General features: G+C 69.9%; 47 protein-coding genes (2 of these 47 running past the window's edge). 31 read left to right on the plus strand and 16 right to left on the minus strand.

What is annotated here, in order from left to right; genetic code table 11:
• Positions 1-678 carry the 3' portion of a CPBP family intramembrane glutamic endopeptidase gene (locus ABRP24_RS06640; protein WP_349847148.1) on the plus strand. Its footprint begins 213 nt before the window's first position, so the window shows 678 of its 891 coding nt (coding positions 214-891); its start codon lies off the left edge, out of view; the stop codon is at positions 676-678.
• 224 nt (positions 679-902) lie between these two features.
• Here ABRP24_RS06640 and ABRP24_RS06645 read toward each other — a convergent pair whose 3' ends face one another.
• The 4 genes from ABRP24_RS06645 to ABRP24_RS06660 form a co-directional block, all read right to left on the minus strand.
• On the minus strand, positions 903-2,822 hold the full coding sequence (locus ABRP24_RS06645; RefSeq protein ID WP_349847790.1) for an alkaline phosphatase family protein: 1,920 nt from the start codon (positions 2,820-2,822) through the stop codon (positions 903-905).
• Between the two features lie 109 nt (positions 2,823-2,931).
• Positions 2,932-4,260 carry an iron uptake transporter deferrochelatase/peroxidase subunit gene (efeB, locus tag ABRP24_RS06650; RefSeq protein ID WP_349847146.1) on the minus strand — a complete coding sequence of 443 codons (1,329 nt, stop codon included), beginning with the start codon at positions 4,258-4,260 and terminating at the stop codon, positions 2,932-2,934.
• Positions 4,257-5,450, minus strand: coding sequence for an EfeM/EfeO family lipoprotein (locus tag ABRP24_RS06655; RefSeq protein WP_349847144.1), 1,194 nt, complete (start codon positions 5,448-5,450; stop codon positions 4,257-4,259). Before ABRP24_RS06655 ends, efeB begins: the two co-directional genes overlap by 4 nt.
• Before the next feature lie 186 nt (positions 5,451-5,636).
• A complete protein-coding gene (locus ABRP24_RS06660; protein WP_017886329.1) occupies positions 5,637-6,434 on the minus strand; it encodes an HAD-IIA family hydrolase in 798 nt (265 codons plus the stop codon).
• 180 nt (positions 6,435-6,614) lie between these two features.
• On the opposite strand from ABRP24_RS06660, the gene ABRP24_RS06665 reads away from it, so the two are divergent.
• The 3 genes from ABRP24_RS06665 to ABRP24_RS06675 all read left to right on the plus strand — a co-directional run bounded on the left by ABRP24_RS06665 (position 6,615) and on the right by ABRP24_RS06675 (position 11,625).
• Positions 6,615-10,076, plus strand: coding sequence for an SdrD B-like domain-containing protein (locus ABRP24_RS06665; protein WP_349847142.1), 3,462 nt, complete (start codon positions 6,615-6,617; stop codon positions 10,074-10,076).
• Between the two features lie 181 nt (positions 10,077-10,257).
• Positions 10,258-10,956, plus strand: a complete 699-nt coding sequence (locus ABRP24_RS06670) for a TetR/AcrR family transcriptional regulator C-terminal domain-containing protein (protein ID WP_214527494.1) — start codon at positions 10,258-10,260, stop codon at positions 10,954-10,956.
• A 21-nt stretch (positions 10,957-10,977) separates the two neighbouring features.
• Complete coding sequence (locus tag ABRP24_RS06675) at positions 10,978-11,625, plus strand: TrmH family RNA methyltransferase (RefSeq protein WP_349847139.1); 648 nt, start codon at positions 10,978-10,980, stop codon at positions 11,623-11,625.
• A 94-nt stretch (positions 11,626-11,719) separates the two neighbouring features.
• Here ABRP24_RS06675 and ABRP24_RS06680 read toward each other — a convergent pair whose 3' ends face one another.
• Positions 11,720-12,709: a LacI family DNA-binding transcriptional regulator gene (locus ABRP24_RS06680; RefSeq protein WP_027464994.1), complete on the minus strand. Its 990-nt coding sequence runs from the start codon at positions 12,707-12,709 to the stop codon at positions 11,720-11,722.
• A 250-nt stretch (positions 12,710-12,959) separates the two neighbouring features.
• On the opposite strand from ABRP24_RS06680, the gene ABRP24_RS06685 reads away from it, so the two are divergent.
• Together ABRP24_RS06685 and ABRP24_RS06690 are read left to right on the plus strand one after the other, a co-directional pair.
• A complete protein-coding gene (locus ABRP24_RS06685; protein WP_301602765.1) occupies positions 12,960-13,856 on the plus strand; it encodes an endonuclease domain-containing protein in 897 nt (298 codons plus the stop codon).
• Positions 13,857-13,866: 10 nt separating this feature from the next.
• Complete coding sequence (locus tag ABRP24_RS06690) at positions 13,867-14,670, plus strand: NAD(P)-dependent oxidoreductase (protein WP_349847136.1); 804 nt, start codon at positions 13,867-13,869, stop codon at positions 14,668-14,670.
• Between the two features lie 94 nt (positions 14,671-14,764).
• On the opposite strand, the gene ABRP24_RS06695 is transcribed toward ABRP24_RS06690, so the two are convergent.
• From ABRP24_RS06695 to ABRP24_RS06705, 3 genes are read right to left on the minus strand one after another with little or no spacing between them, the layout of a single operon-like run.
• Positions 14,765-16,846: a YhgE/Pip domain-containing protein gene (locus ABRP24_RS06695; RefSeq protein ID WP_349847134.1), complete on the minus strand. Its 2,082-nt coding sequence runs from the start codon at positions 16,844-16,846 to the stop codon at positions 14,765-14,767.
• Positions 16,843-17,613, minus strand: coding sequence for a hypothetical protein (locus ABRP24_RS06700; protein WP_349847132.1), 771 nt, complete (start codon positions 17,611-17,613; stop codon positions 16,843-16,845). The genes ABRP24_RS06695 and ABRP24_RS06700 overlap by 4 nt, the downstream gene beginning before the upstream one ends.
• Entirely contained in the window at positions 17,610-18,260 is a 651-nt protein-coding gene (locus ABRP24_RS06705) for a TetR/AcrR family transcriptional regulator (protein ID WP_232750375.1), read from the minus strand. The genes ABRP24_RS06700 and ABRP24_RS06705 overlap by 4 nt, the downstream gene beginning before the upstream one ends.
• Before the next feature lie 307 nt (positions 18,261-18,567).
• On the opposite strand from ABRP24_RS06705, the gene ABRP24_RS06710 reads away from it, so the two are divergent.
• On the plus strand, positions 18,568-22,062 hold the full coding sequence (locus tag ABRP24_RS06710) for a S8 family serine peptidase (protein WP_146247887.1): 3,495 nt from the start codon (positions 18,568-18,570) through the stop codon (positions 22,060-22,062).
• A 143-nt stretch (positions 22,063-22,205) separates the two neighbouring features.
• Entirely contained in the window at positions 22,206-22,370 is a 165-nt protein-coding gene (locus tag ABRP24_RS06715; RefSeq protein WP_155896763.1) for a hypothetical protein, read from the plus strand.
• Positions 22,371-22,474: 104 nt separating this feature from the next.
• Here ABRP24_RS06715 and ABRP24_RS06720 read toward each other — a convergent pair whose 3' ends face one another.
• Complete coding sequence (locus tag ABRP24_RS06720; RefSeq protein ID WP_071248465.1) at positions 22,475-22,648, minus strand: antitoxin; 174 nt, start codon at positions 22,646-22,648, stop codon at positions 22,475-22,477.
• A 208-nt stretch (positions 22,649-22,856) separates the two neighbouring features.
• Here ABRP24_RS06720 and ABRP24_RS06725 point away from each other — a divergent pair, with 208 nt between their 5' ends.
• The 6 genes from ABRP24_RS06725 (at position 22,857) to ABRP24_RS06750 (ending at position 28,723) form a co-directional block, all read left to right on the plus strand.
• Positions 22,857-24,191 carry an adenylosuccinate synthase gene (locus ABRP24_RS06725; RefSeq protein WP_017886319.1) on the plus strand — a complete coding sequence of 445 codons (1,335 nt, stop codon included), beginning with the start codon at positions 22,857-22,859 and terminating at the stop codon, positions 24,189-24,191.
• 2 nt (positions 24,192-24,193) lie between these two features.
• Positions 24,194-24,751 (plus strand): low molecular weight phosphatase family protein, encoded by a 558-nt coding sequence (locus ABRP24_RS06730; protein WP_349847789.1) that lies wholly within the window; start codon positions 24,194-24,196, stop codon positions 24,749-24,751.
• A 291-nt stretch (positions 24,752-25,042) separates the two neighbouring features.
• Positions 25,043-26,017: a CPBP family intramembrane glutamic endopeptidase gene (locus tag ABRP24_RS06735; RefSeq protein WP_176708161.1), complete on the plus strand. Its 975-nt coding sequence runs from the start codon at positions 25,043-25,045 to the stop codon at positions 26,015-26,017.
• Entirely contained in the window at positions 26,004-27,344 is a 1,341-nt protein-coding gene (locus tag ABRP24_RS06740; protein ID WP_349847126.1) for a histidine kinase, read from the plus strand. Before ABRP24_RS06735 ends, ABRP24_RS06740 begins: the two co-directional genes overlap by 14 nt.
• On the plus strand, positions 27,341-28,012 hold the full coding sequence (locus ABRP24_RS06745) for a response regulator transcription factor (RefSeq protein ID WP_176708163.1): 672 nt from the start codon (positions 27,341-27,343) through the stop codon (positions 28,010-28,012). The genes ABRP24_RS06740 and ABRP24_RS06745 overlap by 4 nt, the downstream gene beginning before the upstream one ends.
• A gap of 72 nt (positions 28,013-28,084) precedes the next feature.
• Positions 28,085-28,723, plus strand: coding sequence for a hypothetical protein (locus tag ABRP24_RS06750; RefSeq protein WP_349847123.1), 639 nt, complete (start codon positions 28,085-28,087; stop codon positions 28,721-28,723).
• A gap of 207 nt (positions 28,724-28,930) precedes the next feature.
• Here the strand turns inward: ABRP24_RS06750 and ABRP24_RS06755 are convergent, their stop codons facing one another.
• Positions 28,931-30,214: a PP2C family protein-serine/threonine phosphatase gene (locus tag ABRP24_RS06755; RefSeq protein WP_214559981.1), complete on the minus strand. Its 1,284-nt coding sequence runs from the start codon at positions 30,212-30,214 to the stop codon at positions 28,931-28,933.
• A 74-nt stretch (positions 30,215-30,288) separates the two neighbouring features.
• Positions 30,289-31,011, minus strand: coding sequence for a type II CAAX prenyl endopeptidase Rce1 family protein (locus ABRP24_RS06760; RefSeq protein WP_173032179.1), 723 nt, complete (start codon positions 31,009-31,011; stop codon positions 30,289-30,291).
• 152 nt (positions 31,012-31,163) lie between these two features.
• Here ABRP24_RS06760 and ABRP24_RS06765 point away from each other — a divergent pair, with 152 nt between their 5' ends.
• From ABRP24_RS06765 to ABRP24_RS06800, 8 genes are all read left to right on the plus strand, one after another.
• The gene (locus tag ABRP24_RS06765; protein ID WP_111056798.1) at positions 31,164-32,615 is read left to right on the plus strand and encodes a polysaccharide biosynthesis tyrosine autokinase; all 1,452 of its coding nucleotides are present in this window, start codon (positions 31,164-31,166) and stop codon (positions 32,613-32,615) included.
• A gap of 14 nt (positions 32,616-32,629) precedes the next feature.
• Positions 32,630-33,577 (plus strand): hypothetical protein, encoded by a 948-nt coding sequence (locus tag ABRP24_RS06770; protein WP_214521483.1) that lies wholly within the window; start codon positions 32,630-32,632, stop codon positions 33,575-33,577.
• A complete protein-coding gene (locus tag ABRP24_RS06775; protein WP_301566373.1) occupies positions 33,561-35,057 on the plus strand; it encodes a sugar transferase in 1,497 nt (498 codons plus the stop codon). Before ABRP24_RS06770 ends, ABRP24_RS06775 begins: the two co-directional genes overlap by 17 nt.
• A 106-nt stretch (positions 35,058-35,163) precedes the next feature.
• Positions 35,164-36,348, plus strand: coding sequence for a glycosyltransferase (locus ABRP24_RS06780; RefSeq protein WP_301566374.1), 1,185 nt, complete (start codon positions 35,164-35,166; stop codon positions 36,346-36,348).
• Positions 36,345-37,655, plus strand: coding sequence for a putative colanic acid polymerase WcaD (locus ABRP24_RS06785; protein WP_349847120.1), 1,311 nt, complete (start codon positions 36,345-36,347; stop codon positions 37,653-37,655). Before ABRP24_RS06780 ends, ABRP24_RS06785 begins: the two co-directional genes overlap by 4 nt.
• Entirely contained in the window at positions 37,573-38,283 is a 711-nt protein-coding gene (locus tag ABRP24_RS06790) for a glycosyltransferase (RefSeq protein ID WP_301566376.1), read from the plus strand. The genes ABRP24_RS06785 and ABRP24_RS06790 overlap by 83 nt, the downstream gene beginning before the upstream one ends.
• Positions 38,284-38,474: 191 nt before the next feature.
• Positions 38,475-38,804, plus strand: coding sequence for a serine O-acetyltransferase (locus tag ABRP24_RS06795; protein ID WP_371836731.1), 330 nt, complete (start codon positions 38,475-38,477; stop codon positions 38,802-38,804).
• A 13-nt stretch (positions 38,805-38,817) separates the two neighbouring features.
• The gene (locus ABRP24_RS06800; protein WP_371836732.1) at positions 38,818-39,648 is read left to right on the plus strand and encodes a glycosyltransferase family 2 protein; all 831 of its coding nucleotides are present in this window, start codon (positions 38,818-38,820) and stop codon (positions 39,646-39,648) included.
• Here ABRP24_RS06800 and ABRP24_RS06805 read toward each other — a convergent pair whose 3' ends face one another.
• From ABRP24_RS06805 to ABRP24_RS06815, 3 genes are all read right to left on the minus strand, one after another.
• Positions 39,649-40,971, minus strand: a complete 1,323-nt coding sequence (locus ABRP24_RS06805) for an oligosaccharide flippase family protein (protein WP_349847115.1) — start codon at positions 40,969-40,971, stop codon at positions 39,649-39,651. It abuts the gene before it with no gap.
• Positions 40,968-41,804 carry an alpha-1,2-fucosyltransferase gene (locus ABRP24_RS06810; RefSeq protein ID WP_301566380.1) on the minus strand — a complete coding sequence of 279 codons (837 nt, stop codon included), beginning with the start codon at positions 41,802-41,804 and terminating at the stop codon, positions 40,968-40,970. Before ABRP24_RS06810 ends, ABRP24_RS06805 begins: the two co-directional genes overlap by 4 nt.
• Before the next feature lie 67 nt (positions 41,805-41,871).
• Complete coding sequence (locus ABRP24_RS06815) at positions 41,872-42,423, minus strand: acetyltransferase (RefSeq protein ID WP_349847112.1); 552 nt, start codon at positions 42,421-42,423, stop codon at positions 41,872-41,874.
• 163 nt (positions 42,424-42,586) lie between these two features.
• Here ABRP24_RS06815 and ABRP24_RS06820 point away from each other — a divergent pair, with 163 nt between their 5' ends.
• The 5 genes from ABRP24_RS06820 (at position 42,587) to ABRP24_RS06840 (ending at position 48,646) form a co-directional block, all read left to right on the plus strand.
• Positions 42,587-43,858 carry a glycosyltransferase family 4 protein gene (locus tag ABRP24_RS06820; RefSeq protein WP_371836733.1) on the plus strand — a complete coding sequence of 424 codons (1,272 nt, stop codon included), beginning with the start codon at positions 42,587-42,589 and terminating at the stop codon, positions 43,856-43,858.
• Positions 43,855-44,883: a GDP-mannose 4,6-dehydratase gene (gmd, locus tag ABRP24_RS06825; RefSeq protein WP_111123705.1), complete on the plus strand. Its 1,029-nt coding sequence runs from the start codon at positions 43,855-43,857 to the stop codon at positions 44,881-44,883. The genes ABRP24_RS06820 and gmd overlap by 4 nt, the downstream gene beginning before the upstream one ends.
• Positions 44,883-45,854, plus strand: coding sequence for a GDP-L-fucose synthase (locus ABRP24_RS06830; protein ID WP_349847107.1), 972 nt, complete (start codon positions 44,883-44,885; stop codon positions 45,852-45,854). Before gmd ends, ABRP24_RS06830 begins: the two co-directional genes overlap by 1 nt.
• Positions 45,855-45,889: 35 nt before the next feature.
• Complete coding sequence (locus tag ABRP24_RS06835; protein ID WP_349847105.1) at positions 45,890-47,710, plus strand: DUF4012 domain-containing protein; 1,821 nt, start codon at positions 45,890-45,892, stop codon at positions 47,708-47,710.
• A gap of 378 nt (positions 47,711-48,088) precedes the next feature.
• Positions 48,089-48,646 (plus strand): hypothetical protein, encoded by a 558-nt coding sequence (locus tag ABRP24_RS06840; protein ID WP_111056811.1) that lies wholly within the window; start codon positions 48,089-48,091, stop codon positions 48,644-48,646.
• Between the two features lie 69 nt (positions 48,647-48,715).
• Here the strand turns inward: ABRP24_RS06840 and ABRP24_RS06845 are convergent, their stop codons facing one another.
• On the minus strand, positions 48,716-49,180 hold the full coding sequence (locus ABRP24_RS06845; RefSeq protein WP_349847102.1) for a VanZ family protein: 465 nt from the start codon (positions 49,178-49,180) through the stop codon (positions 48,716-48,718).
• Positions 49,181-49,386: 206 nt separating this feature from the next.
• Between ABRP24_RS06845 and ABRP24_RS06850 the strand changes: the two genes are divergently transcribed.
• The 4 genes from ABRP24_RS06850 (at position 49,387) to ABRP24_RS06865 (ending at position 56,995) form a co-directional block, all read left to right on the plus strand.
• Complete coding sequence (locus ABRP24_RS06850) at positions 49,387-49,935, plus strand: DapH/DapD/GlmU-related protein (protein WP_301629378.1); 549 nt, start codon at positions 49,387-49,389, stop codon at positions 49,933-49,935.
• 423 nt (positions 49,936-50,358) lie between these two features.
• Positions 50,359-50,688 (plus strand): hypothetical protein, encoded by a 330-nt coding sequence (locus ABRP24_RS06855; protein WP_027465011.1) that lies wholly within the window; start codon positions 50,359-50,361, stop codon positions 50,686-50,688.
• A 92-nt stretch (positions 50,689-50,780) separates the two neighbouring features.
• Entirely contained in the window at positions 50,781-51,110 is a 330-nt protein-coding gene (locus ABRP24_RS06860; RefSeq protein WP_027465012.1) for a hypothetical protein, read from the plus strand.
• Positions 51,111-51,382: 272 nt separating this feature from the next.
• Positions 51,383-56,995 (plus strand): Ig-like domain-containing protein, encoded by a 5,613-nt coding sequence (locus tag ABRP24_RS06865; RefSeq protein ID WP_349847098.1) that lies wholly within the window; start codon positions 51,383-51,385, stop codon positions 56,993-56,995.
• Positions 56,996-57,081: 86 nt separating this feature from the next.
• On the opposite strand, the gene ABRP24_RS06870 is transcribed toward ABRP24_RS06865, so the two are convergent.
• Positions 57,082-57,671: the 3' portion of an SOS response-associated peptidase gene (locus ABRP24_RS06870; RefSeq protein WP_349847095.1), read on the minus strand. 142 nt of this gene lie beyond the right edge of the window; only the last 590 of its 732 coding nucleotides appear in the window; the start codon falls outside the window, past its right edge — the gene reads right to left on this strand; it ends in the stop codon at positions 57,082-57,084.

Below are 57,671 nucleotides of genomic sequence, written 5' to 3' on the forward strand. Positions count from 1 at the left end.
TTCGTCACGGCGCTCGGCTGGTGGCGGATCGCCACGGTCGACCCGCTCCGGACGCGACTGCGGTGGACGATGGTGGCGCCGATCCTCGTGCTCGTGGTGTGCGTCGTCCGGCTGCCCCTGATCGACTGGACCGCGCTGCCCGCGCACTACTTCCTGCTGCTCGCCGTCGGGGTGCTGTTCGTCGGGGTCTTCGAGGAGCTGATGGCCCGCGGCACCCTGCTCGTGGGGCTGCGGCGGCGCCTGCCGGAGACGGGGGTGTGGGCCCTGTCGTGCGCGCTGTTCGGGCTGCTGCACCTGCTCAACGCGCTCGCCGGTGCCGGCATCGGGCCGACGCTGGTCCAGGTCGTGTTCGCGGCGTCGTTCGGGTCGACGCTGTACGTCGCGCGTCGGCTGACCGGGTCGCTGCTCGCCCCGGTGCTGCTGCACGCCTTCTGGGACTTCGGGTCGATCGGGTTCACGGCGACCACGGACCCGGGCGACTTCGGGAAGCTGACCCTGCTCGGCCTGATCGGGCTGTTCTCGTTCGGGGTGCTCGCGTTCGGCATCGTGGCCGGCGGGATCATCGCCTGGTACGACGACCGGCCCCGTCGGCTCGCGAAGCGGTGGCGGACGGTGCCGCCGATGGCGGCGGTCGTGGTGCCGGGAGGCGAGCCGCGCCTCCAGGTCGACGTGGTCTGAGGGAACGGATCCGACGCGCGGCGCGACGACGGACGCGGCGACGACGGACGCGGCACCGACGGGCGCTGGGCGACCGCGCGTGGACGCGACGGTGCCCCGGAGCGCAGGACGCTCCGGGGCACCGTTCGGTTCCGTGTCGGTCGGCCCGACGCTCCGTGTCGGTCGGTCCGACGCTCTGTGTTGGTGGGTCCGACGCTGCGTGTCGGTCGGTCCGACGCTCCGTGTCAGTCGGCCCGACGGCGGAGCTGTCGACGACGGATGACGACCAGTGCGACGCCGGCCATCAGGAACACGATCGCGGCGATCGTGACCCCGGTGAGCTGCACGCCGGTGAAGGCCAGACGCTTCGCGGACGGATCGGTCGCGGACGGGTCGGCGGCAACGGTCTGCCCCGCGCCCGCGGCTCCGGCCGAGGCGCTCGAGGCCGGCGCCACCCCGCCACCCGTGCCGCTGCCGGTACCCGCACCCGAACCCGTACCGGCCCCGCGCCCGGATCCCGCGCTCGAGCCCGTCCCGCCGCCGGTCCCCGCGTGCGGCTTCGCCGTGGGCTTCGGGGTCGGCTTCGGGGTGACGGCCGTCGACACGATCCGCGAGACCGCACCCGTCGTCGTGTTCAGCAGCACCTCGCGGTGCTGCGGGTGCGTGAAGTCGAACATGCCGCGGAGGGACCCCGCCCGAGCGTCGAACGACTGGTCACCGATCCGGCCCGTCGACCAGTTGTCCTCGATGAACTTCGTGGTCGAGGTCTGCTCGATGGCGGTGTGGTCGACGTGGTTCTGCTTGGCGAACGGCGAGATGACCAGGTACGGCAGCCGCTGCGAGGGGCCGCACCGGTCGAGGTACCCGCCGGCGACACCCACCTTGGTCGCAGCCGAGGTGCAGACCGTGGTGTCGTTCGAGGAGTCCGTCGAGCCGTTCAGGATGGTGGGCGCGACGTGGTCGTACCAGCCGTCCGAGTCGTCGTAGTTGATGATGATGGCCGTGCTCGACCACTCCGGCGACCGCTCGATCTCGTTGATCTTCGACGTCAGGAACTTCTGCTCGTCGAGCGGGTCGGAGTAGGCGGCGTGCCCGTCCTGGGCTTCGGGGGCCTTGAGGAACGACACGGCGGGCATCCGGTGCTCGGCGAGGGCCGTGTCGAACGAGGACAGGTCGTACTGGTGGTTCGCCCGGTCGGTGGAGCCGATCATGCGGTCGCTCGTCGGCGCGAGGTGGTGCGGGTTCGACGTCGACGCGTAGTACGCGAACGGGTTGTGGTGCGGCGAGTAGTCGTTGCTGACCGACCCGCCCACGTTCGTCGTGGTGGCGTCGCACTTGGCGAGGGTGCCGGTGCCCGCGTACGCCGTCGTCGGGGTGAAGCCACCCTGGAACCAGCCCCAGGTGACGGCCTTCGCGTTGAGCAGGTCGCCGATGTTCTTGCCCGACATCTTCACCAGGTTCGACGTCGACGTGCGGTCCTTGTCGGAGCAGTCGTCGTAGGCGGGGTCCGGGTCGGCCGTGACGGTGCCCTGGCCCGCGGCGTCCTTCGCGACGACGGAGGTCGAGGTCGGCACCGTGGCGCCGGTGACCGAGTCCACGCCCGTGCCGCCGTGGGTGTTGCCGCTGATCAGGTTGAGCGCTCCGGGGGTGGAGGGGCCGAAGCCGGTGTCCCAGGCGTTGTCGCTCATCGCGTAGTTCTGGGCGTAGTTCCACAGCCCGGTGGTCGTGTTGCCGTCGTAGTAGTCCATCGTCAGGCCCGGCGATCCGTACAGGCCCGTGCAGGTGTCCACCGAGGTGCTCTCGACGAACTTGTCCATGGCGCCACCGGCGACGGCCTTCTGCTCGGGAAGGTAGTTGTGGTTCTGGTCACAGGTGAGCGCCTGAGCGGGCGTCAACCGTGACGGTGCGTAGGCGTTCGGGTTCTTCGTGAGGGTGCCGGAGGACGCGAGCGTGTTCACCGTCGGCGTGCCACGCACCGCGGTGAAACGGGTGCCGTCGGTGTTCGCGGCCTTCGGGTAGGTGCCGAAGTAGTGGTCGAACGACACGTTCTCGTCGTACATCACGACGACGTGCTTGACGGGGGTGGTGGTCCGCAGGGAGTTGTCCGCGGCTGACGCCGACTGCGGGATGGCGATGGCCGTCCCTGCGACGGCCGCCAGGGCCATGATGGCGAGCGCGCCCTGTTGGATGCGTCGTTCGGAAGGTCGGAACACGAGGAACCTCTCACTGGTCGGGACGGCGGGGATGGGGAAGCAGTGGGGCCGGCGGGCCCGGTCAGGTGCGTGCGAACAGTCGACGGCCCAGCCAGTCGTCCGCGTGGCGGACCCCGGGCAGGGCGAAGAAGTAGCCGCCACCGACCGGCGACACGTAGTCGACGAGGGGCTCGTCGACCAGGCGCTTCTGCACGGCGACGAACTGCCGTTCCAGGTCGGCCTGGAAACAGGCGAACAACAGGCCCATGTCGAGGTCGCCGTTCGTGTCGGTGCCGTTGTCGTAGTTGTACGGGCGTCGGAGCATCTGCTGCGCACGGGCTTCGGCCGTGCGCGGGTTCGCCAACCGGATGTGCGCGTCCATCTGGATCACGTCACCGGTCGGGTCGTCCTGGTACCGCGGGTCGTCGAACTCGCCGCTGCGGGTGAGCGGGGCGCCGGAGTCGCGATGGCGGCCGATCATGTTCTCCTGCTCGTGCAGCGAGACGCGGTCCCAGAACTCGACGAACATCCGGATGGTCCGCACGACGTGGTAGCTGCCCCCGGTGACCCAGTCGGGTTCGCCGTCCTGTCCGCCGCGGGTCCAGACCAGGTCGTCCATCACGCTTCGGTCGGCGGTGGAGGGGTTGCCCGTGCCGTCCTTGAACCCGAGCAGGTTGCGCGGGGTGCCGGAGGGGCGCGGCGGCGAGGCGAAACCGTCCTGCCGCCAGCGCACCTGCATGCCGCCGCGGGTGGCCCGGGCGATGTCGCGGACGGCGTGCAGGACGGTGTCGGTGTTGTGCGCGCACACCTGGAGCAGCAGGTCGCCGTCCGAGACCGACCGGTCGAGGTCGTCGTTCGGGAAGTCCTCCATCGTCCGCAACCGCGCCGGGCGCTGCCCCGCCAGACCGTACCGGTGGTCGAACAGCGAGGCACCCACGCTCGCCGTCACGGTGAGCCCGTCGGCCGCGACCTCCGGTCCGAGCACACCGGAGTCGGCCGGCGGCGCGGTGATCCCGACGTCGGCGGGCGTGCCGCCGCGGGTGAGGAAACGGGCCCGCTCGGTGATCGTCCGGAGCAGGCCGGCCAGGTCCCCGCGGCTGGCCGCGGTCACGTCGAACGCCAGGAACGCCGACTGTCGCTGCGCCGGTGTGGTGATCCCGGCCTGGTGGGCGCCGTGGAACGCGTACGAGGCCGCGTTGGCACCGCCGGTGGTCGCGGCTGCTGCCTGGAGGCCCGCCCCGTTCCCGGCGGTCAGGCTCGCTGCCGCCGCAGCGGCTCCGGCACCGGCCCCGACCGCGCTGGTCAGGAACGCGCGACGGCCGACCCCGCGGGCTCCCGTGGTCGACGGGTCCCGGTCGTCCTGCTGGACCCCGGGGTCCCGCGGGCCCTGGCGCTGCCGTCGTTCGGTCACGAGGTCCTCCTCGGGTCGCAGATGGCGGCGACGGGGGCGAGCCGCTCGAGTGCGGCGTCGAGGTCGGCGTCGAGGTGCTCGCGGTCGGTCCGGCCGAGGCCGTCGAGGGTGTCCCAGCTGCCGTCGGTCCGTCGGTGCGATGCGACGTCGGCGCGGAGGGTCGCCAGCGCACGATCGGTGGCCGGCAACCCCGGGTAGCGGGTCCGCAGGATCGGCCGGAGCGGCTCGAGCGCGTGTTCCGTCCCGCTGAGGTTCGCGTCGATCGTGGCCAGAGCCGTGTGGCTGCCGGCGTCGGTGGCCCCGGTCGCCTCGAAGCGCAGCGCGTTCTCGAGGATCTCGTGCGCGCGCAGGCCGACGTCGAGCGGGTCGACCCGCTGGGTGGGGAACGTCCGGCGCAGCTGCGCGACCGCGGCGACCAGGGCGTCGGCCGGCGCGACGGCACGGCTGCTGGGGCCGCCCGACCACAGCAGCGCCTCGACACGGTGGAACCCGGCCAGGTGCGGGTCGTCGAGCGCGGTCCGTCCGGCTGCGGGGACGCCGTCGATCGTGGTGTCGGCGTCGCCGAACGCCCCGTAGGCGGCTCCGAGCTGCTCGTACTCGCGGTGACCGACCAGCCAGTCCCGCTGCGCCGTCCGGACGTCGCCCGCACGGACGTCGGCGTCGAGCGCACGCACGTCGTCGAGCAGTGCCGGCAGTCGGCTCTCGATCCAGGTGCCGTAGGACTTCGCGGCGGGGATCAGGTCGTCGCGCGTGACCGGGACGATCCCCGGGGTTTCGTCGCTGACGCGGGCGGCACCGCGCAGGTGGACGACCGGTCCGGTGCTCGGGTTCGCGTCGGCGGGCAGGCAGCGGAACCGGTACTGGCCGCGCGGGAGTCGGACGCCGTAGTCGTGGGTCGCGCCCGCGCCCAGCCCCTCCGCGTCGAGGTAGACCGCACTGCTCGTGGGGTCGACCAGTTGCACCTCGATCCCGGCGACGGACGTGTTGTGGATCCGGAACGTCTGCGGGCCGGCGAGGGCGCGGTCCGGACTCGCCGGCCACCCCGAACCGCAGGCGTCGGTGCCGGCCTGCACCGAGACCGCCGACGTCTGCGGCGCCGACGAGGGGACCAGGTGCGGCGCGACGATCGCGGTCCCCACGAGCGCTCCGAGCGCGCCGACGACCACTGCCGTCGTGGCACGAACCGACATCGGCACCGATGACCCCATCCTGTAGCGATTCACAGAAAACCCTGATCAGACCCGCTTTGGGCTCCAATCAGGGCAACCTTAGGATCGCTCCCGGGGTAGTTTTCCCGTCGTTCACCGGGGAACGGTTCTGTTCACCCGATCGTCATCAGGGCGGTCGGCAGCAACCGACCCGCCGTCGGGCTCGCGCTAGAGCTCGACCTCGAAGGGCTCGGTGCGCACGAGCTCGTGCACGCCGGAGATGACCTCGCTCGGGCGGAACGGGTACCGGTCGATCTCCGCCTGGTCGCTGATGCCTGTCATCACGAGCACGGTGTGCAGCCCTGCCTCGATGCCGGCCTGCACGTCGGTGTCCATGCGGTCGCCGATCATGCCGGTGTTCTCGGAGTGCGCCCCGATCCGGTTCATCGCGGAGCGGAACATCATCGGGTTCGGCTTGCCCACCACGTAGGGCTGCTTGCCAGTGGCCTTCTCGATCATCGCCGCGATCGCGCCGGTCGCCGGCAGGACCCCCTCGGCGCTCGGGCCGGTGGCGTCGGGGTTCGTCACGATGAACCTGGCGCCGTCGCGGATGAGCCGGACGGCCTTGGTGATCGCCTCGAACGAGTAGTTGCGGGTCTCGCCGACGACGACGTAGTCGGGAGCGGTCTCGGTCATGATGAACCCGGCCTCGTGCAGGGCGGTCGTCATGCCGGCCTCGCCGATGACGAACGCCGAGCCGCCGGGCATCTGCGACTTGCAGAAGTCGGCGGTCGCGAGCGCACTCGTCCAGATCCGCTCCTCGGGCACGTGCAGCCCCGAGCCCCGGAGCCGGGCGCTGAGGTCCCGCGGCGTGAAGATCGAGTTGTTCGTCAGCACGAGGAACTCGGTGCCGTCGTCGAGCCACTGCTGGATGAGTTCCGGGGCGCCGGGGAGCGCCTGGTTCTCGTGGACGAGCACGCCGTCCATGTCGGTCAGCCAGCACTCGACGTCGTCTCGGGTCGCCATGGGCCTCACCTTACTGCGCGGATCATCGCGCCCATCGTCCTGATGCTCGGCAATCACCATCCGCGATATGCGGAACATGAATAAGTGTTGTGACATCCAATGTATGACTACGCTGCCGGTCGGGGCGGTCCTCGTCCCCACGATCTGCGGGACATCACTCTCGCGAGAACAAGGAGACCCATGCGATCTCGAAGTAGAGCGCGCATCGCCGTGTCGTCGCTGGCCACCGCTGGCGTCGTCCTCGGTCTTGCCCTGCCGACCGCCCCGGCGGTGGCGAACGAGCCGGAGGCACCTGGCGCCACCGCATCCGCCGCGACGCAGAGCACGGTCGCCGTCGCGATCGACGTCACGGAGGACGGCAACGGCCCCTTCACCCCGACGGACGGCGCTGGTGGCGACGCGAGCGAGAAGAACGGCATCGTCCGCACGATGGACGCGGTCACGTACCGCGTCTCCCTCAACTCGAACGACGGCACCAGCACGAACGAACGCTTCAGCGTGACCGCTCCCGCCGGCACGTCGTGGGCGGGGGTCCCGACCATCTGTGACGGTCCGGGTTCGACGATCTCGGGGGGCGTGCTGACCTGCAACATCGGCACGCTCGGAGAGGGCAGGGCGGTCTTCGTGCCGATCGTCCTCGACGTCTCGGGTGACCTGCAGAACGGCGACACGATCGCCGTCCAGGTGACCGCGACGGCGGACGAGGCCGAGAACGGCCCCGTCGAGGCCACCGCCGAACCCATCACCGTCTCCGCGGCCGCCCGCTACAACCTCAGCAAGAACGTCCACGGCTCGCTGCTCCGAACCGGGGTCACCGGCCCTGACGGACGGACCGAGGGGCTGCAGTTGATCTACCCGATCGCCGTGGACTGGCAGCCGCTCGTGCCCGGACAGGGGCTCCTCGGGTTCGAGAAGAGCGTCGGCCCGATGACGTTCACGGACGACCTCTCCGAGATCCTCGGCGACGTGCCCTCCGATGCCGTGCTGTGGAACGGCGGCAACCCGGTCTGCGGCCCGAACGCCAGCAACGACTGGCGCATGAGCGGCCTCCCCGGAGGCAAGGGCGGCGGGGACGCAGCCGTCACCGACTCCGGAACGTTCAGCTGCACCCAGACCGCTCCAGGGCAGGACGTCGATGTCGCGATCACCGACACGGTCACCGACCCGACGCGTATCCCCTCGAAGAACCTCTCCGGCGGCCCGATCACGGGTGGCGTCAAGTCGTACTTCGTCAGCGGGTACATCAGCCTGTGGATGCCCAACCCCCCGGTCGCCACTTCGGTCGAGTCGATCAACACGTTCACCCCGCTCCAGACCACCTCGGTCAGCGGTGCGTCGAACTTCCCCGGCGGCAGCGAGCCCACCGGAGACAACTCCGCGAAGCGCAACGTCATCGAGTACGCACCCGGCGGAACGCAGAAGCAGTTCCACCGGGTCATCGACAACGGCAGGGTCGTCGAAGACGGATCCGCGAAGCAAGGCGACCCGTGGGCCACGCCCGGAACGCTGCTCCGAAGCGACGTCGGCGCCTGGAACGACGGCCTCTCCCCGTACGAGAACGTGATCCTCTGCGACACGTTCGACCGCGACACCCAGCGTGTCACCCGCGTCGGAGGCAGCAAGACCGCGGCATGGACCAGCGGGATCACCGACGCGAACGTGCAGTACGCCGCGTACGACATGACGTCTCCGGCAGCCGGCCAGAAGGCAACGTGCGACGACGGTGACGGCCCCTGGTACGACGAGCCGGAAGACGTCCCCGGCGGCCTCGACGCCGTCGGCGCGGTCCGCGCGACCGGCGACATCCGTGGCGGCGACACCGGCACGCTGTACAGCTACGTCACCACCGAGGACGCCGCCGACGGCACGCGGGTCTACGACTTCGGTCACACGTGGTTCGGTGACCGCTCAGAGCGCTGGGTGCACGACGTCTGGTCCGACGCGGACCTCGGTGCCGGTCCCCTGTCCGACAGTGTCATCCTCACCGAGAACCTCGCCCGGATCCAGAAGAAGGTCGTCGACCCCGGCCACGACGCGGCCGACACCCCCGACGAGACCACCTTCACCGTTGCCGGCGACACCGTCGACTACGCCCTGTACCCGTCGCTCACGAACGGCAACACCACGGGGAAGGAGACCTCCGTGACGGTTCGGGACGTGCTGCCGAACCACGTGACGTACGTCGCCGGCAGCGCCTCCGAGGTGCCGGAGATCGACACCACGAAGGACGACGACGGCAACGACGTCCAGCGTCTCACCTGGACGGCAGCGGTCCGGCCGAACCAGGCGATCGACCCGATCACGTACACCGCCGCGGTCTCGAAGCTCGCGCCGGCGGGGGCGATCACCAACACGACGGACATCGCGTCGCCGACGGACAAGTCGCCGCAGGCCTTCCGCAACGCCGAGCGCGCCGTCCAGGTCGTCGCAGCCGGCGGGGTCGGCGTCGAGAAGACCGCCGTCGAACCGGTCGTCGTCTCGGGGGACCACCTGGAGTGGGACCTCGGGTACACGAACCTCGACGCCACCCCGATCGACGGCCTGGACGTCATCGACGTCCTTCCGTACCGGGGGGACACCCGCAACTCCACCTTCCACGGCACGGTCGGACTCGCCGAGCCCATCGCGGTCGCCGAGGCAGCCGGTGAGCGCGTCCGCTACACGAGCCGCGACCCGCGCGACGTCGTGCTCGACGCCGCTGACCCGTCGAACCAGGGCGGTGGCGCCACCACCTGGTGCTCGGCGTCGGCGTTCGGCACCGGGGGGTGCCCGGCCGGGCTCGCGGACGTCACGGCGGCGCGCATCCTGCGGACGGCCCCCGTGGGCGTGGGTGAGACCGTGACGCACCGGGTCGTGGTCGCGACGGTTGGCCAGCGCGACGGTGACGCGTACACGAACCGGTTCGGCCTCCGCGCCTCGAACCTCGCGCTGCCGGTCCAGTCCAACCCGGCGACGGTCACGGTCGTCGCCGGTTCGATCGGCGACTTCGTGTGGTCCGACGAGAACGGCGACGGTCTGCAGGACGACGACGAAGCCGGCGTCGCGGACGTCTCGGTCCGCCTCACCGGCTCGGACGACCGCGGCGAAGCCGTGCGCCGGACCACCACCACGAACGGTGACGGCGAGTACACCTTCGACGACCTGCGCCCCGGCTCGTACAGCGTGCACTGGACGGCACCGGACGGTCGGGAGTTCACGAAGGAGCTCGTCGGCGACGACCGCGCGATCGACTCCGACGCCGACGCCTCCGGCGTGACCGCCCCCGTCGAACTCGCCGCGACCCGTTCCGACGAGGGCCAGCTCGAGCACATCGAACAGGACCGCACCGTCGACGCGGGGCTCCTGCCCGCAACGGAGACACCGACCGGACCGCCGGTGACGCCAGGTGGCCCGGGAGTGCCCGGCACGCCCGGACATCCCGGGAACGCCGGGAGCGCCGGGTCTTCGGGAACACCCGGCACCCGTGACGACGCGGAGGCGGCGGGAACCGGCGACGGATCCCGCGGCCCGGCACGCGGCGGACTGGCGTTCACCGGAGCCGATGGACTCGGACTGGCGGCGGTGACAGCGGTGCTGCTCCTGGCCCTGGGTGGCCTCCTCGCGGCGCGCAGACGTCGCACCCGCGGATCGAGCCAGCGCTGAGCAGTGGGGCCGCGGCGAGGCAGTCGCCGCGGCCCCACTGACGGTCCGCTCAGAAAGGGCCGGGAGGCCCGGAGCGGCTCTTGCGCGCTGCTGCCAGACCCGAGATGGTCGAGACACCGAACCGCGGTCGGCTTTTGCCCTACGCTTTTCGGGACACGTACCGAATCAAGGAGGCCCCCTCGTGCTCGTCGAACCCGGAACCCCGTCCACCGCGCCCCGACCCACCCCGGTGTCGGAGACGGAGCTCGAGGTGACGCCGCGACGACGCCGGGGCCGCCCCAACGTGCTGTCCCGCGAGCAGGTGATCGACGCCGCCACGACCATCGCGAACGAGGACGGCCTCGACCGCCTGTCCTTCCGGGCACTGGGCGTGCGGCTCGGCGTCGCCCCGATGACCGTGCACCGGACCATCGGCGGCCTCGACGACCTGCACGCCGAACTCGTCCGCCGCACCGTCGACGAGTTCACCGCGACCTTCGTCTGGCCGGACGAGTGGCACGCCGTCGTCCGCACCTTCGCCACGACGTTCCGCGACCTGATGCGCACCCACCCGCTCGTGCTGGAGTCGCACAGCCAGCGCGCCCCGCTCGCCTCGACCGAGTCCGACGCCGTCGTGGCGAAGGTCGTCGGTGCCCTGCAGGACGCCGGACTGCCGCCGGCCGAGGCGATGTACGCCTTCTTCGTCGTCTACGACTTCGTGGTCGGGCACGCCGGGGTGCAGGTCGGGCGCGGGGACTCCGAGGCCGGACGCCCCGAGCGGCACCGGCTGGTGGGCGAGATCCTCGGCGAGCACTCCTACGACGACCGGTTCGCGCTCGGCCTCGACATCCTGATCGCCGGCATCGAGTCGCGCATCGACCACCCGGACCACACCGCCTGACCTCGGCCGTACGCTGGTCGGGTGACCACAGCGCCCGAACCGTCGCACGAGCTGACGACCAACGGGGTGGGGCCGCACCCGGAACCCTGGCCCGACGACCCGCGGCTCGACCCCGAGCTGCTGGCCGCGGGGGACTCCCGGAACGTGCTCGACCGCTACCGGTACTGGTCGATGGACGCGATCGTCGCCGAGCTCGACACCCGCCGGCACGCGTTCGACGTGGCGATCGAGAACTGGCAGCACGACCTGAACATCGGGTCGATCGTGCGGAGCGCCAACGCCTTCCTGGCCGGCACCGTGCACATCATCGGACGACGCCGGTGGAACAAGCGCGGGGCGATGGTCACCGACCGGTACCAGCACGTCCGGTACCACCCCGACGTCGAGGCGTTCCTCGCCGCGATGGCCGAGGAACAGCGTCCCGTCGTCGCCATCGACAACACCCCCGGTGCCGGGCGCATCGAGACCGCGACGATCCCGGAGCGCTGCGTGTTCCTGTTCGGGCAGGAGGGCCCCGGGCTCACCGAGCACGCGGTCGCCGGTGCCGACGCACACCTGGAGATCACGCAGTTCGGGTCGACGCGGAGCATCAACGCGTCGGCCGCCGCGGCGATCGTCATGCACAGCTGGGTCGTCCAGCACGCGGAGTTGCCCGGCGCGACTTCGTGAGCAGAAAAGGTCGGGCACGGGCCCTGAACCCGACCATTTCTGCTCACGAAGCGGGCGGGGCGGAGGCAGGACGGGCCTCCCGGCCGGGGTGCCGTCAGCGCGCGGCGGTGGTGCGGCGCGCGACCAGACGGGGTTCGACGAGGAGTTCCGTGGCGGCGATCCGTGGATCGGCGATCCGGGCCAGCAGCCGCTCGCCGGCGCCGCGGCCGATCTCGACGCTGCGGTCGTCGATGCTCGTCAGGCCGACGTAGCGCATCGCGGCCACCGGGGTGTCGTCGTACCCGATGACGGAGACGTCCTCGGGGACGCGCAACCCGCGTTCGGCGAGTTCGGACAGGGCGCCGAGGGCCATCACGTCGTTCGCGGCGAAGACCGCGGTGACGTCCGGGTGCTCGTCGAGGAGCATGCCGAGGGCGCGGGAACCGGCCTCTTCGGTGGGTTCTCCCGGCAGCACCGTCGTGACGACGGACGCGCGTGCCGCCGCGGCCTGCGCGAACCCGGCCTGGCGTTCGGCCGAGGCCGCCGAGCTCGCACCGACGAACCCGAGGCGGGTGTGGCCGAGGTCGAGCAGGTGCTGCGCCGCGATGCCGCCACCGGCGTGGTCGTCGTTCGCCACGGTGTCGGCACGGGGGATCGCGACCCGGCCGCCGGCGATCACGAGCGGCATCGAGGCCGGGATCGCGAGGTCCGTGGTGGGCTCGCCAGCGATCACGATGCCCTCGACGCGCATCGAGAGGAAACCCTCCACCGGAGAGGCATCGAGCCCCGTGTTGAGGAACCGGTCGGCGACCACGAGCCGGTGTCCCTGGTCCTGCAGGCTCTCGCGCAGGCCGGTGAGCAGGTCCACGAACCACTGGTTGCGGAAGTCGTCGAGGACCACGCCGATCGTGCGGCTGCGCGTGCCGGCGAGGGAGACGGCCGCGGTGGACGGGCGGTAGTCGAGTTCCTGGATGGCCTTGAGCACGGCGGCCCGGCGCTGGTCGCTGACCCGGGGGGAGCGCTGCAGCACGAGGGAGACGAGGGACTTCGAGACCCCGGCGCGTGCGGCGACGTCGTAGATGGTCGCGGGCTTGCCGTCTCCCATGATGCGGTTCGACCTCCGTTGGCTCGTGCGTCGATCGTAGCGGTTGACGTGACATGGGCCGGGCGGGGTCGTGGTGGGGTCGCGGTTTCGCTTCGTGAGCAGAAATGGTCGGGTGCGGGGCGGCGACCCGACCATTTCTGCTCACGATCTGCGCGTGGCTGGTCCTCCACACGGGAGGCCCGGGGTGCGTTGTGCACAGAAGTCGCGTTCGGCGCGCGGGCGGTGGGCGCGGGGCGCGAACGTGGTGGTCATGCGAGCACGACCACTTCCGACACCGCTGCGCGGGCGCACGTTCGACGTCGGTGCCGCCGACCGCGCGGGCGTCTCCCGACAACGACTCCGACGGCGTGACCTGATCCGGCCGACCCGGTCGATCCGATGGGCACGTGACCGTCCACCCGACCCGGTCCACCGGATCCGGGCGTTCCGGCCGGTCCTGGTTCCCGGGCAGTTCATCAGTCACGTCTCGGCGGCGGTCCTCTGGCAGCTGCCGGTCCCGTTCGCCGACGACGGACCGGTGCACGTCACGAGTCCCGTGCCGATCGCACAACCGCGCCGCCGCGGGGTCGTCGGGCACCGCATCACACCGGACCGTGCCCGGGTGACGGAGCGGTGGGGGATGCCGACGAGCACGCCCGCGGCGCTGTGGGTGGACTGCGGTGCCGTGCTCTCGGTCGACCAGCTCGTCGTACTCGGGGACGCCATCGTCACGGAACGACGGTGCGGGACGACGATCGACGACCTCGCTGCCGCCGTCGCCCTGGCGGGCGCGCGATCGGGTGTCCGACGACTGCGCGTGGCGCTCGGGCTCGTGCGGGTGGGTGCCGGGTCGCCGCAGGAGACCAGAGCACGGCTGGCGATCGTCCGCGCGGGGCTGCCCGAGCCCGACCTGCAGGTCGACGTGCTCGACGAAGACGGTCGGTTCGTCGGCCGTGTCGACCTGGCCTACCCGGAGCAGCGCATCGTCATCGAGTACGAGGGTGACCACCACCGGACCGATGCCGAGCAGTGGGGCCGTGACCTCCGCCGCTACCGCGAGATGGAACGAGTCGGCTGGGCGGTCGTCCGCTGGACGAAGTCCGACCTCGACACCCCGGCGTTCGGCGCGGTCGCACACCTGAGGTCGCTGCTCGCGCGCCGGGGGTAGCGTCCGCGGCATGGCGACGCTGCTCATCACCGGAGCCGCGGGTCGGATCGGGAGCGCCCTGCGTCCTCGACTGCGGTCCGCGGGACACGACCTCGTGCTGCTCGACGAACAGCGGCCCCACGATCCGATCGTCGCCGGGGAACGGTTCATGCCCGGTTCGGTGAACGACCCGGCGGCGCTGGACGATGCGCTCGCCGGGGTCGACACCGTGGTGCACCTGGCGGGCATCCCGACCGAGGCTGCCTGGGACGACCTGATCGCGGCGAACCTGACCGGCACGAAGAACGTGCTCGAACGGGCGGCCGCCGCCGGGGTGCTCCGGGTGGTGCAGGCCAGCTCGATCCACGCGGTGGGGCTGGTGCCCGAACCCCTCGACCAGCCGGGGAGCGTGCCCGGCGACCGGCTGCCCCGTCCGGACACGTACTACGGCGTGACGAAGGCGGCGATGGAACTGCTCGGCAGCCTGTTCGCCGATCGGTACGAGATGTCGATCGTGTCCGCGCGGATCGGTGCGTTCGGGGCGCTGCCGCCGACGACCCGGGGGCTGCTCATGTGGACTTCGCCCGACGACCTGACGCGACTGGTGCTCGCGACCGTGGCGCTCCGCGATCCCGGGCACCACGTGGTCTGGGCCCTGTCGCGGAACACCGGGTCGCCGGCCGACCTGTCCGCCGGGGAGCGCATCGGGTTCCACCCCCTCGACGACGCCTCCGCTGTCCTCGACGCGGACGCCCGTGCTGCCCTGCCGACCGACGACCTGCGCACCCTCGGCGGTGGGATGGTGCACCAGCCGCTCGGCGAACGCACTTCGTGAGCAGAAGAGGTCGGGTGACCTGATGTCACCCGACCTCTTCTGCTCACGAAGCGTGCCGCGCCTGCGCCCGCGCCCGCCCCGCCCGTGCCCGGCGCTACCCGATCAGGCTCGGGCGCAGGTCGCGCAGCGTGCGGGAACGGGTCTGCCGCGCCGTGACCACGAAGGACACCAGGAGCGCCCCGAGCAGCCAGCAGAGCAGCACGCCCGCGTCGGACCACGCGGCGCCGAGGTTCCCGCCGTACATCGTCTGCCGGATCGCGTCGACCGAGTACGTCATCGGCAACGCGAAGTGCAGCGCCGCCAACGGCCCCGGCAGCGTCTGCCACGGGAACGTCCCGCCGGCGGTGACGAGCTGCACGAGCATGAGCACCAGGCCGAGGAACTGCCCGACCGATCCGAGCAGCACGTTGAGCGCCATGATGATCGCCGCGAAGGTCGCCGAGGCCAGCACCATGATGCCGATCGTGCCGCCGACGTGCACCACGTTCAGGTCGAGGGCGAAGCGCACGATGAAGAACAGCGCCACCATCTGCACCAGGCCGAGGAGCGCCGGGGTCAGCCAGCCGCCGAACACCACCGCGAGGGGCTTCCGCACCGCCGTGATCGCACGCTTGGAGATCGGCTTGAGGATGAGGAACAGCGCGTACATGCCGATCCAGGCGGCGAGCGAGATGAAGAACGGCGCGAGACCGGCACCGTAGTTCGACGCGGCGGCGACGTTGTCGTCCCCGACCTTGACCGGGTCGGAGATGACCGAGGCCTGCGACTCACGCTCCGAGGCGTTCGACGCCGGGATCTTCGTGCGGCCCTCGTCGAGCGACGACGCGAGCTTCGACGACCCGGTCGTGAGCTTGTCGAGCCCTGACGCGAGTGATGACGCGCCCTGGTCGGCGGTCTTCGCACCGGTCGCGAGCTGCGACGCACCGGATGACAGCGTTGGAGCGGCCGAGGCCAGCTTCGACGTGCCGTCCGCCACCTGGGCTGCCCCCGATGCGAGCGTGGATGCCCCGTTCGCCGCCGAGGAGATGCCGGACGCGAGCGTCGGCGCCGCGGAGGCGAGCGACGACGTGCCGGCCGCGACCTGTGCGGAGCCGTCACGGAGCTTGTCCACCGAGGACTTCGTTGTTTCGTAGGTGCTCTTCGCGGAGGCACCGGCGGTGTTGACCCGGGTGACGGCGTCGGTGACGGTCGACCGCAGGGCAGCCTGCTGTTCCTCGGTGAGCTCGACACCCTCGGGCAGGTTGTCGGTGATGCCCGAGATCACGGTCTCTGCGTCGAGGGGTCGGAGCGAATCGACGTCGGCGCTGTACGAGTCGACCGTGTCGGCGAGCTGCTTGTTGCCGGCCGCGACCTGCTGCGCCCCGCTGTTCAACTGCTGCGTCTGCGACGGCAGCGCAGCCGTCTGCTGCTGCGCGCTGGCCAGCCCGGACGCCAGGGTCGACGCCCCCGACGCCACCTGCTGCGCCCCGCTGTTCAGCTGCTGGGTCTGCGACGGCAGGTCGGCCGTGCCGGACGCGAGCTCCGCCGCACCGGACGACAGCTTGCCGGTGCCGTCGGCGAGCTGGTGCGCGCCCGAGTCCGCCTTGGCGGTTCCGGACGCGAGTTCATCGGCCCCGTCGACGGCGTCGCCGAGGCTGTCCCGCACGTCGGCGAGCCCGACGAGCAGGGTCTTCGCCGCCTGCTTGCCGACGCGCTCGGCGACGGCGGTGCGCATGGTCTTGCCCGCCTGCTCGGCGATGGTCGAGGCCAGGTACGAGTTCGTGTCGGCCGTCGTCATGACGAGCTTCGCCTGCGTCGGGTCGTCGGACTGCGCGGACACCAGGTGCTCGGAGAAGTCGTGCGGGATGGTGACGACGAAGTCGTAGGTGCCGTTCCGGACGCCGGAGCGGGCATCGGCGGCGCTCGTCTTCTCCCACTTGAAGTCGGCGCCGTCGATGGCCTCCTTCGTGACGTCCTTGCCGTAGTCGACGTGCTCGCCGTCCAGCGTGGCGCCGGCGTCGAGGTTCACGATCGCGGCGGGGATCTGGTCGAGCTTCGCGTAGGGGTCGCGGTTCGCCCACAGGTAGGCGCCGCCGTACAGCAGCGGCACGATCATCAGCGCGATGAACGCCAGGCGTGCGAGCGGGGTCGCGGTGAGCCGCGCGAGTTCTGCGCGGACGAGCGAGGTGGTGGTCACTTCTGTGCCTCCGTCGGGACGGTTGCGGATGCTTCGGTGACGGAAGGAGCGGCCGGGAGGCCCGGCTCGGTTCCGTCGGTTCGGGCCACGTCCTCGGGGTCCTCGGTCTGGGGCGTCACGTGCGTCGCGACGTCGTCTTGCGTCGCGACGTCGTCGTGCGTGTCGATCGTGTCGAGCAGGTGCTCGACGGTCGTGGCGGCGGCCTTCGAGGTCACGAGGACCACGGTCACGCCCCGTCGTGCGACGTCGCGGACCACCTGGAACCAGTCCTCGACGGCGCCGCCGTGCCGCTCGGGCGAGGTGATCACGATGCCGGTCACACCGTCGCGGAGCAGGGCGAGTTCGACGAGCAGTCGGATGCGCACGGCGGTCGGCACCCGCTGCACGGCGGTGTCGACGTAGTCCCGCAGTCCGAGCTCGTCGAGCACGGTGTCGACGTGCTCGCGGTTCGGGCGCTGCCCGGCGAACGCGAGCTCCTCGCGCACGATCTGCTTGAGGGTCATGACGGGGAAGGGCTCGGCGACCCCGGGGGTGTCGACCAGGGCGAACGCGCGCCGGACGGCTGCCGGGTCCTCGTGGCCGTCGAGCAGCAGGCGGCCGGTGTCGGGCTGCATGCGGCCACCGGCGACGAGTGACGCGAGCACGGGTGCCTGCTCGGTCTCGACGGCGAGGACCCCCGGGCGTCCGGGGGCGGCGACGGCGGAGACGACGGGCAGGGGCGCGCCGGGCTCCTCGCCGATGCTGACGTGGTCGAGTTCGAGCGTCATGCGTGGTCCTTCGGGGCGGGAGCGGGAGCAGCGGGTTCGGAGAGCAGCGCGGTGCGCCAGTCGATGCCGGCCATGCCCAGCGCCGACACCACCACCATGCGCCGTCCGTCCTCGTCGCTCGTGCCGGAACGGGTTGCCTCGTCGAGGACGGCGATGCACGCGCCCTCGACCAGACGGCCGAGGGTCTCGGGGTCGACGTCGTCCCGCATGGCGCCGTCGGCGATCCCGAGCGCGCACGCCTGGCGCACCTGCGAGCGCAACGGGGCGAACACCTCGGCGACGGGTTCGGCGAAGGGGCTGCGCACGGCGACCCGGGCCATCGAGCGGACGTGCGACACCTCGCTCCAGAGCGTCACGGCGATGGCGGCGAGGCGTGCGGCCGGCGGGAGCTCCTGCAGGTCCGAGGTGGTGGGCATGGCGGCGGCGATCCGGGCGGCGCCGGCGGTCACGACCTCGCGCACCAGGTCGTCGCGCGAGGGGAAGTGTCCGTACACCGCACGACGCGAGAGGCCGGCGGAGGCGGCGATCGTCTCGATCGAGGCATCCGGGTCCTGCTGCAGGCAGGTCTTCGCCGCGTCGAGGAGGGCTGCCCGGTTCTCCGTGGCGTCGCGGCGGGGCGCGCGGGAGGGCTGCTCGGTGGTGGTCACGCACCCCATCGTAATAACGTGCACACAGGTGTGCAACTTAACAGGTTCCGTCCCCCGGACGAGGGAAGTCCCCCAAAGAGCGGACTGTCCAGCCTGAGAACAAACGCATAGCTTCACAGGAATCTCATGCGAACCACGGACTGAGCCTGGAGTGCCCTCTTTGAACCGTGCAACACCGATTCCCGACCCGAACCCAACACCCCATCGCTTCACCCGCGTCCTGACCGCCGGCATCGCCGTCGCGGCCCTCGCGTGTGGCGGTCTCGCAGTCGGGGGCGCGGCCTCCGCAGCTCCGGCCGGGATCTCGGTGGCCGACCTCAAGCTCTCCGCCCCGCTCCGTGACGCCAAGCCGACGAAGACCGTCGCCGCGTTCGTGCGCACGACCGGCCAGGGGGCCCTCGAAGTGGACGCCAAGGCGAAGGGCGGGGACCTGACGAAGTCGCGGACCCAGTCCTCCGCAGCCAAGAACCGCGTCGAGGCGATCCAGTCGACCGTCGCCGCGGTGCGGTCGGCCGTCAAGCGCGCCGACGCCCAGGCGGCCGAGCTCTACTCGACCGAGTACACCGTCCCGGGAGTCGCGGTCGTCGCCGACGTCGACGCGTTCCGGCAGATCGCGGAGCGCTCCGACGTCGAGAGCATCATCCCGCTCACGCCGAAGAAGATCGTCGAGCCGACGGTCAACGAGAACGCCGACGCCGCTCCCTCGGGCGTCGACCCGAGCCTGGTGCGCCCCGGTGCCGACGGCGTCACGCCGAAGAACGCCGCGAGCGACGTCTACACGCGCTCGCTCGACGCCTGGCAGCAGACCGGCCACACCGGCAAGGACGTCAACGTCGCCGTCCTCGACACCGGTCTCGACTACACGCAGGCCGACTTCGGCGGCCCCGGCACCACCGAGGCGTACCAGCAGGCCCTGGCCAACGCGAGCGGCGGCGCCCCGGACCCCAGCCTGTACGACGCGTCGAAGTTCCTCGGCGGGTACGACTTCGCCGGTGCGACCTACAACGCCGACCCGACGGACCCGAACACCTACGACCCGGTGCCGGCTCCCGACGACAACCCGATCGACGGCAAGGGCGGCGACCACGGCACGCACGTGTCCGGCTCGATCGCCGGCTACGGCCTGACCGCCGACAAGCAGCGGTTCGACGGCGACTACACCAAGCTCACGACGCAGCAGGTGCAGGACATGTGGATCGGCCCGGGCACCGCGCCCGAGGCCGGCCTGTACGCCCTGAAGGTCTTCGGCGACAACGGCGGCTCGACCGACGTCACCGGTGCCGCGCTCGACTGGGTGGGCCAGGCGCTCACCCAGGGCAAGGACATCAACGTCCTGAACCTGTCGCTCGGCTCCGACTACGGCGCACCGGACGACCCCGACAACGCCAAGATCGACGCACTGACCGCTCGCGGCGTGCTCCCCGTGATCGCCTCGGGCAACGCCGACGACTTCACCGACATCGGTGGTTCGCCGGGCAACGCCGAGGGTGCGCTCACCGTCGCCGCGAGCGCCACCGGCCAGTCGCTCTACGACGGCGTCCAGGTCACCGCGCCGGCCGACGTCGCGAAGACCTACCGCTCGCAGTACTCGTCCAACTTCAAGGGCACCCTGCCCGTCGAGGGCGACGTCGTCGTCCCGACCACGAACATCGACGGCTGCGCAGCGTTCAGCCCCGCTGACGCCGCGGAGATCGCGGGCAAGGTCGTCTGGCTGAAGTGGACGGATGCCGCCCTCGAGTGCGGTTCCGCCGTGCGCTTCAACAACGTCGAGGCTGCCGGTGGCGTCGGTGTCCTGCTGGCGGGCACGCTCGACACGTTCGAATCCGGCATCGGTGGCAACGCGACCATCCCGGGTGCCGAGCTGACCGCGAAGAGCGTGGCGAGCCTCCAGGCCACCGCGAAGGCGGGGACCCTGCACGTGCGCTTCGCGGACGAGCTCAAGGGCTTCGAGGTCGCCATCGAGGCGGACGCCGTGAACACGCTCGCGTCGTTCACCAGCCGTGGCGTGCACGGGTCGTTCGCCGACATCGTCAAGCCGGACATCGCCGGCCCCGGGGTCAACGTGATCTCGGCGGCCAACGGCACCGGTGACGGCCGCATGTCGATGAGCGGCACCTCGATGGCCACGCCGGACGTCGCGGGCATCGCGGCGCTGACGTTCCAGTCGCACCCGACCTGGTCCGCCCCGCAGGTGAAGGCGGCGCTGATGAACACGGCGACGCACGACGTCAAGGACGGCGACGGCACTGCGACCCTGCTCCGCCAGGGCACCGGCCGCGTCGACGCGCTGCAGGCAGTCACGGCGGACACCACGGTCCGCAGCGTCGAGAACGGCCAGCTCGTCACCGCCTCGTTCGGTGTCGTCGAGGTCGCCGAGAAGACCACCGAGACCCGGTCCCTGCTCGTCGAGAACACCAGCTCGACCGCGCACACCTACGACGTGGCCTACCAGCCGCGGGTGTCCCAGCCGGGTGTGGCGTTCTCGCTCAGCACCAAGCGCGTCACGGTCCAGCCGGGCCGGGGTGCCGTCGTGGACCTGACGTTCACGATCGCCGACCCGACGGCCCTCCGCCGGGTCATCGACCCCACCCAGGAGTCGGTCCAGAAGGGGTACCAGCGCGAGTTCGTCGCGGCGGCCACCGGGCTCGTCACCTTCACCCCGACCGACACCACGACCGATCCGCTGCGGGTCGGCACGTACGTCGCGCCGAAGCCCGTGAGCGCCGTCCGCGGCGCGGGCATCACGTACACCGGCTCCCAGAAGACCGCCGACCTGCCGCTTCGCGGCCGGGTGGTCGACCAGGGGACGGCGACGACGGGGTACCACGCGGCGGTCGCGCCGTTCGTGCTCGGCGGGACGGACCCCCAGGAGACGTTCGCGGAGGGGTCGGCGTCGCAGTCGCTCCGGGCAGCGGACGTCCGGGCCTACGGGGCGAGCTTCGACAAGGCCTCCGGCACGCTGGCGTTCGGCATCCAGACCGCGGGACCCGACGCCAACCCCGGCGCCGTGACCAACGTCGAGGTGCTGATCGACACGGACCGCGACGGTGAGCCGGACTACCTGGTCTACGACGCGAAGTCGGCGACCATCGACGCCACCCTCGCCACGACGGTGGACCTCGCGACCGGCAAGACCGTCGACGCGCAGCCCCTCAACGGCGGTGCGCCCGGGCAGGACGTGAACACCTTCGACAGCACGGTGAAGGTGCTGACGGTGGATGCCGCGCTGATCGGTGCGACTTCGACGTTCACGTACTCGGTCCTGACCGAGTCGGCCTACGCTCCGGCCGCGGCCACGAGCGGTTCGTCGATCGTGGACGAGACCACCGCGGTGGCCTTCAACCCGGCGAAGCCGCCCCTGGCCTTCGCACAGGGCTCGTCGACGGGTGTCGTCTTCGCCGACCGGGGCTCGCTCCAGGTCACCCGGTCGCCCGGTGTCGCGAGTGCCCGGGTCCTGCTGCTCCACCTCGGCAACGCGGTCGGCAGCCAGGCACAGAGTGTCGCCGCGACCTGGGTGGCTCCGACCCTGCAGCTCCAGAAGGGCAGCGGGGTGTCGATCGCCGGCACGCCGAAGGTCGGGTCGAAGCTCAAGGCGGGCCACGGCAAGTGGGACGGCACGGGCGTCACCTACTCGTACCGGTGGCTGCGCGACGGCAAGGCCGTGACGAACGCCACGGGTTCGTCGTACACGCTCGGCTCCGCGGACGCGGGGCACCGGATCTCGGTGACGGTCGTCGCGAAGGCGACGGGCTACCAGGACGGCACGGCGACGTCGACGCCGACCGCGAAGGTGGCGCGCTGATCCGCCGTTCGACACGGTGACCAGGAGGTGCCGGGCCCGGATCGGGCTCGGCACCTCTTGTTCGTGCAGGAGTCACGTCTCGCCGGTGCGTGTACAGGACAGGTAGTTAGACAAACTAGTTACGTGGTGCCAGTGTTGCTCCCATGCAGAACACGCTGAACCAGCTTCGGTCCAACCCGGTCGAGTGGCGCCGTCGTGGACTCACTCCGCCGGACGTGATCCAGGCCATGATCGAGCAGCGCCTGGCCGAGCCCGGGCACTCCCAGCCCGTCGGTGACCCGTCGTACCAGGACTTCTTCCGGAGCTGATCCGGGGTCGGCCGGGTGATCCGGGACGCACCGACCGACAGACGGGAGGCGCGGTGCCAGCTGGCACCGCGCCTCCCGTCTGTCCGCCGGTGGCGTCTCGGACGTCACTTGCCGATCTTGCCGTCGGCCGCGTCCTCGGCCTTGCCGATCTGGTCGCCGTGCCCGCCGCCGGTCGCCTTGTCGGCCGCGTCACCCGCCTTGTCGAGGCCGGCGTCCGTGGCCTTCTCGCCCTTGTCGCTGTCGGCGAAGTCCTTCGCCTTGTCTCCGATGCCGCTCATGTCCTGCTCCTTCCCTGGTGGATCTGGACGGGTCCGACCGTGCTCCGACCGATCCGGACGGACACCCAGGTGCGCCGGATGTGGACAAGCGGCCCACCGTCCACAGGGCGTCACAGCGGGTGACGCGCAGGTGACCAGCCGATAGACTCGGGTGGACCACCGGCCCGGACGGCCGTGTGCGGTCCTCCGCCAACGTGAGGAGAACCAGATGCCCGCAGCAGTCATCATCGGCGCCCAGTGGGGCGACGAGGGCAAGGGGAAGGCCACCGACCTCCTCGGCTCCCGCATCGACTACGTCGTGAAGTTCAACGGCGGCAACAACGCCGGCCACACCGTCGTCGTCGGCGGCGAGAAGTACGCGCTGCACCTGCTGCCCTCCGGCATCCTGACGCCCGGCGTGACCCCGATCATCGGCAACGGCGTCGTCGTCGACCTCGAGGTGCTGTTCCAGGAGCTCGACGCCCTGCGCGCCCGCGGCGTCGACGTCTCGAAGCTGCTCGTGTCGGCCAACGCCCACGTCATCACGCACTACCACCGCACCGTCGACAAGGTGACCGAGCGGTTCCTGGGCAAGCGCCAGATCGGCACCACCGGTCGCGGCATCGGCCCGACCTACGCCGACAAGATCAACCGCGTCGGCATCCGGATCCAGGACATCTTCGACGAGAACATCCTGCGCCAGAAGGTCGAGGCAGCGCTCGACCAGAAGAACCACCTGCTGGTCAAGGTCTTCAACCGCCGCGCGATCGACCCCGAAGAAGTCGTCGAGTCGCTGCTCTCGTTCGCCGAGCGCCTGCGCCCGATGGTCGCCGACACAGCCCTCGAGATCCACCGTGCCCTGGAGCGTGGCGAGACGGTCCTGTTCGAAGCCGGCCAGGCCACGATGCTCGACGTCGACCACGGCACGTACCCGTTCGTCACCTCGTCGTCCGCGACCGCCGGTGGCGCCGCGACCGGTTCCGGCATCGGCCCGGGCAAGCTCGAGCGGATCATCGGCATCGTCAAGGCGTACACGACCCGCGTCGGCGCCGGTCCGTTCCCGACCGAGCTGTTCGACGAGTCGGGCGAGTTCCTGCGCGCCAACGGCTTCGAGTTCGGCACCACCACCGGCCGCCCGCGCCGCTGTGGCTGGTACGACGCCCCGATCGCCCGCTACACGGCACGCATCAACGGCGTGACCGACTTCGTGCTCACCAAGCTCGACGTCCTGACCGGGCTCGAGACGATCCCGGTGTGCGTCGCGTACGAGGTCGACGGCGTCCGTGTCGACGAGGTCCCGGTCAACCAGTCCGACTTCCACCACGCGAAGCCGGTGTACCAGGAGTTCCCCGGCTGGACCGAGGACATCACCGGAGCCCGCACCTTCGACGACCTGCCGAAGAACGCACAGGACTACGTCCTGGCGATCGAGGCGATGTCCGGCGCACGGATCTCCGCGATCGGTGTCGGCCCCGGCCGTGACGCCATCGTCGTGCGGCACGACCTGCTCGGCGACGACGAGCGTGCCGACCAGCGCGCCGGCGAACGCACCGACGCAGCGTGACGATGCGGATCCTGTTCGTCTGCAGCGGCAACATCTGCCGGTCCCCGCTCGGCGCGCAGGTCCTGACGGCACGGCTCGGCCCGGACGCTCCGGCGTTCGTGGTCGAGTCGGCCGGCACGATCGCCGACGACGGTGCCCCGATGGACGCCGCCGCGGCCGAGCAGTCCGTCCGGCTCGGCGGCGACCCCTCGGCCCACCGGTCGCGGTACCTGACGGCCGAGATCGTCGAGCGCGCCGACCTGGTGCTGACCGCCGAGCGATCGCACCGTGCAGCCGCCGTCTCCCTGGTACCCCGGGCGTCCAAGCGGACCTTCACGATCAAGCAGTTCGCGCGGGTGCTCGCCGGCCTCGAGCCCGGTGACCTGGCCGACGTGACGACCCCGCAGCAGCTCGTGGAACGCGTCGCCCGGCTGCGCGGCACCGTCCCGCCGCCCGCCGACCCGGCCGACGACGACGTGGACGACCCCTACCGTCGCTCGACGGCGACCCACCAGCGCGTCGCCGACGAGCTCGACGTGGCGCTGACGGGCATCGCGGACGCGTTGCGCGCCGTGGTCTGACCACTGACGGACGCCAGGCCCGGTGTCAGCTGGCACCGGGCCTGGCGTCCGTCCGGGCGCGAGTGCGCCGCTCGGGACGCCGGTGTCTTCCCCCGACGCCGCCGAGCGCATGAGACGCCTCCGAATACCGCGGCGTCTCGAGCACGACAGGGCGTCGAGCGATGACGACGGCGTGTTCATCCCCCAGGCGAAACCAGGGCCCGAACGCCTCTTGCATCCTTCGATGGAACTCCCGCAGGTGCATCCCGAAGCCGGTCGTCCCCGAGCGCGCTGGTTCCTAGCGTCGTGTACATGACGAACACCACCGAAGTCCGGCCCACCGCCGGCACCGCAGCCCGCGACCGAGGGGGTGTCCGCGGCCTCATCGCCCGGCACCCGCTCGTGTCCTTCTTCACCATGGCACTCGGCCTGAGCTGGCTCGCGTGGGTGCCGTACATCCTGTCGCCGCACGGCATGGGCGTGTGGGACATCCACTTCCCCGAGGTCCTGGGCAGCGCTCAGTTCACGGGCGTCCTGCCCGGGGCGCTCCTCGGCCCGCTGGGCAGCGCGTTCATCGTCACCGCGGTCGCCGACGGTCGCGCGGGGCTCCGCCGCTGGGTCGGACGGCTGTTCCGCTGGCGGGTCGCCTGGTACTGGTACGCGCTGGCGCTCGTCGTCGTGCCGGCCCTGATCGTCGTGTCCGCGCTGCCGTTCGCCGGTGGTGACGTGCGGGCCCCCTCGGCCCTGGCCTTCGCCATGCTCGTGCCCGGGCTGATCATCCAGCTGTTCTCGACCGGCCTGAGCGAGGAGCCCGGCTGGCGCGACTTCGCCCTGCCCCGCCTGCAGCACCGCTTCGGGGGCCTGGGCGCCGCCGCGATCCTCGGCCCGATCTGGGCGCTCTGGCACATGCCGCTGTACTTCAGCGACTGGGGCGGCTGGCCGAACGCGCACTGGAGCGAGCCCGTCGTGTTCGCCCTGTTCACCATCACCTTCAACGTCGTGATGATCCAGGTCTTCAACAAGACCCGCGAGAGCCTGCCCCTGGCCCTGCTGCTGCACGTCGGCGTGAACAACACGATCTCGACGCTCTTCCCCGAGATGTACCCGAGCATGACCGCCGGCACGCTGATGATCGGCCTGACCATCATGTCGACGATCGCCGCCGCGGTGCTCCTCGTCGCGACCCGTGGCCGCCTGGGCTACGACCCCGCCCGACGCGCCCTGCCCCTCGACGCACCGGTCCCCACCCGCGCCCGCCTCGTAGGATCCAACGATGGCACCCGCTGAGCACGACGCGCTGCGCGCACCGGCCGAGCCGGCAGCACAGCGCGCCCGCCGCGTCGACGTCTTCGTCGCCCTCGGCACGGCCGTCGTCGCCCTCGGCCTGCTGCTCGGCCTGCCGCCCCTGGACGCCCTCGAGCCCGACGGTGCCGCCCTGGCGCTGCGGGCGCCCGCACCGTTCACCCTGGCCTGGAGCGTCCTGGCCCTCGGCCTGCTGGCCCAGTCGGCCGCCCTGGTCGCCGCCCGTCGGGCACCGCGCACCGTGCTGATCGTGGTCGCCGCCCTGCCGGTGGTGGTCGCGGCGCTCGCCCCGGAGTCGTTCGACGTGTTCGGCCTCACCGCACTGCCCGTGGTCGTCGCCGTCGTCCTCGCCGCCCTCCGTGTCACGCTGGCCCGCCTGTGGCCGACGCTCCTGGTCGCCGGGGCGCTCGTCGCCGCCGGCAGCGCGGTGCTGTCCGCCGGCGCCGGTGGTGCGTTCCGCGGTGACTTCTCGACGGGCCTGGCCGGCTCGCTCGGGCAGGGCGTGCTGCAGGCGATCGGTGCCGTCGGCCTGCCCCTGCTGGTCACCCTGCTGGTGCAGTCCCGCCGCGAGGTCCGCGTCGCCCGCACCGCCGAGGCCAGCGCCGTGAACCGTGAGCAGGACGCCCTGGTCGACGCCGCGGTGTCCCGCGAACGCGCCGCGATGGCCCGTGAGCTCCACGACATCGCCGCGCACCACCTGTCCGGCATCGCGCTGATGGCCGCCGTCATCGACCGGCAGATCGACGCGGACCCGGAGCGTGCCCACGAGGGTGCCCGCCAGGTCCGGGAGCAGAGCACCGCCGTGCTCGAGGACCTCCGCCGCCTGGTCGGCCTGCTCCGCGACGACGCCCCAGCCGAGCGCGCCGTCGAGACGGTCGCCGGCATCGTCGACCTGGCCGAACGCGCGCGGTTCCGCAGTGACGTCCGCCTCGACGTGCTGCCGGGTGACCGCCCGCTGGCCGACGGCGTCGGCCCGCTCGCGCAGCTCGCCGCCTACCGCACCGTCCAGGAGGCGCTGGCCAACGCCGCCCTGCACGCCCCGTCCGCCCCGTGCACCGTCACCATCGACGACCGCGACGCGACCCGGGTGGTGATCCGGGTGGAGAACGCACCAGCCACCGTCCCGGCAGCGGGGACCTCTCCCTCGGGCGGCAACGGCCTGCGGGGGATGCGCGAGCGGGCGGACCTGGTCGGGGCGCGCCTCCAGACCGGCCCGACCGCGACCGGCGGATGGCTGGTGGAGCTGGCGCTCGGCCGGGAGGCGCCTGCCGCACCCGCGCAGGCCGCCGACGGCACCGGGGTGGTCGCGTGATCCGCGTGCTGGTCGCGGACGACCAGCCACTGGTCCGCGCCGGGGTGTCCGCGCTCCTCGGCGCGGAGCCGGACATCGAGGTGGTCGGCGTGGCCGCCGACGGTGGCGAGGCGCTCGCGCTGGCGCGCGAGACGCGACCCGACGTGGCCTGCCTGGACATCCGGATGCCGGTGATGAACGGCATCGAACTCGCCCGGATCTTCTGTGCTCCGGACGCCGATCCGGCGATCCCCGCGCTCATGCTGACGACGTTCGACCTGGACGACTACGTGTTCGGGGCGCTCGAGGCCGGTGCGTCCGGGTTCCTGCTCAAGGACGCCGACCCGGACACGATCGTCGACGCCGTGCGACAGGTCGCCGCCGGCAACGGCACGCTCGACCAGGCCCTGACCCGGCGGGTGCTGCGGGAGTTCGTGTCACGGCGGAGCCTGCAACCGGTGTCCGGCGACCGGGCCGACGGCGTGCTGACCGCCCGCGAGCGCGAGGTGCTCCTGCTGCTGGCGCAGGGGATGTCGAACGAGGAGATCGCGGCCGCCCTGGTGCTCGAGGTGTCGACCGTCAAGTCGCACCTGGCGCGGATGCTGCCGAAGCTCGGGGTGCGGTCGCGGCTGCAGGCCGTGGTGTGGGCGTACCAGAACCGGATCGTGACGGTGCCGGACCAGCCGTAGGGCCTGTCCGGGGAACGCGCGTTCCCGTTCGGGGGACTGTGCACGGTCGCTCAGGGCTGGTGCAGTGTATGCATGCACATCGAAACGCCGCCGGTCACCACCTCCGACGACACCGCCCTGCGGGGTGAGGTCATCCACGGGATGATCACGGCGTTGCGTTCCCGTCCGCTGCACGAGGTGACCCCCGAGGTCGTCGCGGCTGCGGCCGGTGTGGACACCGAGGTCGTCGCCCGGACATTCCCGAGCTGGGACGGTCTGCTGCTCGCGACCATCGACCGGTGGAACGAGGAGCGCACCGTCCCGCTCATGCCCCTGGCCGAGCAGCATGGCACCATCCGGTTCCTGCGTGCGATCGTCACCGCGAACGTGGCCGACCCGTCGCTCATGCGGTTCCTGACGGCGACGCTGAACATCGCGGCGTCGCCCGAGCACCCGCTCGCACCGATGCTGCACGTGCGGTGGCGACGGTTCCACGCCTTCGTGCAGCACGCCCTGGAGCGCGACGTCCTGCTCGGCCGTGAGCCGGGCACGATGGAGCCGGCGCGCGGTTCGGAGCAGCTGCTCGCGACCTACGAGGGGCTGCAGCTGCAGTCCATGGTGCGGCCGGAGATGGACCTGCTCGAGGCCTTCGACCGCGCCGTGACCCGCCTGCGCGAGGGCTGGTCCCGCGCGTACGTGCCGCCCCTCTGGGACCTCGACCGGGTCGCTTGACCCTCCGGGTGGCCCGTCGGGCCGCCCCCACAGACCGAGGACGCTAGGGCGTCCGAGGGCAGACGCTCACCGTCTGCACGCGTCGCCGCACGATTCGGGTTCGAGCGGCGGCGCGTACCAATCCCGGCAGGCCGGCGTTCGTTCAGCGCCGCCGGTCGCCGTGCGCTCGTTCCGGGCCGTCCGTGGGCGTGCGTTCGTTCCGCGCCGTCAGTCGGCGTGCATCGCGAGCGGTCGCTCCGTGTCCACCTCGACGGGCTGCCGGCGGATCGCGATCACCGTGACGTCGTCGTCGTGCGGCACCTCGTCGGCGCGGGCCGACAGCGCGAGGACGACCGCGTGCGGGTCGCGGCCGGCGCGGGCGATCGCGGCGACGGACTCGATCGTGTCGTCGAGGTCGTCGTACAGGTCGAGCACGCCGTCGCTGAACGAGACGAGCAGGTCACCCGGTTCGAGGGCGCCCTGGGTCGTCGCCCACTCCTCGCGGATGCCGAGCCCGAGCGGCATGTCACCCGACCGGAGCCGGTCGACGTGCCCGTCGGCGCGCAGGACGAAGCTCAGCCCGTGACCGGCGTCGGCCCACTGGAGGCTGCCGTCGTCGGAGATCCGGGCGTGGAACAGCGTGGTGAAGGCGAGGTCGGGTCCGACGCCCTCGGCGGTCAGCCCGTCGGAGGCCCGCTTCAGCGCCTCGCCGGGGTCCTCGACGGTCCGGGCGCTGCGCAGGGTCGCGCGCACCGCGGCCGCGATCAGCCCCGCGCCGACGCCCTTGCCCATGACGTCGCCGAGGCTCACCGCCACCCCGGTCGGCGTCGGGTACCAGTCGAAGAAGTCGCCACCGACGCTCCGGGCCGGCAGGCAGGCACCGGCGACGACGACGTCCTCGGTGATGCGGCCGGTCGTCGTCGGGAGCAGGGATCGCTGCACCGCCGCTGCCCGGTCGATCTCGGCGCGGACCTTGCCCTCACGTGCCTCGGCCGACCGCAGGTTCAGGCGCGAGCGACGGGAGAGCTCGTGCACGACGACGGCGACGGTGCCGAACACGACGACGAGGATGCCCAGGCGGACGAGTTCACTCGCGCCGGGCGCGTCGGACGGGGTCAGGACGTAGGGCGCGAGGATCACGAGCACGATGCCCGCGATCGCGAAGAGCACGGTGCGACGGTTCTCGAGCGACGCCCACCAGACCACCGGGAGCACCACGATCGCGGTGAACAGCGAGGAGCCGGAGCCCGTCCCGGTACGCAGCAGTGCGATCGTCAGGAAGTCGACGGTGAGCAGGACCGGTACGACCCAGGCCGCGCTGCGCACGAGCGTGGGGATCGCGCTCATCAGCGTCGCGACCACCACGCCGACCACGCTCGCGACGAACAGGTGGTGCTGGGTGATCGCCAGTGTCGGCATCACGACGCTCAGGAACGCCGACAGCGCCAACAGGCCGCTGATCGGAGCCTGACGGACGAGAGGGTTGTCGACGATGCTGGTTGGGCGAGTCATGCTCAGTGCAGGCTAGTGGTCCGGGCTGCTGAGCGACCGACCCTGACCCCATCTGGGGACGCAGCCCTGGCCGCTCAGCGCGGCCAGGTGGCGACGACCGCGACCGCGTTGAACAGCACGTGCGCCAGGATCGCGCCGCCGATGCGGTCGGTCATCGCGACGAGCGTGCCGGTGAGCAGGCCGAGCAGGAACGTCGTCACGAACACCTGGAACCCGCCGAGCGACGTGCCACCCGCACCGAGCAGCAGGTGCAGCAGCGCGAACAGGAGCGCCGTGACCAGCACTGCGAGGAACCGGGTGCGGGGCGTGAGCTCGGCGGCGAGCCGGCGCTGGAACAGCCCGCGGAACACCACTTCTTCGAGCACCGGGCTCACGATGACGATACCGATCGCCGACACGAGCAGCAGCCCGACGTCGGGCGTGCCGAGCGTCGGTGCCGGGACCAGCCCGGTCGACCCCGTGAACGCGATCGACAGGAACACGTCCACCGCGCGGCACACGATCACGATGCCGATCGCGAAGACCACGATCCCCAGGTCGAGCCGCAGCCGCGACACCATCGCCGAACGCGGGGTCCGGCGGAGCACCACGGCGGCCGCGACGACGAGCGGCACCCACACGGCGGCGTCCGCGGCGAGCACCTGCAGGACCGGCGAGGGGATGCCCCCAGTCCGGGTGACCTGTCCGACGATCCGGGTCAGGATCACGGCGACGCCGAGTGCGACGAGGATGACGATGAGGTCGCGCTGTCGCCGCACGCTGGGCTCGGTGGTGGTCTGTGCCGGCTCGGAGCGCATGGGGCCACCGTAGAGGACACCGCGCGCCGGATGGCGACTTCCCCCGAGCAGCGCTCGTTCCTGTGGCACTATTTGTATGCCGTGCGCTGGGAGTACCCCGGCGTGCCTGTGTCGGGACCACGGGGACGGCCATGATCGGGGAAGGCAAAGGCGTGGAACTCCGCGACTACATCACGGTGCTCCGCAAGGGATGGGTGCTGATCGTCGTACTCGCCCTGGTGGGAGTGGCCGCAGCCGCAGGGTTCTCCCTGCTGAAGAAGCCGGTCTACTCGGCATCGGCGCAGGTCTTCGTCTCCACGGAGACGTCCGGCAGCGCCAGTGACCTGGCCCAGGGCAACACGTTCACCCAGCAGCGGGTGCTGACCTACTCGAACCTGGTGTCGACGCCGATCGTGCTGCTGCCGGTCATCTCGTCGCTCAAGCTCGACATGAACGCGGACCAGCTCGCGACCATGGTGTCGGCGACGGCGCCGACGAGCACCACCCTCATCGCGATCTCGGTCGAGGGCACCGATCCGGTGCAGGCCGCGAACATCGCCAACGCGACCTCGCAGAGCCTGACCAACGTCGTGCAGGACATCGAGGCCACCGACGCGAGCGGCAAGAGCACGGTCAAGCTCACCCGCGTGAAGCAGGCCGACGTGCCGAGCACGCCGGTCAGCCCGAACGTCCCCGTCAACGTCGCGCTCGGGCTGCTCGTCGGGCTCGCCCTGGGCATCGGCATCGCCGTCCTGCGCCAGACCCTGGACAACCGGATCCGCACCGAGCTCGACGTCGAGAAGATCAGCGACAAGCCGGTCGTCGGCGGGATCGCCTTCGACGCCAAGGCCGCCGAGCGCCCGCTCATCGTGCAGGTGGACCCGCGCAGCCCCCGCGCCGAGTCGTTCCGCACGCTCCGCACCAACCTGCAGTTCCTGGACATCGGCACCGGTGCCCGCACGTTCGTCATGACGTCGTCGATGCAGTCCGAGGGCAAGAGCACCACCGTCGCGAACCTGGCGATCGCCCTGGACAGCGCCGGGTTCCGCGTCATCCTGATCGACGCCGACCTGCGCCGCCCCCGCGTCGCCGAGTACATGGACGTCGAGAGCAACGCCGGTCTGACCGACGTGCTGATCGGCCGCGCCGACCTGGAGGACGTGGCCCACCCGTGGGGACGCGGCAAGCTCGTCGTCCTGCCCGCCGGTCAGATCCCGCCGAACCCGTCCGAGCTGCTCGGTTCGCGCGCGATGCAGGACCTGATCGACCTGCTCGAGCAGCAGTTCGACTACGTCCTGTTCGACGCCCCGCCGCTGCTGCCCGTCACCGACGCGGCGATCCTGGCCAAGAAGGCCTCCGGCGCGATCGTCGCGGTCGCCTCGGGGCAGACGCTGAAGGGCCAGCTCGCCGCGGCCGTCGCCACCCTCGAGAACGTCGGCGCCCCGGTCTCCGGCTTCGTCCTGACGAAGATGCCGCTGAAGGGCCCGGGCGCCTACGGCCACGGCCGCTACGGCTACGGCTACAGCTACGGCCACGACGAGGACGACAACACCGTGACCACGTCGACGCACCCGCCGAAGCGTGCCGGCAAGAAGCTGGGCGTGCTCCGCCGCGCCGGACGCTGAACGGGGCCGATCAGATGAAGACTCGCCGGGGGACCCGAAGCCTCGGCCGCGCACTGCCCCGGACCACGTTCATCCTGGTGGCCGTCGTGGTGGTGGCGCTGATCGTCGTCGACGTGGTGCTCGTCGCGCTCGCCCTGGGCCGCACCGCGCCCGAACAGAACGGACCGGCAGGTCCGATCCCGACCTTCTCGCAGGCACCGGATTCGAGCGAGACACCGAAGCCGAGTGCGTCTGCGGACGCAGACGCCGCGTCGACCAAGCAGCAGGGTCGCCGCCTGTTGGCAGCGGTCGACGGCCAGGAGGCGTGGCGCGCGTCCGGTGGGTCGTGCGGCGGCCCGCGGCCGGTGCTGGAACACTCCGTGGACGGCGGGGCGACGTGGGTCCCGGTGGGACTCGGGACGGATGTCGGATCGCTCATGGCGATCCGGGCCTCCAGTGCGGAGCTCTCGATCCTGGCAGGCGTCGGCGACGACTGCACCACGACGGCGCGGACCAGCGCCGACGCCGGCGTGACGTGGGAAGCCGGGGCGCCCGGCGCCGCCGGTGCCGGCATCAGCGCCGACGGCGTGGTGCTCTCGAAGGGGACCGTCCAGGCGCCGTGCGCCGACCCGATCGAGGCGTTCCAGGGGCAGCAGACCGCGGTCGTCATCTGCGACGGCCAACTCGAGTGGCGGACCGGTGAGGAAGCTTGGGTCGACGTGCCGATGGGCGGCGTGCGCTCGATCGCCGTCGACGGCAGCGACTACACGCTGGCCCGAGTGGGGGTCGCATCGTGCGACGGCGTGCAGCTCGTGACGATGCCCGCCGCCGGGGTGACGCCGAGCACCCCCGTCACGCCGGTCGGTTGTGCCGACGGCGCGGACACGGACAACACCGTCACCATCGACCGTGCCGGCCAGGACGTGTGGCTGTGGGACGGCACGACCGTCCGGGTCTCGTCGGACGGTGGGGCGACGTGGTGACCGGGTCGTCCTCGTGACGGCGGACGCGCTCCGCGCACCACGCGCCCTCGGAGCCACCGACGAGTGGAGCCGCACGTACTCACGCCGTGTGCTCTTCACCGACCTGCTGGCCCTGATCTGGGTCGTCTTCGGCGTGCAGATCGCCTGGCTCGGGCTCGAGTCGAACCTGGCCACGAACACCGCCGACCTGCGACTGAGCTACTCCGCGATCTCCATCGTGGTGATCGTCGTGTGGATGAGCGCACTCGCCCTGTACGACACCCGCGGCGCGCGGGTGATCGGCGTCGGCAGCACCGAGTACCGCCTGGTCGCGGACTCCAGCGTCCGCGTGTTCGGCCTGCTCGCGATCGCGGCGTTCCTGCTGCACGTCGACCTGGCCCGCGGCTACGTGCTCATCGCGTTCCCGATCGGGATCCTCGTCCTCCTGCTGTCCCGCTGGATCTGGCGCCAGTGGCTCGTCGCCCAGCGTCAGCAGGGCGCCTACTCGGCGACGGTGCTGCTCGTCGGGTCGCCGGCCAGCGTGCTGCACATCGGCCGCGAACTCGCGCGTTCCCCCGAAGCCGGCTACCGCGTGGTCGGCGCCGTCGTGTCGACGAACCACCGCGGTCTGCTGGCCGGGTCGACCATCCAGAGCCACGGCGGCTTCGACGACGTCGGCTCCGCGCTGCGCGAGACCGGTGCCGACACCGTCGTGATCACGAGTTCCGACGACCTGCCGCCGGAGCGTGTCCGGGAACTCAGCTGGTCGCTCGAGCCGGGTCGGCAGCACCTGGTGGTCGCGCCGAGCCTGACCGACATCGGTGGTCCCCGCATCCACACCCGGCCGGTGCAGGGCCTGCCGCTCATCCACGTCGAGACACCGACGTACTCGGGGCGCAAGCTCTACACGAAGCGCGCCTTCGACCTGCTCGGCGCGGGGCTGCTCGTCGTCGTCCTGTCGCCGCTGCTCCTCGTGCTGGCGGTGCTGGTGAAGACCACCTCGACCGGTCCGGTCTTCTTCCGGCAGGAGCGCGTCGGGCTGAACGGCAGCACCTTCCGGATGATCAAGTTCCGCTCGATGGTCGTTGACGCCGAGGAACGCCTGCAGGAGCTCAGTGCGCTCGACCGGGCCGAGGGCAACGACGTCCTGTTCAAGATGCGGAACGACCCCCGGGTCACCCGGGTCGGCGGGTTCATGCGCCGCTACAGCCTCGACGAAGTGCCGCAGCTGTTCAACGTCCTGGCCGGCAGCATGTCCCTCGTCGGACCCCGGCCGCCGCTCTCGCGGGAGGTCGCCCGCTACGACACCCACGTCCACCGTCGCTTCTTGGTGAAGCCGGGGATGACCGGCCTGTGGCAGGTGAGCGGTCGATCCGATCTGTCGTGGGAGGATTCCGTGCGGCTCGATCTCTACTACGTGGAGAACTGGTCGATCACGGGTGATCTCGTGGTCCTCTGGCGGACGGCCAAAGCCGTCTGGCAATCGCAGGGAGCGTACTAGTGGCGTCTCTTCGTGTGTCTTCCCGCCCCGCGGCGCCCGCTTCGGCAACGGCGGTACGACGTCCCGAGAGCAGCGACGGTCCCGCACCGGAGAAAGGCCCGTCGACGTGACCGAGGTGCTCCAGATCAACGTCCGCCTCAGCGAGGGCGGTGCGGCAGGGGTGGCACGCACCCTCCACGACGGGCTGCGCGCGAGGGGAATCGGTGCCAGATTCGCCTACGGGTACGCGAAGGGCGGCGGCCCTTCGCCTCTCGAGACTGAGTACGAAGCCATTCGACTCGCCTCGGCACCGCGGGCCGCGCTGAACCTCGCCGCCCACCAGCTGGTCGGAACCGAGGTGATCAATCCGCGTCGCTCGCAGCGAGCATCCTTGCTGCGCGAAGTACGCAAGAGCGATGTGGTGCATCTTCACGCCATCCACAGTTACATGATGCCGCCTTTGGACCTGCTCGCGCTGATTGCGAACGAGGGGAAACCCATCGTGTGGACGATGCACGATCAGTGGGCCATGACCGGCCGATGTGCGCAACCAGGGACCTGCACGGGGTGGGAAGGCGGCTGTGACCCATGCCCGTTCCTGTCGGCCTACCCGCCCGCCAAGATCGATCGTGCGGCGTCGATGTTCGTCGCACGCCGTGAGGCCATAGATGAGGTGCGTGCCACCGTCCCACTGAAGATGGTGGCCTGTGCATCCTGGCTTGCGGATGAGATGGAGGCGGGCGGGTTCTCCGACGTGAGCACGATCACGAACTCTGTGGATCCGCAGTTCTGGTCGCTGGCGAAGGAGCAGACCCCGGGGGAGCCGGTCGATGGCCAAGCGCGATTCCTGTTCATGTGCCGAGACCTCCGCGACCGCGCCAAGGTCGATTGGGACCTCCTGGAGGAGATTGCTCGCATCGCCCCGGGCCGGCTGACGATCGTGGGAGACAACGCGCCGTCTCCGATCGCGAACGCACTGATGCTCGGAGCCATCACGGAACGTTCGGAGATGTACCGATTGATGCGGGAACACTCGCATCTCGTGTTCTCGTCGGCCGTCGACTACTACCCGCTGACGGTTGTCGAAGCGCTCACGGCTGGCATGTCCGTCGTCGCAGCCGATTCCAGGGCCGCGCGCGAGTTCGGCTGGTCGCAGAACGTGAGGATCGTGGGTGAACGAGCACGGTGGGCGGAGGCAATCGGGTCCGCTGTCCCGCTCAGCGCCATCGCACCCACAGAGGTCACACGCTTCTCACCTGACCGAATGATCGACGACTATGTCTGCCTCTACGAAAGCGTGCTCGGCGCATGAACAACGGGTACCGCGCGTTCGTGACCCTGTTGACCGCAGCGTTCGTGATCCTCGAGCACTTCCAGGTGGCCCAGGTTGGCGACTACCCGATAACGCTGGGGCTCTTCCTCGGGATAGCGCTCGTGATCGTCGTCAGTACGAGGGTGCCGATCGGCAACGTCATCGTTGCGCTCGGGATCGCCGTCGTGCCGAACGCGTTGGTTCAGATAGCTGCTCCGTCCACTCGTGAAGGTTCGCTTTCCTTCTTCCAGACGTTGGCCCTCTTCGTGTTCGCGGCAGTCATCCTCTCCCAGTGCAAGCGCGGCACAGTCCGAACCGAAGCGGTACCAGCCATGCTGCGTGGTGCCTTCATCGCTCTGATCGTGGTCGTCGGGCTCTGCCTACTGCAGGTCGCAACGGGCGCACGAGGTTCCGTTCAGTGGTTCAACCCCTTCGGTGAGCACCAGTACCTCTACCAGTACGACCCCCACCTCGAGTTCAATCCGATTCCGCGTGCAGCGGGCTTCTACCTCGAGCCGTCCTACGCCGCATTCGTGATCGGGTCCCTTGCTGTCGCGCTCCTTGCGCAGGGGTATCGGAAGCTGCCGGTCTGGGTGCTCGCCGGCGCGGGGCTCCTCGCCGTCAGGTCCGCGACTGGGCTGATCCTCTTCGGTGTCGTGGCCCTGGTTGTCATCTTCGTCGGGAAGAGTCGGCTCAAGCTGGTCGCTCTCGTTGTTCTGGTGGCGCTGACGGTGATCGCGCTGCCCTACCTTGCCGGCAGACTGGATTCGACCTTCACCCCTGGATCGAGCGCCTACTACCGCTTGATCGGTCCACTTCGGATCCTCGGGGATACGCTCGTGCATTTCCCGCTCGGACACCCGTACGGATCGCTGCGGAACACCGTGGCGGACTACGGCATCCTCAACGGTGCGGCTGCCGGCGACTCGCTCGACAACGGCTTCTACGTGATCGTGTTCTACTTCGGTTGGCTCGGTTTGATCGCGTCCATCGCGCTGGCACTCTGGGCGTTCGTCGCACTCGGCCGCGGGATCCACACGGGATCGATCGAGCAGGCCGCCATCCCGGTCTGGGTCGTCGGAAGCCTCTTGTTCTCTGGTGGCATCATGTTGCCGGAGTACGTCTTCACCCTGTGGGTGATCTTCGCCACCCGGCGACAAAGCCGATCCTTGATCCCAGGAGAGAGCGGTTCTGCACTTGCCTCCGAAGCTGTCGATAATCACCGTGACGTACAAGGACGAGGCAGGGTTGAAGCGGACCGCGGCTTCGCTCGAGGGCCTGCTCAAGGAGTCGGGCCGAGCTTGTGAACTCATCATCGTCGATGGCGGGATGTCGGCGGGAACAGCGCAACGGGCTGAAGACCTCGGCGACTCGGTACGCCTGATCTCCGAACCGGACACCGGCATCTACGACGCGATGAACAAGGGCATGGCCGCCGCGAGCGGCGACCATCTGTGGTTCTTGAACGGCGGTGACGAGTGCCTTGTTCGCTGGTCCCAGCTGTCCGTCATGCTCGGGGCACACGAGGGTGCGGTGGTCCTCGCGGACTTCGTTCTCGCGTCCAGCGCGCGCGAACAAACCCGCGCCACGCGATCACCCCGCTCGCTCTGGCACGCGTTGCCGACTTCGCATCAAGCGATCTTCTATCCCCGCGCACAAGTCAGTGATCGCTACGACGAGAGCTTTCGGGTGGCTGCCGATTACGACTTCACTGCCAAGCTCTACGCCTCGGGCGTTCCGTTCGTCGTCGAGCATGTCGCAGTCGCACGATTCCACCTCGACGGTACGTCGACCCAGCATGGGAGACTCATCGGCGCCGAAGCACGTCGGGTACAGCGAGACACTCTCGCCGTTCATCCTGCCGTGTCGTTCCTGAGCGGTCTTCGTCACCGTGCCGCACGCAAGTACCGGTCCATGCTCTCGAGAGGACAATGATGTCGTTCTACGGCAGCGCCAGCACAAGGCGGGAAGAGGCTTCTCTTTTCGGGGGGCATCCGTGGCTTCTCCAGCCCGGTTACTGGGCTCTCCGGGTGTACCGGTTCGGCCGGTACACCCTGCAGGTGAGGGGAATACGAGGAAGGATCTTGCACGCCCTGTACTTCCCTCTGTACAACGCAGTCCGACTCGTGACAGGCATCGACATCCCGCGAACCGTGGAGATCGGGCCGAGATTGATGATCCACCACTTCGGCGGGATCATCGTCCACCCACAAGCGCAGATCGGGGCTGACTGCGTGCTGCGGCACGGGGTGACGATCGGAGAACGTCGCGAAGGCGGTGGGGTACCGATCATCGGGGACAACGTGACCTTCGGCGCCTACGCGCAAGTGTTCGGACCGATCCGGGTCGGCTCCGGTGCCACCCTGGCGGCGATGGCTGTCGTCATCGATGACGTCGCGCCGGGGACGACGGTCATCGGTGCGCCTGCGAGGCCGACTGGACGTCGTGATGCCTAGGTTGACAGTGATCATGCCTGCCTGGAACGCGGAGAGCACGATCTCTGCGGCCCTTCGGTCGACGCTCGTGGCGATGCCCACGGACGCAGAGATCCTGGTCTATGACGACGCAAGCACTGACGGAACCAGACGGGTCGTGGGACGCTTCGCCGATAGAACGAGTCGGGTCTCCTTGGTCGAAGGTCTGCGTAACGTTGGTGCTGGTGAAGCGCGCAATCAGCTGGTCGCTCGTTCAGACAGTGAGTTCGTCGCGGCGATGGACGCGGACGACATCTGCCTGCCGCATCGCTTCGTCGGCTACCGCCGTTCGATGTCGAAGTCGGACCTCCGTTTCGCACCCATTGCCCGCTTCGAGCACCGGTCCCGTGTCCACATACCAAGACCGGCTGCGTTGTCACCAGCTGCCATGCCCGTCGCGCTGCTCGTGCTGAACCCCGTTCCGCAGTCGACGATGATTGCTCGGCGGAGTGCTCTCGATGGGGTCGAGACGTATCGGCCGGGGCACGCGGAGGACTACGAATTGTGGCTGCGCTTGACTGCCTCTGGTGCGCGCATATCGCTGACCTCGTTCCCGACTGTTGCATATCGACACCACCCGAACCAAGCGACGTCCCAACCGGGCTACGAACAGCAGGTGCGGGACAACGAGGCCCTCATCGAGTCCTACAACGCTCTCGCTGCTGCTGTGCTGGGCATCGACGCACGCGACATGAGTACCGAGGAGCTTCGATCAAGGCTCGAGTGGAGCGCTGGGCAGGTGGAGAGCAGTCGAGATCGTGAGCATCTGCGGCGTTTGCTGAGGTCGCGATGGAGTTTTCCTCTTCGCGCACCCGGAAGCGTCTGATCACAGGAATCGGACGACCAGCAGGGCAGCCAGAACAGCCCACTCCACGACGATCTGCACGATGGCGTACTTGAGCGCTACGGGAAGCAGCGACCGGTGGAGTGTAGCCAGGGCGAGTCCCTGGATGAGAGCGCCCACGGCCAACCCGATCAGCGCGCCGTTCGTGCTGTAGAGCAGCCCGAGGACGATGGCGAGCAGCGGGACGAGAAGGAGCACCCCGAGGTTCAGGAGCGAATGCCGTAGCTCTGCCTTGATCTGCAGTTTCCACGACATGAAGGAACTCAGTGTGAGAGAGGGCAGAAGCAGTGCCATCGAAGAGATCATGAGCGCAACGTGTACCCACCCCGGGCCGAAGAAGATCGCTTCGAGCACCGGTGCACCCAGCGACAACACGATAGCTGCTACGAAGGTCACGAGGTGGAGCGCTTTCCAGACGCGCTTGTCGAACGTGCCGTCGTCACCGGGTTGGGCGGCTCGGCGAGCCATCCGCTCGACGATCGCTCCGCCGAGGGAAAGCTGGACCTGGGTCACGGGGGTGACGATCAACTGGTACGAACGGGCGTACGACGCCGCCGCTCCGACGGGGAGGATCAGCGGCAACGTGCCCGAATCGATCGCTCGGCTTGCGTAGGAAGCGACGTTCAGCGGGAGGACCTTGAGTCCGTAGCGGAACGGGTTCGGAGCTTCGACGACGGTTCCGGCAACGGCGGGTTCGTCGCGGTCCCTTGAACCCTTTCGTCCGACGAGAAGCGAGAGTACGAGCGTCAACACCAGCCGAGCCACCGATGTCAGCGCGAGTTGCACACAGAGGACCGTGACCGAGTGCATCTGGGCGGCGAGGAAGATCGCGGAGCCGAACCCGACGAGAGTGGCTCCCACATCGGTCACGGCGATCGTCGGGTACCTGCGGAAGACCATCAGCTGCCCTCGGAGCGGCTGGATCAGTGACTGTGCGACGAGGCCTGACACGAGGATGAAGACGTCCAGGGCGCGGGGAGGGCCGGTCGGCAGGTCCATGAAGGACAAAAGGAACAGCGCTCCGGCCAGCACCACACCACCGGCTGCGGCGCTGACAAGCGAACTTGACCAGGCTGATCGTCGAAGCGACCCCGAAACACCATGAACGAGCAGGAAGCCCATCGCCGAGAAATCCGTGGCCAAGGCCGCCATGGTGTACACGAACACGAAGACGGCGAATTGCGCGTAGCTGGCCGGACCAAGTTCGCGCGAAAGAACTGCGAAGGCTGCCAACGACGCGATCAACGAGAGCGCTTGGCTCGCGGGGAGCCACCCCAACGACAGCGACTTGCCGAATCGACTCATGCGTTCGGCACAGCAACCCAACCAGCGCGTCTCAGGTTCCCCGGACGGTCGAAGAACCAGGTGCTCGGAGCGGCGACGGGTACGCCGGACGCCAGCTCCGCGGCCCACCAGGAGAAGGTGCTGTTCGGAATGACCAAGGCGCTCGCCCGCGACATAGCCACGAGCGTGTCGAGTGGCGACTCGATGTCCTCGGGTCCGACGATCTCGCTGCGAGGGACGTCGAACTCACGCTGCACTGCCGCTGGGTCATCGGTGTAGATGACGCACTCGTCGATGCGTATGCCGAGCCTGCTGCATGCGGCTTCGTAGTAGAGGCGGGACAGCTTGCCGAAGGTGCGTTGAGCCGCCGGAGAAGACGTGTAATCCCCACGCCGAACGTGCAGAACTGGGCGGCCTTCTGCAGACGTTGCGATGGACGTCTTCCGCCGGTACTCAGCGACCAGAGCTGTGGTCGCCTTCGTGGGCAGCGCCAGTGATGCTTCGTCCTGGAAGAACCCAATGTTGAACGTTCCGCGTCGGAAGGCGGACGGGTGCGTCCCAGAGTCACTGAAGATGTTCACCATCGAACGGTCGCGGGATTTCGATCGCTGTCGACCGCGCCAGTTGTACGGCTGTCCGAGTCGGAAGTCCTCGGTGGGAGTTGTCATCGCCGACGCCGAGAGCAACGCTCCGAGCTCGAACTGTCGAAGTCGGTCGCGGCCGTAGCTGCTCGTCGAGACCAGCAGGTTCGCGGGCGTATCGGACAACGTCAACCCGGCGTTCAACTGGAAGAGTTGATTGCCGAGGCCCCCCTGCGCCCAGAGGACAGACGCGTCCTTCAGTCGAGTCGCCAAGCGCTCGTTCCCCTTCGTTCGGTTGAGCCAGTTTCCTCGAATGCCGTTCTGGCCGGCACCGGAGCACTCACAGGTTTGAGAACCGCACGCCTGACACGCGTGCAGGGTTTCCTTCGAGAACGCTGTTCGCCGGATGAGTTCCGGAGACGACCGACATTGGCTTCGCAAGGCATGATTCACCCAACTTGGTGCCGCCGAGGACCATGCAGCGCGCGGTGATCCAGGTGCCGGCACCAATCTCGATCGGGCGGGTGATCAGCGCCATGTCAACCCGATGTGCGTGACTACCCGTAGTGAGGAAGGTCTCCTGAGAGATCACGACGTCGTTCCCGATCCGGATGTCATCTTGGTTGTGGAACCAGACGCCTTCACCGATCCAGCAGTCGTTTTCGATGTGGAGCTTCCATGGAAAACGGACCCGCATCCGAGGGCGCATGATGACACCGGTCCCGATGTCTGCTCCGAACAGCCGCAGGACCCGGGCCCGGATGGACGAGCTGATCTGCCAGGGATTGGTGACGAAGAGCAGCTCCGCGACAGCCCACAGGTAGATCGTGAGCTTGCTCCGGTCCCATGAACTCCGTTCACCGGGAGCCGACTTGAGTGCAATGACGGGCACTCTCGCGTCCGACACCATTGCCCGCCTCTCTGCGCGCCCGAGTACGCGTCGCGCCGATGCTACCGGGTGTGGGTTCCTCGGGGCAGTTGCCACAACGCGGAACACGGACGGCCGTGTCTCAGGTCCAGGTCTTGTAAGCCCTTGCAACTGTTATGGTCGCCCCATGCGGCAGGGGTCAGTTCTCGTAGTGGGTTTGAACTTCCCGCCTGAGCCTGCCGGGATCGCTCCGTACACCGGAGGACTGGCGAGTGCCTTGTCGGCGTCCGGCGTCGACGTCAGTGTCATCACGACGTTTCCCCATTACCCCGCGTGGTCGTTCGGTGCCACCCCTCCTCCTTGGTCGGACACGTCGTCCGTCGCGGGGTGTGCTGTCCGCCGAGTACGCCACAAACTGCCCACTCGGTCAGGCGGGCTGAGCCGTCTTGCATCCGAGGTGAGCTTCGGAGTGCGTGCCGCGACGCAGCGCTGGGCGAGACACGATGTCCTCGTCCTGGTCTCGCCGGCCCTGTTCAGCTCGGCGATCGCACTCGTGAGGGCTCGCGTCCTCCGGCGAAGAATGCCGGTCGTGACCTGGGTGCAGGATCTCTACTCGCTCGGCCTCCGCGAAACCCGCACCGCTTCTGGGCTCGGCGTGCGAGTCGTTGCAGCTGTCGAGCGCTGGGTGCTCAGACGATCCTCGACGGTCGTCGTCATCCATGACCGGTTCAAGCGAACGGTGATCGAGGAGCTCGGGGTGCCCGAGTCACGCGTGGTCGTGATGCGCAACTGGACTCACCTCGAACCGCCTGCGGTCGCCGACCGGAACAGTGCTCGTGAAGCCCTCGGCTGGGCATCAGACGAGACGGTTGTCCTCCACGCAGGCAACATGGGTGTGAAGCAGGGGCTCGGGAACGTCGTCGAAGCGGCGCGTTTGGCTGGGAAGCGAGGCTTGCGGATTCGTTTCGTCCTCCTCGGCGACGGCAATCAGCGTGCGCAGTTGGAAAAGCTTGCTTTTGATGTCCGGAACTTGCAGTTTCTTGCTCCGTTGCCCGATGGGGAGTTCGCAGCGGCGCTGAACGCTGCCGATGTTCTCCTCGTCAACGAGGCGCCAGGTGTGTCTGGAATGGCTGTTCCCAGCAAGTTGACCAGCTACTTCGCTACCGGAGTTCCGGTGCTTGCGGCCACAGACCTGGGGAGCGTCACGCGGTCAGAGGTCCTGAGTGCTGAGGCCGGGCCTGTGGTCTCCGCAGGCGAGCCATCGGAGCTTGTCGACGCTGTCCTGGCACTGGCCGCGGATGAGTCAGCGCGTCAGCGCTACGGGCGAGCGGCTCGGGCGTACCGAGCAGAGCACCTCACGGCCGGCGCAGCGCTGGACCGATTCCAAAGTATTCTTCATGAACTTCTGCCCGAACGGTTCCGCGCGTCGAGCTCGGACGAAAAGACAGGGATCAATTGACCAAGCGCGCACTCATCACCGGGATAACCGGACAGGACGGGTCCTACCTCGCTGAGCTGCTCCTCCGCAAGGGGTACGAGGTCCACGGGATCATCCGACGAGCTTCGACGTTCAACACCTCGCGGATCGACCACCTGTACGTCGACCCGCACGAGTCGCAGGCGAAGTTGTTCCTGCACTACGGGGACCTTGGCGACGGTGCGCGGCTCGTCAGCCTCCTCAGCGAGCTGAAGCCCGACGAGGTCTACAACCTCGCGGCCCAGTCGCACGTCCGGGTGTCGTTCGACGAGCCGGAGCACACCGGTGACGTCACGGGTGTGGGCACGATGCGCATGCTCGAGGCGGTCCGGGTGTCCGGCATCCACACGCGCTTCTACCAGGCGTCCTCCTCCGAGATGTTCGGTGCCACCCCGCCGCCGCAGAACGAAGAGACGCCGTTCTGGCCGCGTTCTCCGTACGGTGCGGCGAAGGTCTACAGCTACTGGGTGACTCGAAACTACCGCGAGGCCTACGGCATGTTCGCGGTGAACGGGATCCTGTTCAACCACGAGTCCCCCCGTCGCGGTGAGACCTTCGTCACCCGGAAGATCACCCGTGCGGTCGCTCGGATCAAGGCCGGCCTCGAGGACCACGTGTACCTCGGCAACCTCGACTCCGTCCGCGACTGGGGGTACGCCGCCGAGTACGTCGAGGGCATGTGGCGGATGCTGCAGGTCGACGAGCCGGACGACTTCGTCTTGGCGACCGGCGGCGACTTCACGGTCAAGGACTTCCTCACCACCGCCTTCTCGCACGCCGGGCTGAACTGGGAGGACCACGTTCGGTTCGACGAGCGGTACCTGCGACCGAGCGAGGTGGACGCCCTCGTCGGCGACGCCTCAAAGGCCAAGGAGAAGCTCGGTTGGGAGGCGACCGTCGACACCGCCGAGCTGGCGAGGATCATGGTCGACGCCGACATCTCGGCGCTCGAGCACGAGGGCCGTCCGTGGATCGACACCGTCCGACTCGAGAGCTGGGGTTCCTGATGGACACGACCGACTTCACCGCCGGTCCGATCGACCGGGCTGATCGCGTCTACGTCGCGGGACACCGTGGTCTGGTGGGCTCGGCGGTCTGGCGCAAGCTCGAGTCGGAGGGCTTCACGGACGTGGTCGGGCGCACCTCGTCCGAGCTCGACCTGAAGGACCGCGCCGCAGTCTTCGCCTTCTTCGCGGACCAGCAGCCGAGGCACGTCGTGCTCGCCGCTGCCAAGGTTGGCGGGATCATGGCGAACAACACCTATCCGCACGACTTCCTGAGCGAGAACCTGCAGATCCAGGTCAACGTGATGGATGCCGCGGTGGAGCACGGCGTCGAACGTCTCGTGTTCCTCGGCTCGTCCTGCATCTACCCGAAGATGGCCGAGCAGCCGATCCACGAGGACGCGCTGCTCACGGGGCATCTCGAACCGACGAACGACGCGTACGCCATCGCCAAGATCGCCGGCATCCTCCAGGTGCAGGCCGTCCGTCGGCAGTTCGGCCGTCCGTGGATCTCGGCCATGCCGACCAATCTCTACGGCCCGGGTGACAACTTCTCGCTGACTGGGTCCCACGTGCTACCAGCGCTCATCCGCCGGTACGACGAAGCCGCTCGCAGCGGTGCATCGACGGTGGAGAACTGGGGGACCGGGTCGCCACGTCGTGAGTTCCTGCACGTCGACGACATGGCGGCAGCGGTGTTCCACCTCATGGAGCACTACGACGGTCCTGACCAGGTCAACGTCGGCACCGGATCTGACGTGACGATCAAGGAGATCGCGGAGACGATCGGCAAGATCGTCGGGTTCGAGGGCGAGACGGTCTGGGACACCACCAAGCCGGACGGCACCCCCCAGAAGCTGCTCGACGTGTCGAAGCTGGCGGACGCTGGATGGACGGCGCAGATCGGCCTCGAGGACGGGCTCCGCAGCACCATCGACTGGTACCGCGAACACGCGGATTCCGTCCGTCAGTGACGGTTGTCGAACGCGCGGAACCGTAGGATCGCCACATGTCCGACGCGCCCGAGTCGCGACGCACTGCAGTACGCCGGGGGTCCAGGGCCCGGATCGTCCTGTGGGTCGTCCTCGCCCTTGTCCTGCTGCTGATCCTCGCCGTCGCCTGGGTCGGTGTCCGCGGCATGCTCGCCAAGGGGCATCTGGAGCGCGCCGTCGGGGACGTCGACACGCTCCGGTCCCAGCTGACCGGCGGCGACACCGCCGCCGCCCAGAAGACGGCGCGCCACCTCGAGGACGAAGCAGCGTCGGCGCGATCGCTGACCGGTGACCCCGTCTGGGGTGCGGCGCAGTCCGTGCCGTTCTTCGGGACCAACTTGCGGGCCGTGCGGGACGTCTCGGTGATCGTCGACGACGTGGCCAGCGACGCCGTCAGTCCGGTCGCCGGCGTCCTCGGGAAGCTCGGGTCGAACTCGTTCACGCCGAAGAACGGCAAGATCGACCTCGACCCGATCGAGGACGCGCAGCCGGCGGTCGCCGAGGCCACGAAGACGCTCCAGCAAGCACGCACCGACGCGGCGCGAATCGACACCAGCGGAACGCTGTCGCCCGTCACCACCGCGGTGGGGCAGCTGCGGAACGCGCTGTCGTCCGCGTCCGAGCAGGCGGTCGCAGCGAACCGCATCGTGCAGCTCGCGCCGGCGATGCTGGGTCACGACGGGGACCGGAACTACCTGCTGTTGTTCCAGAACAACGCCGAGTTGCGCGCGGGCGGCGGCATCCCCGGGGCAGTGGCGCTCCTGCAGGTGAAGGACGGTGCGATCAACTTGGGGAGCCAAACGTCCGGGTCGTCCTTCGGACCGTACGACAAGCCGGTACTCCCGCTGACCGACGACACGCGTGGGCTCTACGGAGACATCACCGGCGAGTACATGCTTGACGTCACGCTAACGCCGCGCTTCGACGTGTCGGCGAAGCTCGCGCGGGAGATGTGGAAGCAGCGGTTCGCGCAGCAGGTCGACGGCGTACTCGCCATCGATCCCGTGACGCTGAGCTACCTGCTCAGGGCGACGGGCCCCGTGCAGCTTCCGACCGGCGACACCCTGACCGCGGACAACGCGGTCCAGTTGCTGCTGAGCGATGTGTACGCCAAGTACCCAGACCCGGCCGTGCAGGACGCGTTCTTCGCATCCGCCGCCAGCGCGGTCTTCGCCAAGGTTTCTTCGGGCGGGTTCGACACGAAGGCCTTCGTGTCTGCACTGACCCAGAGCGCTGATGAGGGCCGCCTGCGGCTCTGGAGCGCGGACAAGGCCGAGCAGCGCCGCATCAGCGGGACACCGGTTGCCGGCGAGCTGCCGACGGCGACCGCCGACTCGAGCCAGTTCGCCGTCTACCTGAACGACGGCACCGGCTCGAAGATGGACTACTACCTCGACAAGAGCGTCTCCGTCGGCAGTTCGGTGTGCCGGAAGGACGGGCGTCCGACGTCCGTCGTCCAGATCACTCTGAAGAACACAGCACCTGCCGATGCCGCGACGAGCCTGCCACGGTACGTGACGGGTGGCGGCGACTTCGGCGTCGAGCCCGGCAAGATCAAGACCCTGCTCGCCGCGTACGCACCCGAGGACGCGATCCTCCTCGGTGCCACGAAGGACGGCAAGACCACTCCGGTGCAGACAGCGACCGACGGCGGGCACCCGGTGGCCCAGTTGCAGACCCTGCTCGCCCCCGGCGAGAGCCTGACCTACCGCGTCGCGTTCCTCGGCGAGGCCAAGTACGCGAAGGCAGCGGTGCAGGCGAACTCGACTCCCGGTGTCCGGCAGGCCGAGACGAAGCCCCTCACGTTCGACTGCGAGCAGCCGCTCGCCGCTGGCTGACATCGGAAGCTCCGGAAAGCGAACCGCGGAGTGCCCCCACTCCGAGGGGCAGAAGACCAACCTGTCCGGGTCCAAAGGTCCTTGATCTGACGCACAGCGTGCTCTAGTGCGCACCGAGAGGCCCTCTCACCTGGGCTTTCTGGCATCTGAGGTCTCGATCGACCGATGGTGGGGCCGTGCGACGGGCAGTGAGCGCGGATGAACACACGTCGACCAATGACCAAAATCCACGTGATCTGGTACCAAGCTGGGAAACTCCGCTAGATTGAGACAACTTCGCCATAACAACCGCCATTTCTGTGGCTGGGGTCAACCACCGGCGAACAGCGGGCTCTGGGTGTCAGGGTCTGGATTTTCAGATCTTTAGGGGAACCATTCATGAAGAAGCTCATCGCAGCGGTGGTGCTGGCTGGCGCCGCACTGCTCGCCACTCCGGCCGTCGCCAACGCCGCCGGCTACACGCCTGATTCCGACGTCTCCGTCTCCGGCACCGCCGTCGCCGGTGGTACCGCGGCCGTGAGCTTCACGCCGGGTGCCTTCCAGGACAACGAGACCGTCAACGTCCAGGTCACCGGTGCCGGTGCGGTCACGCTCGGCGCGCTGCCGACCACGACCGTCTCGAAGACCTACACGGCCGCTTCGGACGGCTCGCTCGTCGTCAAGGTCACGTTCCCCCAGGGCGCCTCGGGCACCTACAACCTGACGGCCACCGGCGCCACCTCGGGCGTCGTCGGCTTCGCGGCCTTCACCGTCGCCCCCGCTGACGCTGCTGCGGTTCCCGCCGCTGGTGCTGGCAACGGCACCGACGGCACGCTGGCCTTCACGGGTTCGACCGTCTCCGCCCTGGCCCTCTGGGTCGCCGGCGGCGCAGTCGTCCTCGGTGGTGGCCTCCTGCTGGTCCGCGGCTCGGTCCGCCGCCAGCGCGAGTCCGTCTGAGTCTCAACGCACTGAACGAAGCCCCCGGAGCAACTGCTCCGGGGGCTTCTTCGTGCGCGGGGACCGCTGTCAGCGCCGCCGAGCCGCTCGGCTCAGCAGCAGCACGCCCACCACGGCCCCCAGAACCGCCCCCACGCCGTTGGCGACGACGTCGTCGATGGTCGCGGTGCGGGCAGGCAGGAACAGCGCTTGGCCGGTCTCGATGCACGCACTGACGACGAGCCCCGCGGCGATGGCGGCCCACCACCACCGCGCACCAGCGAGCAGCACCACGAGCAGTCCGAGCGGCACGAAGTAGACCACGTTCGCCAGGGACTCGACGGCGGCGTAGTCGATGCGCTCCGGCAGGCCGTGACGGTGCGCCGCAGCGAGCGCGCGGGTGAGCCACGGGCCTCCTGCGGCGTCGACGGGGGAGCCCCAGAACCCGACGAGCGCCAGGGCGACGCCGTAGGCGATCGCCAACCACGTCGCGAACCGACGGCTGCGCCAAGTGGCCGGGGCGCGGTCGTCGACGCGGGGCTTGTCGGAGGTCACGTGCCGACGTTAGCGAGTCGCGCCTCCATTCCGATGTCGGTACCGTTGTTGGCCCTGATTCGCCGGAGGATCGGCCGCACCGTGTCGAGGGTGTGGAGCGGTCGGGCGCGACCGTGTGATGGTCCTGCAGTTGTAGCAAGGACGGCGAATGACGAAACGGCCCGAGGCACGTGTGAAATGAGCACCGTCAACGTATCGTGTCGAGCGTGAAGAGCCTCGCTACGTTCGTTGCATCCCTGCCGTTCCCCGCATCGCGCAGGTGGCAGCTGCTGTCGGCACTGGGTGTTGTGAAGGCAGCAGTCGGCGTGGAGCGCGGCGTCCGTTTTTGGAACACGAAGGTCTCGATCGGTGCTGGTTCGTACCTCAACCGTGAAGTCACCTTCGAGGGAAAGGGCTTGATCACCGTCGGCACCCGAGTGGCAATCGGACCAGGCGTGATGATCCTCACCTCGACCCATGCAGTGGGGCCGTCGGAATGGCGGGCGGGTAGCGGCGTCCCGAAGAACTTACCTGTGTCGATCGGTGACGGATCGTGGATCGGCGCTCGAGCAACCATCCTTCCGGGCGTGACGATCGGTCGTGGGTGCGTGATTGCTGCTGGATCAGTAGTGCGCGAGGACTGCCCGGACGACACGTTCTGGGCTGGTGTCCCTGCCGTCCTGAAGCGTGATCTTCTTGCTGGTGCGGGCCCCGAAGCCCCACCGGTAGCAGCAGCAGGTCCTGCGCTCGGCGAACCTCCGCTGACGGCGCGCTGACCGTCCAGGCCGAGTGTTGTGCCCTCGACACGGGTCACACCCTTCAGGAGGTTGTTCGTGGTGCGCTGACGACCCGGTGTCGGAAGCTGCCTAGCGTCGGAGTGTCAGGAGGCGACGTTGTTCTGCCAGTGAGTCGCGTTTCGTAGAGGTCCAGAACCAGTGCCTTCGGCCACACTGCACGGACTCAGACGGTAAGTCGTTCTCACCCATCTCGTCCCCCGATCGCGGCGATCCGGAAAACGAGTACCCCGATCCTGACGCTGTACCCCGGAAGTGCGACGCACCTGCCCGGAAATCCGGGGCTGCCCGATGGATGGCATTGACGAAACCCGTGAATCGACGGGCCTGGCTGGCGATCCCCTCGGCACTTCTCGTAGCGTTCTGGTGTCAGCAGATGTACCCCGGATCGTGAAGGAGAGCGACATGAGCATCACCGTGAACAACGCGACGCAGGCCGAGGTCACCCTCGACACCGACACCGTGGACACCATCGCGATCCTCGAAGCCGATGCAGCGCTCTCGACGCGTCCCAAGCGCGCCAAGGTCACCTGGGTGCAGGAAGACCAGGGCGAGTGGATCGCCGGCTACGGCGGGTACTTCGGCGGCAGCGTCGACAAGCGCGACGACCGCTACGTGGCCTCCGACACCTTCGGGCTCGTCGTGGGCGAGTTCTCCTCCCTCGAAGAAGCGCAGACCAAGCTCGAGGACCAGCTGCACGTCATGCTCCCGCCGGTCATCCGGCCGGTCGAGTGACGACAGCGGACACCAGCTCCACCGGCGTCGACCGCGACGCCCGCACCACCCGGAACCACCCAGCACGCAGCGCAGCACGAAGGAGCAGGACCATGAGCACGACCGTCGCCCACCGCCAGCAGGCCGAGGTGACCCTGGACACCCAGACGATCGAGGTCATCGCCGAGATCGAGGCCCAGGTCGTGGCTCCCGTGCAGGCGGCCCCCGTCCGCATCTCGTGGGCCCAGGCCGACACGGGCCTGTGGGTCGCGAACTACGGCGGCTACTACGGCGGCACCGTCGACCGTCAGGGCAGCCACTTCTTCGTCGCCGACACCTTCGGTGAGTACGTCGGGGACTTCCGTTCCCTCGACGAGGCGAAGGCTCGCCTGGCCGAGCGCCTGCACGTGCTGCTGCCGGACGTCATCCGTCCGACTGCTTGATCCGCTGCTGATCGCTCGTTGATCCTCGAACCCCCCGTCGGCCTGCCGGCGGGGGTTCTTCCGTGTGCTCGGGGCGTGATCGGACCATGACGGGGTGCCGTGGCGCGCTGGGCTGCGGCGTGGCCCCTGAACGAGTGGTCCCCCCTATTGGGGACCCCGATTGTCCCCATCCGAACACGAGGAACTGCCAGGATCAACCTGGCGCCAACGACCGTTCTCCCTGATCCTCCGGTCGGTTTCGGTGCCCGCATCGTCTCGACCCGAAAGTGATCATGCAGCGTACGAACCCGGGCACCGCTGTGCCCACCGACGGTCCCGGCCGTCCTGCCGGCACCCTTGCCACCCGCCGACCCGGCCTGCGCGCGGTCGCCGTGCTCGGAGCCGCGCTCCTGGTGGGCACCGGGCTGACCGCCACCTCGGCGGTCGTCGCGGCCGCGCCGGCCTCGGCCGTCAGCGCCACGAAGGACGGCGCCATGGTCTGCACCCCGCAGGAGACGCTGTACGCGATCGACGGCACGGGCAAGGTCGTCGCGGTCGACATCAGCACCGGGGCCTCGCGGGGCACCACCGCCGACGTCACGAACCTCGGCACCGGCGCGAACAACGGTCTCGGCATCTCGCGCGAGGGCGTCTCGATGTTCGCCGCGTCGAACAACCAGACCGCGACCCTGCGGCAGTTCGACCCGAAGACCGGTGTCGCGTCCGACCCGGTCGCGACGGACAAGACGCGTACCGTCATCCGGGGTGCGGTCAACCCGGTGACGGGGATCTACTACTACGGCGACAACACCGGGTGGCTCGGCGCGTACGACCCGTCGACGGGCAAGTACCTCGGCCAGGTCGGTCAGGTCGACGGGCTCACGAAGCGCAACGCCGCGGACACCGCGAACGCCAACGGCGACTTCGCGTTCAGCTCGCGCGGCCTGTTCTTCGTCGTCGCGGCGAACAAGGTCTACCGCGTCAACGTCGACCAGGTGCCGGCGACCGCGGGCACCACGGCGATGAGCACCACCGAGATCGCGACCCTGCCGGCGAGCACGAACAGCCCCGGCATCGCGTTCTCGTCGGACGGCTACCTCTACGTCTCGAACACCGTGACGACCAACAGCGTCGCGACGACCACGATCTACCAGCTCGACCCGACCTCGGGCAAGGAGGTCCGCAGCTTCCCCATCGTCGGCAACTACGCCGCGAGTGACCTGGCGAGCTGCAACTACGCCGACACCGTGACCGGCGCTGCGAGCGTCGACCAGCGTTGGAGCAGCGGCGACCAGTTCGCCCTGGCCATCAGCGGGGGCGGCATCGACCCGGCGACCGCGGGCGTCTCCGGCACCACGACCGGTTCCGCCACGGGCGTGCAGGCGCAGAAGGCCGGCGCGGTCCTGACGACGCCGAACAAGGACTACACGGTCAAGCAGACCGCCGCGGGCACCACCGACCCGGCGAACTACGACACCACGTGGAAGGCGGTCGACCAGACGACCGGCACGACCGTCGCCAGCGGCACCGGCACCACGGGGACCTTCACGTTCCCGGCGGCCACCACCGCGGACGGCACCGACGTCCTGGTCACCTTCACGAACACGCTGCAGGCCACGCACGTCACCACCAGCAGCGACACCGCCACGACCCCCACCGGCACGGCGCTCTCGGTGCCGGCCTCCTCGGGCGTGCTCGCGAACGACCGCGGCACCGGCCTGTCCGTCGTCTCGAACACCACGCCGGCGCACGGCACCGCCACGGTCGCCGCCGACGGCTCGTACACGTACACCCCGGCCGGCGGGTTCTCCGGCTCGGACACGTTCCAGTACACGGCGAAGGACTCCTCCGGGCAGACCTCGACCAGCACCGTGACCGTCACCGTCGCACCGAAGGGCTCCGACGACGCGTACAGCGTGCACGCGGGCACCGTGCTCAAGGTGAACGCCGCGGACGGCGTCCTGACGAACGACCGCGGGTCCGACCTGACCCTGACCGGCAACGGCCAGCCGTCGCACGGTCTGGTGAAGATCGGCCCCGACGGGTCGTTCTCCTACGGCGCCGACAAGGGGTACTCCGGCCCGGACTCGTTCACGTACACGGCGAAGGACGGCTCCGGCGCGACCGTCACGGCGACCGTGCGGCTCACCGTGCTGCCCACCGCGACGGCCGACGCCGTCACCGCGACGGCCGGGTCGTCGACGACCGGCAACGTGCTCGACAACGACCTGGGCACCGGCCTGACGGTCACCGGCAGCAGCGCCCCCGCGCACGGCTCGGCGACGGTGCGTCCGGACGGCTCGTACTCGTACACCCCGGCAGCCGGGTTCTCCGGCACCGACTCCTTCACGTACACCGTGACCGACGGCAGCGGTGGGGCCGACACCGTCACGGTGACCGTGCAGGTCGCGCCCGCGGCACAGGACGACACCGTCGAGGTCGCCGCGGGCGGCACGGCCACCGCCGGCACCCGCGCGACCGGTGTGCTCGGCAACGACTCCGGCACCGGGCTCACCGTGGCGTCGAACACGTCCCCCTCGCACGGTGCGCTGACGCTCGACAAGGCCACCGGCACGTTCACGTACACGCCGGCCGAGGGGTACTCCGGCCCCGACGCGTTCACGTACACGGCGGTCGACGGCTCCGGCTCGCCGAGCACCGCGACCGTCACCATCACGGTCAACCCGACCATCGGCGCCGACACCGCGTCGACGGACTCCGACACTCCGGTGACGATCGACGTGCAGGCCAACGACCGTGGCTCGGACCTCGAGACCACGATCGTCACCGGTCCGTCCCACGGCACGGCCGTCGTCGCAGCGGACGGCTCGGTCGAGTACACGCCGGCCGCCGGCGCGTCCGGCACCGACTCGTTCACCTACACGGTGGCCGACGGCAGCGGAGTCACCACCGGTGCGGCGACCGTCACGATCACCGTGCGACCCGTCGCGACCGCCGACACGGTGTCGACCCGGGCCGACGAGGCGCTGACCCTCGACGCCGCCACCCTGGCCGGCAACGACCGGGGCACGGGGCTGACCGTGACCGACGTGACCGCAGGCGGGGCCGCCGGCAACGGCACCGGCGCCGGCGCCGGCGAGAGCGGCGCCGACCGCGGCGCCGTCACGCTCGACCGTGCCACCGGCCGGGTCGTCTACACCCCGGCCGACGGATTCTCGGGCACGGACACCTTCACCTACACGGTGACCGACGCCGCCGGCCGCTCCACCACCGGCACGGTCACGGTCGTCGTCGGCCCGCGTGCCACGGCCGACACCGCCACCGCCACGGCCGGGTCCACCCTGACCGTCGCGAAGGGCGACGGCGTGCTCGCGAACGACCGAGGCACCGGCCTGACCGCGGCCGTCGACCAGCAGCCCGCACACGGCACGGTCGAGCTCGCGGCGAACGGCTCGTACACGTACACGCCGAAGGACGGCTTCTCGGGCACGGACACCTTCACCTACACGGCGACGGACCCCGCCGGCCGCACCAGCACCGGCACCGTGACGGTCACGGTCCGCCCCGGCACGGAGCCCGACACCGTCACCGTCGCGGCGGGTGGCAGCACCACGGTCACCTCCGGCGCCCTGACGGGCAACGACCACGGCACCGGCCTGACCGTCGTGTCCGTCTCCGGCGGCGACCACGGCACCGCGACCCGCAACGACGACGGCACGATCACGTACACGCCGAAGGACGGCTTCTCCGGCACGGACACCGTCACGTACACGGTGACGGACCCGTCGGGCGCCACGAACACCGGCACCGTGACGGTCACCGTCACCCCGGTCGCCAGCGGCGGGTCGACCTCGGCCGAGGCCGACGCCACCACCACCGTGCCGGCCGGCACCGGCCTGCTCGACGGTGCGAAGGGCACCGACCTGGCGGTCACCGACCACACGGAGCCCTCGCACGGCGAGGTCGCGGTCGACGAGGACGGCTCGTACACGTACAAGCCTCAGCCGGGCTACTCCGGCCCGGACGGGTTCGACTACACGGTCACCGACGGCTCAGGCGGGACCACCACGGGCACCGTGACGATCGTCGTCGCCCCGAAGGCCGCCGCGGACACCGCGACGACGAGCGCCGCGACCCCGGTCGACGTCGCCGTCACCGGCAACGACTCGGGCACGAAGCTGGCCGTCACCGCGGTGTCGAAGCCCGGCCACGGCACCGCCACGATCACCGGCAGCACGACGGCCGGCGGAACCGGCGGCAGCGCAACCGGCGCGACCGGCGCCAGCTCGGTCACGTACACGCCCGCCGACGGGTTCTCCGGCACGGACACGTTCACCTACACGGTGACCGACCCGACCGGCGGCACCGCGACGGCGACCGTCACCGTGACCGTCACGCCGACCGCGGTCGCCGACGCCCTGCGCACCGCGGCGAACACCGCGCTGCCGATCAGCGGTGCGACCCTGACCGGCAACGACCGCGGCACCGGCCTCGCCGTCACCGCGCACGGCCGCGCCGAGCACGGCACCGTGACCGAGGGCACCGAGCCCGGCTCGCTCGTCTACACCCCGGCCAAGGGCTTCTCCGGCGCGGACACGTTCGAGTACACGGTGACCGACGGCGCCGGACGGACCTCGACCGCGACGGTCACGGTCGTCGTCGGCGTCGCCGCGGTCGACCACTGGCACACCATGTCGACGAACCGCAGCATGCGCATGTCCGCCGACAGGGGCGTGCTGGTCGGCGACTCCGGCCGTGGGCTCTGGGCCGCCATGGAGACGAAGCCGTTCAACGGGGAGCTGTCGCTCGAGAAGGACGGCTCGTACGTCTACACGCCCACGTCGAACTGGTCCGGCCGTGACTGGTTCACGTACTCGGCCAACGACTCCGACGGCACCGCGGCGTTCGCGCGCGTCATCATCGACGTCGCCCCGTCCGCGAAGGACGACAAGGCGACGACCACGGCCGGCAAGACGGTCCGGGTCGCCGGCCACGGCGTGCTCGGCAACGACCACGGTGACGCCCTGACGGTCGTCGCGGTGGGTCAGGCCCGTCACGGCACGGCCTCCATCGCCGCCGACGGCACGTTCGTCTACACGCCGGCGAAGGGCTTCTCGGGCACCGACACCGTCACGTACCGTGCGCAGGACTCGATGGAGCAGCAGGTCGACGCCACCGTCACGATCACGGTCGGCATCGCCGCAGCGGACGACACCGGGCACACCGTGTCCGGCACGCCCGTCACCCGTGACGCCCGCCACGGCCTGCTCGCCGACGACCAGGGCACCGGCCTCACCGCGGCCCCGGCCCGGAAGCCCGCCCACGGCACCGTGACGATCCAGCGGAACGGTGCGTACGTCTACACCCCGGCCGCCGGCTTCACCGGCACGGACACCTTCACCTACACGGTGACGGACGCCTCGGGGCAGACGGCCACCGCCACCGCGACCATGACCGTGGTCGCCGCGGCGGTCGCCACCGACGACTCCGCCACCGGGATCGTCGGACACCGGGTCGTCGTGGATCCGCTCGACAACGACTCCGCCACCGGCGGCGCCACGTTCGAGTCGGGCACGCTGCACCTGCTCCACCCCGAGTCCGGCACACCGACCGACCGCGTGGTCGTCGCCGACCAGGGCACGTGGACCATCCGCGACGGCCGGGTCGTCTTCACCCCGCAGGACGGCTTCACCGGAACCGCCTTCGTCGGTTACACGATCACCGACAGTGCGGGTCAGACGGTCACCGCGACCGTCACGGTCACGTTCCCGACCGGGCTCGCCGCGTTCGTGCACGGGACCGAGCTCGCCTTCACGGGCGTGACCGGACTGGTCGGTCTCGGGCTCGCGGCACTCGCGCTCATGCTGGCGGGCGTGCTCCTGGTGACCCGGCGACGGATCACGGTCCGCGTCGTGCCGGGCATCCGCCGCAGCGCACGTCCGTAACAGGGCACCGGACTGGAGGCCCGGATCACCGCAGCAGACCCGCTGCGGTGATCCGGGCCTCCTGTCCGCGCGCGGGGCGCGACCGCCTACGCGACGGGCGCGATGAGCTGCGGTCCGTCGTTCCGCACGCTGTTCACCGTGCGGGAGACCTCGTACTGCGCAAGGCCCGCGGCCACCGTCAGCGACTCGTGGTCGAGCAGGGCCAGCAGGTCGTCGGCGTGCAGGTCGCCGCCGAGCCAGTCGTCGTAGCCGTCGGGCGTCAGGAACGCCGGCATGCGGTCGTGGACCTCGCCCGGAGCGACGTGGGCGTCACGGGTGATGATCGCGAGCGACAGGCGCCACTTGTCCGGGTCGCCCTCGGGCTTCGTGGGGTCGGGCCAGGCGCTCACGACGCCGGCCATCGCCAGGGCACCGCCGGGTTCGTGCACGAAGTGGGGTTCCTTGCCGTCCTCGCGCACCACCCACTCGTAGTACCCCTGCGCCGGGACGATGCAGCGGTTCGTGGCGAAGGCCCGCTTGAACATGCCGCTCGTCGCGACCGTCTCGATGCGGGCGTTGATCGGCTTCGGGCGCTGCTTCTGGAAGTCCTTCGCCCAGCTCGGCACGAAGCCCCAGCTGATCTGGGGCAGCTCCCGTTCGCCGTGCCGCTGACGGACGGCGTACACGGGGTCGGTCG

The sequence above is a fragment of the Curtobacterium sp. WHRI 8282 genome, from assembly GCF_040223925.2.
GTDB classification, from domain to species: Bacteria; Actinomycetota; Actinomycetes; order Actinomycetales; family Microbacteriaceae; genus Curtobacterium; species Curtobacterium flaccumfaciens.

What these genes read in the sequence shown, in the direction of transcription:
- ABRP24_RS06785 (WP_349847120.1), top strand. Translation starts at nt 36,345, where the DNA reads ATGAACAACGGGTACCGCGCGTTCGTGACCCTGTTGACCGCAGCGTTC.
- ABRP24_RS06660 (WP_017886329.1), bottom strand. Translation starts at nt 6,434, where the DNA reads ATGGCGACCCGAGACGACGTCGAGTGCTGGCTGACCGACATGGACGGC.
- ABRP24_RS06840 (WP_111056811.1), top strand. Translation starts at nt 48,089, where the DNA reads ATGAAGAAGCTCATCGCAGCGGTGGTGCTGGCTGGCGCCGCACTGCTC.
- ABRP24_RS06755 (WP_214559981.1), bottom strand. Translation starts at nt 30,214, where the DNA reads ATGACTCGCCCAACCAGCATCGTCGACAACCCTCTCGTCCGTCAGGCT.
- ABRP24_RS06685 (WP_301602765.1), top strand. Translation starts at nt 12,960, where the DNA reads ATGCGAGCACGACCACTTCCGACACCGCTGCGCGGGCGCACGTTCGAC.
- ABRP24_RS06740 (WP_349847126.1), top strand. Translation starts at nt 26,004, where the DNA reads ATGGCACCCGCTGAGCACGACGCGCTGCGCGCACCGGCCGAGCCGGCA.
- ABRP24_RS06800 (WP_371836732.1), top strand. Translation starts at nt 38,818, where the DNA reads ATGCCTGCCTGGAACGCGGAGAGCACGATCTCTGCGGCCCTTCGGTCG.
- ABRP24_RS06805 (WP_349847115.1), bottom strand. Translation starts at nt 40,971, where the DNA reads ATGAGTCGATTCGGCAAGTCGCTGTCGTTGGGGTGGCTCCCCGCGAGC.
- ABRP24_RS06725 (WP_017886319.1), top strand. Translation starts at nt 22,857, where the DNA reads ATGCCCGCAGCAGTCATCATCGGCGCCCAGTGGGGCGACGAGGGCAAG.
- ABRP24_RS06750 (WP_349847123.1), top strand. Translation starts at nt 28,085, where the DNA reads ATGCACATCGAAACGCCGCCGGTCACCACCTCCGACGACACCGCCCTG.
- ABRP24_RS06700 (WP_349847132.1), bottom strand. Translation starts at nt 17,613, where the DNA reads ATGACGCTCGAACTCGACCACGTCAGCATCGGCGAGGAGCCCGGCGCG.
- ABRP24_RS06690 (WP_349847136.1), top strand. Translation starts at nt 13,867, where the DNA reads ATGGCGACGCTGCTCATCACCGGAGCCGCGGGTCGGATCGGGAGCGCC.
- ABRP24_RS06835 (WP_349847105.1), top strand. Translation starts at nt 45,890, where the DNA reads ATGTCCGACGCGCCCGAGTCGCGACGCACTGCAGTACGCCGGGGGTCC.
- ABRP24_RS06730 (WP_349847789.1), top strand. Translation starts at nt 24,194, where the DNA reads ATGCGGATCCTGTTCGTCTGCAGCGGCAACATCTGCCGGTCCCCGCTC.
- ABRP24_RS06820 (WP_371836733.1), top strand. Translation starts at nt 42,587, where the DNA reads ATGCGGCAGGGGTCAGTTCTCGTAGTGGGTTTGAACTTCCCGCCTGAG.
- ABRP24_RS06860 (WP_027465012.1), top strand. Translation starts at nt 50,781, where the DNA reads ATGAGCACGACCGTCGCCCACCGCCAGCAGGCCGAGGTGACCCTGGAC.
- ABRP24_RS06760 (WP_173032179.1), bottom strand. Translation starts at nt 31,011, where the DNA reads ATGCGCTCCGAGCCGGCACAGACCACCACCGAGCCCAGCGTGCGGCGA.
- ABRP24_RS06665 (WP_349847142.1), top strand. Translation starts at nt 6,615, where the DNA reads ATGCGATCTCGAAGTAGAGCGCGCATCGCCGTGTCGTCGCTGGCCACC.
- ABRP24_RS06655 (WP_349847144.1), bottom strand. Translation starts at nt 5,450, where the DNA reads ATGTCGGTTCGTGCCACGACGGCAGTGGTCGTCGGCGCGCTCGGAGCG.
- ABRP24_RS06865 (WP_349847098.1), top strand. Translation starts at nt 51,383, where the DNA reads ATGCAGCGTACGAACCCGGGCACCGCTGTGCCCACCGACGGTCCCGGC.
- ABRP24_RS06645 (WP_349847790.1), bottom strand. Translation starts at nt 2,822, where the DNA reads ATGGCCCTGGCGGCCGTCGCAGGGACGGCCATCGCCATCCCGCAGTCG.
- ABRP24_RS06680 (WP_027464994.1), bottom strand. Translation starts at nt 12,709, where the DNA reads ATGGGAGACGGCAAGCCCGCGACCATCTACGACGTCGCCGCACGCGCC.
- ABRP24_RS06720 (WP_071248465.1), bottom strand. Translation starts at nt 22,648, where the DNA reads ATGAGCGGCATCGGAGACAAGGCGAAGGACTTCGCCGACAGCGACAAG.
- ABRP24_RS06770 (WP_214521483.1), top strand. Translation starts at nt 32,630, where the DNA reads ATGAAGACTCGCCGGGGGACCCGAAGCCTCGGCCGCGCACTGCCCCGG.
- ABRP24_RS06830 (WP_349847107.1), top strand. Translation starts at nt 44,883, where the DNA reads ATGGACACGACCGACTTCACCGCCGGTCCGATCGACCGGGCTGATCGC.
- ABRP24_RS06735 (WP_176708161.1), top strand. Translation starts at nt 25,043, where the DNA reads ATGACGAACACCACCGAAGTCCGGCCCACCGCCGGCACCGCAGCCCGC.
- ABRP24_RS06855 (WP_027465011.1), top strand. Translation starts at nt 50,359, where the DNA reads ATGAGCATCACCGTGAACAACGCGACGCAGGCCGAGGTCACCCTCGAC.
- ABRP24_RS06715 (WP_155896763.1), top strand. Translation starts at nt 22,206, where the DNA reads ATGCAGAACACGCTGAACCAGCTTCGGTCCAACCCGGTCGAGTGGCGC.